General features: G+C 48.5%; 48 protein-coding genes and 1 tRNA gene. 14 read left to right on the forward strand and 35 right to left on the reverse strand.

Features of this window, described 5'->3' with window-relative positions; all coding sequences use genetic code 11:
* Positions 1 to 402: 402 nt before the first annotated feature.
* Positions 403 to 777: a YkgJ family cysteine cluster protein gene (locus JIN82_RS00080; RefSeq protein WP_200309489.1), complete on the forward strand. Its 375-nt coding sequence runs from the start codon at positions 403 to 405 to the stop codon at positions 775 to 777.
* Between the two features lie 124 nt (positions 778 to 901).
* On the opposite strand, the gene JIN82_RS00085 is transcribed toward JIN82_RS00080, so the two are convergent.
* The 3 genes from JIN82_RS00085 to JIN82_RS00095 form a co-directional block, all read right to left on the reverse strand.
* Positions 902 to 1189: a 4a-hydroxytetrahydrobiopterin dehydratase gene (locus tag JIN82_RS00085; RefSeq protein ID WP_200309490.1), complete on the reverse strand. Its 288-nt coding sequence runs from the start codon at positions 1187 to 1189 to the stop codon at positions 902 to 904.
* Between the two features lie 286 nt (positions 1190 to 1475).
* Positions 1476 to 2306, reverse strand: a complete 831-nt coding sequence (locus JIN82_RS00090; RefSeq protein WP_200309491.1) for an aminotransferase class IV — start codon at positions 2304 to 2306, stop codon at positions 1476 to 1478.
* Positions 2299 to 3585 carry an aspartate aminotransferase family protein gene (locus JIN82_RS00095; RefSeq protein WP_234041660.1) on the reverse strand — a complete coding sequence of 429 codons (1287 nt, stop codon included), beginning with the start codon at positions 3583 to 3585 and terminating at the stop codon, positions 2299 to 2301. The genes JIN82_RS00090 and JIN82_RS00095 overlap by 8 nt, the downstream gene beginning before the upstream one ends.
* A gap of 148 nt (positions 3586 to 3733) precedes the next feature.
* On the opposite strand from JIN82_RS00095, the gene JIN82_RS00100 reads away from it, so the two are divergent.
* Positions 3734 to 4549 carry a mechanosensitive ion channel family protein gene (locus JIN82_RS00100; RefSeq protein WP_200309495.1) on the forward strand — a complete coding sequence of 272 codons (816 nt, stop codon included), beginning with the start codon at positions 3734 to 3736 and terminating at the stop codon, positions 4547 to 4549.
* A 76-nt stretch (positions 4550 to 4625) separates the two neighbouring features.
* On the opposite strand, the gene JIN82_RS00105 is transcribed toward JIN82_RS00100, so the two are convergent.
* The 7 genes from JIN82_RS00105 to JIN82_RS00135 all read right to left on the reverse strand — a co-directional run bounded on the left by JIN82_RS00105 (position 4626) and on the right by JIN82_RS00135 (position 11863).
* Positions 4626 to 5048, reverse strand: a complete 423-nt coding sequence (locus JIN82_RS00105) for a DUF5069 domain-containing protein (RefSeq protein WP_200309497.1) — start codon at positions 5046 to 5048, stop codon at positions 4626 to 4628.
* A 63-nt stretch (positions 5049 to 5111) separates the two neighbouring features.
* A complete protein-coding gene (locus JIN82_RS00110) occupies positions 5112 to 6410 on the reverse strand; it encodes a DUF58 domain-containing protein (protein ID WP_200309499.1) in 1299 nt (432 codons plus the stop codon).
* Between the two features lie 30 nt (positions 6411 to 6440).
* Positions 6441 to 7373, reverse strand: a complete 933-nt coding sequence (locus JIN82_RS00115; RefSeq protein WP_234041661.1) for an AAA family ATPase — start codon at positions 7371 to 7373, stop codon at positions 6441 to 6443.
* A 70-nt stretch (positions 7374 to 7443) separates the two neighbouring features.
* Positions 7444 to 8658: a DUF4350 domain-containing protein gene (locus tag JIN82_RS00120; protein ID WP_200309503.1), complete on the reverse strand. Its 1215-nt coding sequence runs from the start codon at positions 8656 to 8658 to the stop codon at positions 7444 to 7446.
* Positions 8655 to 9839: a hypothetical protein gene (locus JIN82_RS00125; protein WP_200309505.1), complete on the reverse strand. Its 1185-nt coding sequence runs from the start codon at positions 9837 to 9839 to the stop codon at positions 8655 to 8657. Before JIN82_RS00125 ends, JIN82_RS00120 begins: the two co-directional genes overlap by 4 nt.
* Positions 9840 to 10152: 313 nt before the next feature.
* Entirely contained in the window at positions 10153 to 11139 is a 987-nt protein-coding gene (locus JIN82_RS00130) for a stage II sporulation protein M (RefSeq protein WP_200309507.1), read from the reverse strand.
* A gap of 4 nt (positions 11140 to 11143) precedes the next feature.
* Positions 11144 to 11863 carry an RDD family protein gene (locus tag JIN82_RS00135; protein ID WP_200309509.1) on the reverse strand — a complete coding sequence of 240 codons (720 nt, stop codon included), beginning with the start codon at positions 11861 to 11863 and terminating at the stop codon, positions 11144 to 11146.
* Positions 11864 to 12257: 394 nt separating this feature from the next.
* Between JIN82_RS00135 and dnaB the strand changes: the two genes are divergently transcribed.
* The 3 genes from dnaB to JIN82_RS00150 all read left to right on the forward strand — a co-directional run bounded on the left by dnaB (position 12258) and on the right by JIN82_RS00150 (position 15452).
* Complete coding sequence (gene dnaB / locus JIN82_RS00140; RefSeq protein ID WP_200309511.1) at positions 12258 to 13718, forward strand: replicative DNA helicase; 1461 nt, start codon at positions 12258 to 12260, stop codon at positions 13716 to 13718.
* Between the two features lie 101 nt (positions 13719 to 13819).
* Positions 13820 to 14482 (forward strand): HAD family hydrolase, encoded by a 663-nt coding sequence (locus tag JIN82_RS00145; protein WP_200309513.1) that lies wholly within the window; start codon positions 13820 to 13822, stop codon positions 14480 to 14482.
* A 160-nt stretch (positions 14483 to 14642) separates the two neighbouring features.
* Entirely contained in the window at positions 14643 to 15452 is an 810-nt protein-coding gene (locus JIN82_RS00150; protein WP_200309515.1) for a GNAT family N-acetyltransferase, read from the forward strand.
* Positions 15453 to 15533: 81 nt separating this feature from the next.
* Here the strand turns inward: JIN82_RS00150 and JIN82_RS00155 are convergent, their stop codons facing one another.
* The 6 genes from JIN82_RS00155 to creB all read right to left on the reverse strand — a co-directional run bounded on the left by JIN82_RS00155 (position 15534) and on the right by creB (position 23585).
* Positions 15534 to 16010, reverse strand: coding sequence for a hypothetical protein (locus tag JIN82_RS00155; protein ID WP_200309517.1), 477 nt, complete (start codon positions 16008 to 16010; stop codon positions 15534 to 15536).
* A 117-nt stretch (positions 16011 to 16127) separates the two neighbouring features.
* Entirely contained in the window at positions 16128 to 17417 is a 1290-nt protein-coding gene (aroA, locus tag JIN82_RS00160; protein WP_200309519.1) for a 3-phosphoshikimate 1-carboxyvinyltransferase, read from the reverse strand.
* A gap of 345 nt (positions 17418 to 17762) precedes the next feature.
* Complete coding sequence (locus JIN82_RS00165) at positions 17763 to 18674, reverse strand: GNAT family N-acetyltransferase (protein WP_200309521.1); 912 nt, start codon at positions 18672 to 18674, stop codon at positions 17763 to 17765.
* A gap of 45 nt (positions 18675 to 18719) precedes the next feature.
* The gene (locus JIN82_RS00170) at positions 18720 to 21155 is read right to left on the reverse strand and encodes an HzsA-related protein (protein WP_200309522.1); all 2436 of its coding nucleotides are present in this window, start codon (positions 21153 to 21155) and stop codon (positions 18720 to 18722) included.
* 130 nt (positions 21156 to 21285) lie between these two features.
* On the reverse strand, positions 21286 to 22797 hold the full coding sequence (gene creC / locus JIN82_RS00175; RefSeq protein WP_200309523.1) for a two-component system sensor histidine kinase CreC: 1512 nt from the start codon (positions 22795 to 22797) through the stop codon (positions 21286 to 21288).
* 17 nt (positions 22798 to 22814) lie between these two features.
* Positions 22815 to 23585: a two-component system response regulator CreB gene (gene creB / locus JIN82_RS00180; RefSeq protein ID WP_200309524.1), complete on the reverse strand. Its 771-nt coding sequence runs from the start codon at positions 23583 to 23585 to the stop codon at positions 22815 to 22817.
* A gap of 185 nt (positions 23586 to 23770) precedes the next feature.
* Here creB and JIN82_RS00185 point away from each other — a divergent pair, with 185 nt between their 5' ends.
* Together JIN82_RS00185 and nadE are read left to right on the forward strand one after the other, a co-directional pair.
* On the forward strand, positions 23771 to 25144 hold the full coding sequence (locus JIN82_RS00185) for a nicotinate phosphoribosyltransferase (protein ID WP_200309525.1): 1374 nt from the start codon (positions 23771 to 23773) through the stop codon (positions 25142 to 25144).
* Positions 25145 to 25146: 2 nt separating this feature from the next.
* Complete coding sequence (gene nadE, locus JIN82_RS00190) at positions 25147 to 27072, forward strand: NAD(+) synthase (RefSeq protein ID WP_200309526.1); 1926 nt, start codon at positions 25147 to 25149, stop codon at positions 27070 to 27072.
* A gap of 71 nt (positions 27073 to 27143) precedes the next feature.
* Here nadE and JIN82_RS00195 read toward each other — a convergent pair whose 3' ends face one another.
* Complete coding sequence (locus JIN82_RS00195; RefSeq protein ID WP_200309527.1) at positions 27144 to 28304, reverse strand: alpha/beta hydrolase; 1161 nt, start codon at positions 28302 to 28304, stop codon at positions 27144 to 27146.
* Positions 28305 to 28774: 470 nt separating this feature from the next.
* On the opposite strand from JIN82_RS00195, the gene JIN82_RS00200 reads away from it, so the two are divergent.
* Positions 28775 to 30274 (forward strand): sulfatase, encoded by a 1500-nt coding sequence (locus tag JIN82_RS00200; protein ID WP_200309528.1) that lies wholly within the window; start codon positions 28775 to 28777, stop codon positions 30272 to 30274.
* Between the two features lie 114 nt (positions 30275 to 30388).
* On the opposite strand, the gene JIN82_RS00205 is transcribed toward JIN82_RS00200, so the two are convergent.
* From JIN82_RS00205 to JIN82_RS00230, 6 genes are all read right to left on the reverse strand, one after another.
* Positions 30389 to 30607, reverse strand: a complete 219-nt coding sequence (locus tag JIN82_RS00205) for a hypothetical protein (protein WP_200309530.1) — start codon at positions 30605 to 30607, stop codon at positions 30389 to 30391.
* Between the two features lie 323 nt (positions 30608 to 30930).
* A tRNA-Ala gene (locus tag JIN82_RS00210) sits at positions 30931 to 31006 on the reverse strand.
* 209 nt (positions 31007 to 31215) lie between these two features.
* On the reverse strand, positions 31216 to 32217 hold the full coding sequence (locus JIN82_RS00215) for a hypothetical protein (protein WP_234041662.1): 1002 nt from the start codon (positions 32215 to 32217) through the stop codon (positions 31216 to 31218).
* Between the two features lie 331 nt (positions 32218 to 32548).
* A complete protein-coding gene (locus tag JIN82_RS00220) occupies positions 32549 to 33859 on the reverse strand; it encodes a hypothetical protein (protein WP_200309534.1) in 1311 nt (436 codons plus the stop codon).
* Positions 33860 to 33901: 42 nt separating this feature from the next.
* Complete coding sequence (locus JIN82_RS00225) at positions 33902 to 35338, reverse strand: SLC13 family permease (protein ID WP_200309536.1); 1437 nt, start codon at positions 35336 to 35338, stop codon at positions 33902 to 33904.
* Positions 35339 to 35462: 124 nt separating this feature from the next.
* Positions 35463 to 36080, reverse strand: coding sequence for a CC0125/CC1285 family lipoprotein (locus JIN82_RS00230; RefSeq protein WP_200309538.1), 618 nt, complete (start codon positions 36078 to 36080; stop codon positions 35463 to 35465).
* Between the two features lie 153 nt (positions 36081 to 36233).
* Between JIN82_RS00230 and JIN82_RS00235 the strand changes: the two genes are divergently transcribed.
* The 6 genes from JIN82_RS00235 to plsX all read left to right on the forward strand — a co-directional run bounded on the left by JIN82_RS00235 (position 36234) and on the right by plsX (position 44072).
* Positions 36234 to 40010 carry a hydantoinase B/oxoprolinase family protein gene (locus JIN82_RS00235; protein WP_200309540.1) on the forward strand — a complete coding sequence of 1259 codons (3777 nt, stop codon included), beginning with the start codon at positions 36234 to 36236 and terminating at the stop codon, positions 40008 to 40010.
* Positions 40007 to 40945: a tRNA (adenosine(37)-N6)-dimethylallyltransferase MiaA gene (miaA, locus tag JIN82_RS00240; RefSeq protein WP_200309542.1), complete on the forward strand. Its 939-nt coding sequence runs from the start codon at positions 40007 to 40009 to the stop codon at positions 40943 to 40945. The genes JIN82_RS00235 and miaA overlap by 4 nt, the downstream gene beginning before the upstream one ends.
* 121 nt (positions 40946 to 41066) lie before the next feature.
* On the forward strand, positions 41067 to 41828 hold the full coding sequence (locus JIN82_RS00245) for a carboxylesterase family protein (protein WP_234041666.1): 762 nt from the start codon (positions 41067 to 41069) through the stop codon (positions 41826 to 41828).
* A 242-nt stretch (positions 41829 to 42070) separates the two neighbouring features.
* Entirely contained in the window at positions 42071 to 42706 is a 636-nt protein-coding gene (locus JIN82_RS00250) for a YceD family protein (RefSeq protein ID WP_200309546.1), read from the forward strand.
* A gap of 7 nt (positions 42707 to 42713) precedes the next feature.
* Positions 42714 to 42896, forward strand: coding sequence for a 50S ribosomal protein L32 (gene rpmF, locus JIN82_RS00255; protein ID WP_200309548.1), 183 nt, complete (start codon positions 42714 to 42716; stop codon positions 42894 to 42896).
* Between the two features lie 147 nt (positions 42897 to 43043).
* Complete coding sequence (plsX, locus tag JIN82_RS00260; RefSeq protein ID WP_200309550.1) at positions 43044 to 44072, forward strand: phosphate acyltransferase PlsX; 1029 nt, start codon at positions 43044 to 43046, stop codon at positions 44070 to 44072.
* A 112-nt stretch (positions 44073 to 44184) separates the two neighbouring features.
* Here the strand turns inward: plsX and JIN82_RS00265 are convergent, their stop codons facing one another.
* The 12 genes from JIN82_RS00265 to JIN82_RS00320 form a co-directional block, all read right to left on the reverse strand.
* The gene (locus tag JIN82_RS00265) at positions 44185 to 44598 is read right to left on the reverse strand and encodes a DUF5412 family protein (RefSeq protein ID WP_200309551.1); all 414 of its coding nucleotides are present in this window, start codon (positions 44596 to 44598) and stop codon (positions 44185 to 44187) included.
* A 37-nt stretch (positions 44599 to 44635) separates the two neighbouring features.
* Positions 44636 to 44992: an arsenate reductase family protein gene (locus JIN82_RS00270; RefSeq protein ID WP_200309552.1), complete on the reverse strand. Its 357-nt coding sequence runs from the start codon at positions 44990 to 44992 to the stop codon at positions 44636 to 44638.
* Positions 44993 to 45078: 86 nt separating this feature from the next.
* Entirely contained in the window at positions 45079 to 47112 is a 2034-nt protein-coding gene (locus tag JIN82_RS00275) for a hypothetical protein (protein ID WP_200309553.1), read from the reverse strand.
* Positions 47113 to 47124: 12 nt separating this feature from the next.
* Positions 47125 to 47703 carry a hypothetical protein gene (locus JIN82_RS00280; RefSeq protein WP_200309554.1) on the reverse strand — a complete coding sequence of 193 codons (579 nt, stop codon included), beginning with the start codon at positions 47701 to 47703 and terminating at the stop codon, positions 47125 to 47127.
* A complete protein-coding gene (locus JIN82_RS00285) occupies positions 47700 to 48206 on the reverse strand; it encodes a hypothetical protein (protein ID WP_200309555.1) in 507 nt (168 codons plus the stop codon). The genes JIN82_RS00280 and JIN82_RS00285 overlap by 4 nt, the downstream gene beginning before the upstream one ends.
* A 7-nt stretch (positions 48207 to 48213) precedes the next feature.
* Positions 48214 to 49392 carry a hypothetical protein gene (locus JIN82_RS00290; RefSeq protein ID WP_200309556.1) on the reverse strand — a complete coding sequence of 393 codons (1179 nt, stop codon included), beginning with the start codon at positions 49390 to 49392 and terminating at the stop codon, positions 48214 to 48216.
* A 9-nt stretch (positions 49393 to 49401) separates the two neighbouring features.
* Complete coding sequence (locus tag JIN82_RS00295) at positions 49402 to 49740, reverse strand: hypothetical protein (RefSeq protein ID WP_200309557.1); 339 nt, start codon at positions 49738 to 49740, stop codon at positions 49402 to 49404.
* Positions 49741 to 49835: 95 nt separating this feature from the next.
* Positions 49836 to 50558, reverse strand: coding sequence for a hypothetical protein (locus JIN82_RS00300; protein ID WP_200309559.1), 723 nt, complete (start codon positions 50556 to 50558; stop codon positions 49836 to 49838).
* Between the two features lie 253 nt (positions 50559 to 50811).
* Positions 50812 to 53478: a DNA gyrase subunit A gene (gene gyrA, locus JIN82_RS00305; RefSeq protein ID WP_200309561.1), complete on the reverse strand. Its 2667-nt coding sequence runs from the start codon at positions 53476 to 53478 to the stop codon at positions 50812 to 50814.
* Between the two features lie 29 nt (positions 53479 to 53507).
* Positions 53508 to 56063 (reverse strand): DNA topoisomerase (ATP-hydrolyzing) subunit B, encoded by a 2556-nt coding sequence (gene gyrB / locus JIN82_RS00310; RefSeq protein ID WP_200309563.1) that lies wholly within the window; start codon positions 56061 to 56063, stop codon positions 53508 to 53510.
* A gap of 96 nt (positions 56064 to 56159) precedes the next feature.
* On the reverse strand, positions 56160 to 56516 hold the full coding sequence (locus tag JIN82_RS00315) for a hypothetical protein (RefSeq protein ID WP_200309565.1): 357 nt from the start codon (positions 56514 to 56516) through the stop codon (positions 56160 to 56162).
* An 11-nt stretch (positions 56517 to 56527) separates the two neighbouring features.
* On the reverse strand, positions 56528 to 57583 hold the full coding sequence (locus JIN82_RS00320) for a ribonuclease D (protein WP_200309567.1): 1056 nt from the start codon (positions 57581 to 57583) through the stop codon (positions 56528 to 56530).
* Between the last annotated feature and the right edge of the window lie 88 nt (positions 57584 to 57671).

The raw sequence follows: 57671 nt of genomic DNA on the forward strand, positions 1-57671 counted from the left end.
TTAAGTACACTCTGTAAAAGAACTAATACGAGGAGATAAAAAACCCGACTGGCTACTGGAGCTCGTCGGCGTTTGCTTCTCTCTCGTGCCCCCTTGCGGCTGGCGGGGCGCAACCTACTCAAAATTCGGATTTGCGCAAGATAAAACTACACCGAAAGTGACAAAAAATTCACCCACCACCCGCAAAGCCCACAAAATCAACCCTTAGCGATTTTTACAAAAATCCATCACCTCAGCAAACTACCCACATCACAGCTGGCCAAAATACAATTTTGCCTCCCAGCTGGTATGTTTCACCGGCCTGAAAGTTGGCTAACAATCTGACTTATTATGGGTATTTGTAAAAATAGGTGGAGATAAGACCATTCTTGCCAGCTGGCAGATGATGGATATATTGCGCGCGTGACGAGAGAACCTGACCACGACCCAAATATTTGGTACCAATGTGACCGCTGCACTGCCTGCTGTAAGTGGCCAGGTGACGTTCGGCTCGAAGATGGCGAGGCGGAAAAAATTGCTGAGTATCTAGAAATGGACTTCAATGAGTTTATTGACCAACTCACTCGTCTACGCAGTGACCGCCAGGGGCTTTCTATAATTGAGAAGGAAAACCACGAATGCAGCATGCTAGAGAATAACCAATGCAAGATTCACGCGGTTAAACCAATCCAGTGCCAGGGGTTTCCCAACAAATGGAATTTTAAAGGATGGCGCCAAGTGTGCCACGCAAAAGCCTACCCGCTAGAAAAAGCCCGCCAGCTCGGGTTTTGCGAATAACTAAATACAAGTCTGAATCCAGCTAGCTGGTCAGCCAGTTGTTAGACTAGAATTTTGGACAAAAAAAACACGCCGTGGCACAAAGCCATGACGTGTATGCTCTAGGGTTATCGCCCCTTGCAGACTAGTCTACAAGGTTATCGACACGTGAGGCGAACTCGAGGTCGATTTCTGTAACGCCACCTGCATCTTCGGTTTTGAGAAATAGAGACACCTTGGTCTCTGCAATCTCAATGACTGGATAATGCTGAGCATCATCGGCCATTTCTGCAAGTTCGTTGACAAAATCAATCGCCTCCGAGAACTCTTCAAAGTCGATGGCGCGGGTAATGAGATCTCCCTCAACTTCCCACTCAGGGCAACGCTTGAGGGCATCTTCCAATTCATCTTCTGGGATCAATTCTTCTGACATGATATTTTGCGGTTCGCTGTGAAAGCTTGTGACCCTTCAAGCGTCTTTGGCAAGCATGTTTCTCTACGATTTTTCATTTTCTTTTTCTCTAGCTGGATGACATGCCATGCACACGCTATATTAATACACAAAACTCATTCACGCTAGGAAGGTTAGAACAAATGACAAAAGTTAAACTATCATCGTAATTTCAACAAGCAGTCGCCGGAATGTGCTGTGTCAGCACATTTTTCACGCTCTCTATCACCGCTAATGTCCCGTGAGTTTGCTAGCAGCTGGCATGAAATCAGTACAGTTGATCGTATTGAGCCATCAACTGGCTCAGCTCGGAGTCGGCTTCAGCTGGCAATTCATAGCCGCCAATGCGCTCGACTAACTGCACACCACGCATGGTTCCAGTGAGAAATGCCGCTTGAATATTTGCCATTTCATTAGAAAAAATCTCTCTCTCGATGATTTCTATCTCAGCAGACTTCGCCAAATCTAATACCAACTGACGTGTGACCCCAGCTAAGCAGCCACTAGATAGCGGCGGCGTCACCCACTTATCAGAAATTTTCACAAAAAGGTTCGAGCCACTTCCTTCGCACAGCTGGTCTTGGGTATTGAGAAATAATGCCTCATCACAGCCGTGCGCGCGAGCTGCTGATAGAGCAACTAAGTTCTCGCTGTAGGCAGTAGATTTTGCCCCCATCAGCGCCGCACGTTCATTACGGCGGAATTCATAAACATGCAGACTGGCACACCCGCTGGTCAACTCAGCTGGAATTGCGCTGACCAGCTCAGTGGTTTGCGCTTGGCTGAGGTCCATGCCAATAGCGCCGGAGCCAGCAGTATAGGTAATGCGAATTCTAGCCACGCCAGTGTCACAGCCATTTTCAGCCATCAATTGATAAACTTTGTCCTCCAGCTCCGCAGCTGGAGAAATCCGCAGTCCACCGATGATTCTAGCGGACTCCAGCAACCTCTTATAATGTAGATCAAATGCTAACACCCTGCCATGGCGCGCCACCAAGGTTTCAAATACGCCGTGACCACAGGTAAAGCCTTGATCATTGATAGAAATACTAGCCAGCTGGGATTCCACCAGCTGCTTATTGAGAAATACTTTAGTCATGGCTAGGCAACATGGTTGAGAGTAGGCCAATTACAAAATCAATCTCCTCATGAGTCACCGAGAATGGCGGCACAAAAGCCAGCACATTGCCATCATCACCGTCAGCTAGCATTAATACACCTGCAGCTAACATTTCTGAGAGAATCTTTCCAGCTAGTGCACCATCTGGAGAACCATCAGCCTGCACCAGCTCAGCGCCTATCATTAGGCCGCGTCCGCGCACTTCTTTGATAGACGGGTGCGCTAGCTGCTCCAGCTGCTTAACGAGATATTCGCTCGCTGATAGGACCATTTCCCCAACTCCATCATCATCTAGCTGGCGCAATGCCTCCAGCGCCATCGCGCAGCCCACTGGATTACCAAGGAAGGTGCTGGTATGTAGCGCCTCGCCGGGAGAAACTGGCCACGCATCCATCACCTCAGCAGTTCCTATACAGGCAGAAATTGGATAACCACCGCTCAGAGCCTTGCCTACACAGATGAGATCGGGAAATACCCCCTGCCACTCGCAGGCAAATAATTTACCCGTCCTATAAAACCCGGTGTAAATTTCGTCGTAAATCAAAACCACACCATTGGCGTCACACCAAGCGCGCAGTTGCGCTAGGAATCCAGCTGGCGGCACCACTTTGCCACCGCGTCCCTGAATCGGCTCAACGATCAATGCGCCCATCTGGCTGGCATCTATCTTCTCCAGCTCGCTAGCTAGCTGTGTAAGATCATCAGCTGTGCGCGGAAATGTTAGCTGAACACTTACCTCCGCCAGCTGGCTGGAAAATGGTTCTTTGAAGCGCGCCAGCCCTACGCTCAACAACGCGCCGTAGCCAAGCCCATGATAACCATTTTTAAAACTAACGATGCCCGCCTTCCCGGTCTTCACTAGCGCGGTTTTTAATGCTGACTCAACAGCCTCAAACCCTGAGTTAGAGAGAATAGATTTTCCAATACCTAATCCCCAGCGCTCGTAGCTGATCTTAGATAACTGCTCACAGAGCTGCGCCTTCAGCTCGGTAGGATGAACGTCGCCCATGCCGTGCACCAGCTGGCCAGCCTGAGCGACCATCGCATCCGCAGTAGATCCGTGGCCCATACCTGCGACCCCAAATGCTGAGGTAAAATCCAGAAATCGATTACCGTCCACATCCCAGACATTTCTCTCTGCAGCTCGCTGCCAAAATACTGGCCAATCATCTGCCATATAGGTGATATTTTGGCATTCGTAGCGACGAAGTTTTTCACTAGCTTGTAGCGACTTCGGTCCCGGTATTTGCGTTTTCAACTCTGGTAACACACAGCCAAGTTAACCTGTCACATTTCAATATCCAGCCGAATATGGCAGTGCATTACGGAATTTGTGATTGATCCCAGCCCGCTAGCCAGCCATTTTAAAGCCCCCTTTCAAACACCCACAATAACCAAACACAAAAATGGATATCGAAAAACTATTCACCCAAATCTCTGAACTAGCCCTTAAATATGGCTCTGACATCCTTATTGCCCTTGTCGTCCTGTTCATTGGCTTTAAGTTAGTCAATCTATTCACCCACGCACTGCATTCCTATTTCCAAAAAGCCGACTACGACGAAGCGCTCGAAACCTTTCTTGTTAGCTTATCCAACATCGGTCTGAAAGCAGTTGTTGCCGTCGCAGCCCTCGGCACAGCTGGCGTTGAAAGTACCTCATTTGCAGCTGTTCTCGCTGCAGGAGGTCTCGCAATCGGCATGGCTCTATCAGGCACACTGCAAAACTTCGCAGGCGGCACACTCATCCTCATGCTGCGTCCATTCAAAGTTGGCGATGTGATCGAATCACAAGGCTACACTGGTAAAGTGGCTGAAATCCAAATTTTCAATACCATCCTCAATACGCCAGATAACAAGCGCATCATCCTTCCTAACGGACCAGTTGCTAACGGTTCACTCGTTAACTACTCAGCTGAAGAAACTCGCCGCGTCGATTTTGTCTTTGGCATCGGCTATGACGACGACATCGATAAAGCACGAAGCATCATCGAAGAAATCTTAAAATCCGACGAGCGCGTACTCAAAGATGAAGACCTCACTATCGTTATTGGCGAGCTGGCTGATAGCTCAGTCAACTTCACCGTGCGCGCATGGGCGAAGAGCGCTGACTACTGGGGCGTCTTCTTCGACACTCAGGAGAAAGTCAAAAAAGCATTCGATGCTCAGGGCGTTTCTATCCCATTCCCACAGACAGACGTGCACCTGCACAAAACTGCCTAGGTCATTTTTCTATCAAACAAAAACACCGCATGGTCTGTCCATGCGGTGTTTTTTTTCGGAAAATAAATAGCCTAACTTAGCGACCCTCTTCGGCATCGATGAAATCAAAGAACGACTGGATATCATCGCGTTCACCTAAGCCAGCGTCATTTTTGCGCATCACTAACTTTTCTGATAAACCGTCGCGGTAACCGCAGTTGCGCATGTAGCTCAGCCACCAGTCGCGCACGCAATCAGCTGGCTTGGCGCCATTTTCATAACACCACTGCAGCGCTTGCTCGTCAGTTAGACCGGCAAGAACCTGCGCTTTCAATGCTTCGTAATCAACGCTCAGAAACTGACAAGTCCACAGGTCCATCGCCTTGCCTAGATTAGCGTGGTAATCGGCATGCAACTCGCCTGCAGCAAACAAACGTATCTTGTCACACATACGTGGAAAATAAACCACACCATCAATCTGCAGTTTCGGGCTGCATGGAATTTTTTGTCCAGTGCTCATGCCCACAGCTAATCCGCCAGCTACTAATAATCAACCCAAAAGCCAGCTGGAAATATTAATCAGCTAGAGCATTTCGCGCATCGTCAAATAGCGGTTAGCTAGCGCAATCGGCAATTCCTTTGCCGTACTATCAATGCAGAAGACACCGTGCTCATGCAGCTCAGCCATCACTTCGTTGCGCTCCTCCAGATACCGCTGCGTCGCTGCATACTCCAGCGATTCTTCAAAACTTTCCACCGCCGTCTCCAACCTATCAGCAATGGATTGCTCGCGCAGGCTAGCTAACAAAGTCACATGCCGCTGGCGCAACATGCGCATCGGCTCAACCAATGAGATGCCGTCTTCACCTCGAATATTACTCAGCATCACCACCATTGACCGGCGCTTCTGCCTAGCTAACAAAGTCCGCGCTGCATGACTGAAATCACTTGGCGCATTGGAAGTTTTATAATCGTAGAGGTGATTGAGAACGGTAGTCATCGCCTGCACACCCTTAACAGGAGGGAGAAACCTCTCATCAGAACCAAAACTAATCACGCCAACGTGATCACCCTGACGCAAAGCGATGTATGCTAACAATAAGGCAGCATTAAGCACATGGTCAAATTGAGGAATACCTCCATCTAATGATCGTAAGCGGCGGCCACAATCAATCGCAATAATGACCGTCTGATCACGTTGCTCTTGGTAATCTCGGCTGATCAAATTCAGCCGCTTCGAGCTCGCCTTCCAATCTATCTGCGCTAAGGAATCGCCCAATTGATAGTCGCGCAGCTGGTGAAACTCCCGGCTCATACCAGCTAGATTGCGCTTCTTAATGCCCATCTGACTAATCTTATTATCCATGGCTAACAACGCGTAGCGCATTACCGGCTCATAGTTTGGATAAACTTTAGTTTCCTGCACCTCACCAGCTCGGCACTTTCTGCGCCACAAGCGCAGCGGTGAGTACAAACGTAGATGCACTGGCTGAAAACTCATGCGCCCGCGTTCGCTAATTTTCACAGGATAGCTCAGCTGCTCAAAGCTAGCTGGCGCCACCCGAAAGCTCCACGGCAACTCATCGGTATGCGCTTGAGCTGGTAGGCCATCGTAAAAATCGCACGCTAACGAAAACCGCGAACGATTGGTCATTTTCACCACTACCGTCTGCTCAATATCGATGGCAAATCGCGTCGGCAAATCGCGCTCAAATTCAGGTTTGGCCTGCAGATAGAGAAGTAAGAGATCGAATAACAAAAAAGCTAACAACAATGCAGCCAAAGCTAACCACAAAACCTGTAGAGAACTCATGACGCTGGCTGCTAGGCCAAGCAGAGTCCACAGAGTGGCTAGGTACAATGAATATCGGGTGACTTGCATCGCTGATAAATTCTAAATAAACCAGCTGGCTTAGATTCTCGGCGCTTCTACCGATTGCACAATCTGGCTCACCGCCTCGTCAACAGTTTGCCCGCTGATGAGGAATTCTGGCGACAGCTGCACACGGTGCCTAAGCACTGGCAAACTCGCGTCCTTCACATCGTCAGGAGTGACAAAATCACGTCCAGCCATCAATGCATAAGCCTTAGCTACTTGGATCAAGCTGATAGCCCCACGAGTTCCAGCCCCCAGGCTAATCACCCCCGTTTCGCGAGTCGCACGGCATAGCTCAACGGCATACTTCACCACCTCGGCAACCACGCGCACATCGGCACATTCCTGCTGTGCTGATAGAATATCTTGCTTAGTACAAACTTCTCTAACGGCATTAGGATTCAATCCTTTGCCACCAGCTCGCTGAGTCACCTGAGAAACAATCATCTCTTCAGTTGCCTTAGCTGGGTAATCAATCACCACCTTCATGAGAAAGCGATCCAGCTGGGCCTCTGGCAATGGATAAGTCCCCTCTTGTTCGATTGGGTTTTCCGTAGCTAGAGTCATGAATGGCGCATCTAGCGGCAAGCTATCACCATCGATGGTTACTTGCTGTTCTTGCATCACCTCTAGCAGAGCTGATTGGGTTTTGGCTGGCGCACGGTTAATTTCATCCGCTAACAAAAGGTTGGTAAATACTGGCCCCTTGCGCAGCTGAAATGTCTGACTTTTCATATCAAACAGGGTAAAGCCTGAAACATCCGATGGCATCAAATCTGGAGTGAACTGAATACGTCCAAAATCAGCGCCAAATGTATTTGCTAGAGCCAAGACCAAGTGGGTCTTACCTAGGCCAGGTTTACCTTCAATCAGTACATGCCCGCCAGCTAGCAATGAGGCTAACACTTGCTTAACAACATCATCTTGCCCCAAAAACACGCGCTTCAGTTCGACCTGAATTTCGTTCATGATAGCCTGCGCACTCCGCGAGCTCACTACGCTTTGTGTGAAAGGATTTGTTTCTTCCATCTCCATAAGTCTATATACGATTAATTAAATTCTGCAGGTTACTGATCAAAGTGTGCATCACACTAGCATCTCTAATTTTAGTCTGAAATAGCGCATTGCGAACAGCGCTAATTTGCAGGCCCAAACTATCAGCTAGACGCACTAACTCATCATCTAAATTTTCATCTTTGGCATTCAGCTTCGACTTGCGCCAAAATTCATTGCGCAGCGGCTGAAGCAGCGCGTCATATTCTTTACGGCGCCATAGAAAACGCCCGAAGCGTTGCAGCTGGCCCGTGTATTCAAGTACATAACTATCGTCGAGGTCTTCAACAGGGCCAAAGCTTGCTAGATTTTTCCACAGCCAGAAAATCACCACAACCACCATCCCTAACAACGGCATCCAAAGATACTTCATCAGCAACTCCCACAAAGAAGTATCCACACCTAACGAGATCATCACCGAACCATCTTCGGCATATGGCGAGAGCTCAATTAAGTTCTGCAAGAAAGCCGCATGATCATGGTATTTGATGAATCGGTTCCTGAATGGTCGCGCATCGGCTAACACTGTGATACGGCCATCGCCGTAGTGTTTGCTCAAAAAGAGATCCTGTGAGCTGGTCTCTCCGTACTCGCCGCTGGTGAGACTATTTTCGCTAAATACATTCAAGCTCGCCCATTGTGCGACCTCAAACTTGTCCATGTCCATCTCGACGGTAATCAACTGGGCACCACGCGAAGCATTCTCGAGCTCTGACTTGTTAGCTTCATCAACCGAGACGTCGGGGTAGACAGGAGTCAAATCCGGAACGGCTAACTCAATCTCTATATGATCAGCCAGTTGGTTGAAGCCAGCCCAGTCATCATACACAGGAGCTTCTGCTACAGTGCGATCGTGGAAGTCGTCCTGCAAGCGGCTCGCTCCATCTAAAAAACAAATTAGATGCCCGCCATTTTCAATCCACATTTCCAGCTCGTACACTTGGCCAGTTGAGATCAACGAACTAGCAGGCACTATCAATGTTGACCATCCGTAGTTGATCTCAGGATAGCCGGTACTCGTTTCCACCACATAACCCTGTGATGATAGAAAACGTTCAGCTGCTAGAAATGGCTTCGATTTTGCCTTTCCTTTAAATCCATCTACCACCTCACGCGTGGCGCGCTGGCCACACGAACTCAGTAGGCTAACAAATATAAGACCTATAGCTAGAGACCTGTACCATCGTCTAAAGCTAGTCATTTGCGCCCCCCTTCTACAGCAGCAAATGGCCAAGCCTCACACAGGCGTCTGACCATTTCACTATCAGTTTGCTGTTGGGCGTATGCTTCTAATATCCACATTTGCGTCAATGATTCAAAATAACTCACCTCACGCTCGACCAACTCAGGCTGGGATTTCACTTTGAGCAAACAATCACGTTCGGTATCGCCACTTTGCACTGGCAAATTTCTATGCGTAACAAACTGCATCAGTGACCCACGATAGAGTAAACTTAAAGCGAGGTGAGTATTGCCATCGCGCCATGCTTGCAGAGCCTCGGACGCGGGATCATTAGACATGCTTTCAGGGCGAATATCCATGCCCATCACCGAGCTAGCTACCGCTTTACGTTCGAGCTTATTTGGTCCAGATGAGATATTTGCGAGCAAACCTAACTGCTTTGATACAAGATAAACAATCCAGCTAACAACACAGATAACCAAGAACCATATAAAGATCTCAACGAGCTTGGCTAGCCAGCCTAAATTCGGAAAACCAGACAACCAAGATAGATCGTGGGAATCCGCATTATTAGATGTGCTTTCCTGAGATACACGAACTTTTCTTGTATGGATAGTGAACTCTTCCCCCTCCATCACCTGCTCAACAGCTTGTTTTGCCTGCGGATAGGCTTCCTCTTCAGCTGATAGATTAGTGCTCCACCCCGCCATTAGGAAAAAGCCAAGGGCGATTAAGGAAATGATAGACGACTTGGATTTATTGACCACACCGTGGATTCGCTCACTCATTCTGCGGAAAGCTAGCTCGACATCCCAACCTTCCGTCAGCGTGCGGCTATTAAGATAAAGAGCAAAACCTGAGCCAACATAAAATGGCTCTAGCAGAGTAATCGCGCACATCTGAATAACAACGATGAACCAAGCAATTTCAGCTGGAATACCATCTGCCTCAGAGAACAGCTGGCCGATGGAAATCCATAGCTCGTTAGCCACTGTTGGTGGCAACATAAACATAATGCCAGCCGCCAGTGCTCCGGTAACAATAAACTCTAGAAATAAACCGGCAAAAGTGGTCATGCTAGCGCCCTCACCACCATTGCGCTCTAGCAAAGCAACGCGATGCCTATAGTCAGTACCTTTGAGCCCCTCGAGCTCAGACACTGGTAGGTTCAATGATCGACCAGGAGAAAATCTGGCCATCAGCAGAGAAAAAGGCAGTCTTTTAATCACCAACTTAGGCCATGCCAATAGAACCTGTTTTGCCGTCGGGCGCGCATCAAACATAGCGCGGCTGAGAATATACAGGGGCAAACGATCATAGATTGGTTTCAACCACCAAACGATAAAGATTATCAATATTGGCCAGTCAGAAAGAACATACGCTAACAAAGCCCACATCGGCCAAATGAGCAGAGCCCACATTTTCCATATATCTAGCAGGTAACGCCTCGTAAGAGCGCAACCTAAATCCACTGACTCCCACGGCGAGCGCGGTCGAATCTCAGCTTGAACTTTATCTAGCTGCATGGAACCTCCTTCCCATCACGAGAAAATACATCAAGGTCACCGACCACATAAAAACGCCAACAGCATATTTAATCTCAGGCTCAACTGGCTGAGCTGACCAAAACCCCTCAATAATGGCGGCAAAGAATGTCATCGCAGCTGCGCCATAAATGAGCGGCAATGAAGCCTTAGCTGACTCTACCAAAGATCGAATCCGCGTTTTTCTACCAGGATTTAAAAATCCTAACCCTAACCTAAGCCCCCCCATACCGGCGATCACCATAGCAACAAGCTCGGGGGCTGAATGGCCAGCTACAAAAGAATAAAATGCCGTCTTATCACAGGCTAGATGAATATAGGCAACAGCCGCGCCAAAAAATAGCCCGTTATAGACAATGAAAAACAGACTCCCTAAACCAGCTAACAAGCCACCTGCGTACAATCTGAAATCAATGCCTACATTGTTGAAAATATAGAAACAGAACATCATGAAGTTAGAACCATGTTGTTCCCGCAAGTTGGCAATTTGATCGTCTGCACTTCCGTACATCGAGTCCATGCTGCGCATCCCCTCTACCCCTAGGACCGCCTGCACCCAGCTTAGATCATTGCCTAGCAAGGCTGGCACAAGAATGGCAATACCAGGTAACAAAAATGCTAAGGTTGCAATGATTAACAAGCGCCACTCAGACCTCACTATAGTAGGGAAATCGATGACAAAAAACTGTAGAACCTTAATCCACGCCCCCGCAGGACGTAGGTATAATAACTTGTGACCACGTATCACCAGCCCATTGAGACGTTCGCACAATGCTAGATCGTACATCCGATAGCGCGCAATCGCCAAGTCGGAGCATAGCTCGCGAAACAGCTTGGGCAATTTAGCTGCAGCCGCGGATTTGCTGCGTCGACCACCCGCCTCTAACTCATTGAGCAGAAGTTCATATTCAGCCCAGCGCGATGCATTTTTCATTTCAAATTCACGTCCCTGCATCTTGCTACTTTCTATCGTTGAGCCACTTGGCAATGGCTAGCAATTTAGCTAAGCCCTCTCTTCCCTCTGATTTGGTCAGCTCAGATGCGTGATCTGATAGCTCCAACTGACGAGCCTCTGACCACTGCCCGGCGCGGTTTTTGAAATCTAATATCGCCGCCTGCTCTTCTCTCTCCAACGGCATCGTTGGCGCAATCGCCTCCAAGGCTGGCGGTAGAGCTGACACTCGCTGCGTGAATGGTCTTTCGTAAATGACCAAGGTATTGGCCGCCATGTCGCCAAGTCGTTGGAACTTCTTAGAAGCAAAACAGCTGAACAAACCAATGCCGTAGAATCCAGGCAAGGCATCCACGCCACGCAGCATATTGCGTAAAAACGACTGCCCAAAGCTGATAGGAATGCCCGATTGATCGACCACCCGTAGGCCCATCGCACGTTTCCCAGGTGAAGCTCCTTTTTTCCCCGCCTCAAACAAAATCTGATAGAACCAATGTAGAATAAACATGCCCAAGAGCAAAACACCTTGGCCAACGTTTTGACCAAGCGCAATACCTACCACTGAGGTGATCATGGCTAAACCAATAAAAATCCCTAACTGGATCATCAGATCAATCGCGTAAGCAAAGCTCCGCACGTACGGCCCAGCGATGCGCAATCGAATCTCGACCCCTTCGGCGAGCTCAATGCTTTGCAATGTATCTATGCGCGGTGGACTATCTGTCATGCTGAAAAAACTCGTCGTAGACTAATCAAATCTATCCAGAGGTCACTCTAAAAAATCAGCGATTAAGAACACATGCAAGAAGGCGTTCAAATACATGAACTTAATCGAACCACTGAAGGCGATTTAGTTAGGGGTTTTATTGCCCCTAAATCACAAGTTTTTCGCAGTCATTCGCACTTACTCAGAACTTATTCACAATAGCTAAGATTGCTTTAATGCATTGATTCATAAGGCTTTTACCTAATCAATAAGTGCAAATAAGCTGCAATTCACAACTTATTCACAATGATTCAATTTACAGTGACTTAGCTAAATCTATTCACACTTATTCACAAGAAAATCACCGCTTACGAATATTGACGATGAGGCCGATATCTGCCAATACTCTGGCCACATGTCCACTGACGCACCAGCTAAGAACTTTAACAAAAAATCGGGGCCCAAACTGCAGGAAGCTCCGTCGCCAGATGATGCGGCTACCGCCGCCAGAGCGCTGCCCCACGCGATTGGACCAGAAAAGAGCATCCTCAGCTCCATGCTGCAGGATCCTCAGCAATACATTGCTGACTCGGTGCAAGAAAAGCTCACTGATAGACATTTCTATCACCCAGCTCACGGCAAGCTCTATGAAGTACTGCTGGAGCTCTACAACCAGAACGAACCTATCGAGCTGGTATCGCTGACGCAAACATTGATGGACCGCGAATTACTCAGCACCATCGGTGGCGCGCCCGCCATCACCGAGATTTACACCTACGCACCTACTCATGCACACTTTGGTCACCACCTCAGTATTATCAAAGAGAAGTTCGTCTTGCGTAGTATCATTGGCTCGTGCACCGAGGCCATCCACCGTGCCTACGAAGACCAAGAAGAAGTAGAACAACTGCTAGATCAAGTGGAGCAGGAAGTCATGGCTATCCGTGAAGGTGCGGAGAACCAAACCACCGAGACCATCAAAGACAACGTGCAAGCGGTGGTTGCGAATTTAGAAAAATTCCTCTCTGGCGACATTGACTCAGGCGGCTTGAAAACTGGCTACAAGGAGCTCGATACCATGTCTAACGGACTCAAGGCTGGCGACATGTTCATTCTAGCAGCTCGACCATCAATGGGTAAAACCTCATTGGCGATGAACTTTGTTGAGCACGTCTGTCTCGATCAAGGGCTGCCAGCGATGGTATTCTCGCTGGAGATGAGCTCGGAGCAGTTGGTGCAGCGTCTATTATTCTCACGCGCCCGCTTTGCCTACTCATCACTGCAGAAGGGATTCAAACCTAGCAAACAGGATCTGAAAAACATCATGCGCTCAGCTAAGGAAATTGCCGAGTGTAACATGCTCATCGACGATACCCCGGGTATTTCTATCAACGAGCTGCGAGCTAAAGCACGGCGCGCCAAAATGGACCGCGACATTCAGTTCATCGCAATCGATTACCTCCAGCTGATGAAATCTAACTCGAAGCAAGCGCAGAACTCTCGTGAGCGTGAGGTGGCGGAAATTTCAGCGGGTCTGAAAGCAATTGCCAAAGAGCTGAAAATCCCCGTACTGGTTCTAGCTCAGCTTAACCGAGGTCCGGAAAACCGAACTGGCGGAACTCCAAAAATGTCTGACCTTCGTGAATCTGGCTCGATCGAGCAGGACGCCGATATGATTGGGCTTCTCTACCGTACCGCATACTACGCTGAGAAAAATGAGGAAAATGCCGAAGCCACTGCAGCTGAGGTAGACGAAGGTAAAGCCGAACTCGTCATTGCCAAAAACCGTAACGGTGAAACTGGTAGCGTCCCGCTAACATTCATCGCTAACCTCATGCGCTTCGAAACTAGAGCATGGGAAGATGAGCCTAACTAAGGCGAACTAGCCAATCTAGCAATTCTCAAAACGCAGCTAGCTGACTCAGCCAGCTGCGTTTTGACGTTTACAATCACCGCCTCCAGCGCTTTCTTCGGGGCGTGAGTTTACCAGACTTTTCCGACATCCAAGCCGTCCTGTTCGATTTCGACGGACTCATTCTCGATACCGAATGGCCAATCTACACCTCGTGGCTGCGCCTCTATCAGCGCGAAGGGCAAGACCTCCCCGTGCAGATGTACGCGCAGTGTATTGGCAGTGGATTTCACACTTGGTCGCCTGAAGCCTATCTGGAAGAGCTCACCGGCAAAGAATTCGACTGGGAAAAGGAAAATGCCGCGCGTCAGATAGAGCTAGAAGCTGATATTGAAACGCAAGACCTGCTCCCCGGCATCAAACAGACTCTCATCGGCCTGAAACAAAAAGGCATCATCTGCGCGGTTGTTTCCAGCTCGTCACATGCCTGGGTCGACCGCTGGGTTAGCCATCACCAACTCGACGAATTTTTCCTAACTACAGTGTGTCGCGAAGACGCCAATCAGATCAAACCAGCGCCAGACCTCTACCTCGAAGGCGCTAAACAAGTCGGCATTAAGCCAGCTCATTGCCTCGTCATCGAAGACTCACAGAATGGGGTGCTCGCTGGCGCCGAAGCAGGCATGCGCACTGTCGTTGTACCTAGCAGGCTCACCCAGCACTACGAATTTGAACTCGCCACCATGCGCACCTCCAGCCATCTCAGCTGGCTAGAACAACTGGGCTAAAACATGTAAGTCACAGAGGGCCAACAGAATCCAACTAACTGATCCTCTACTCAATCAGCAGGGTCCATAATTATTTTCAACTAAAAGCAATTATGACCTGTCCATTCGAAGATAATCACCTAGATTGTAGAATAGTCATTAAAATTGGACTATTCTAATCATGCTAACGATTCAAAAACTAGGCTCACAAGATTCTCTCGCTCCATTTAAAAATCAATACTTACAGGAAACCACGGCGCCGCTTGATGGCATGTGGTTAGATAGCTTTGTCGCCGATGCCTCATTCTTTGGCATCCACGACCAAGACCAACTCGTCGGCTACTACTGCGTCAACGAAGACGGCTACATTCTACAATTCTATCTACAGCCAGATAAACACAATCAGGCTCACGCCATCTTTGCCACCATTCTGAATAACGAGGACCGCTCACTCAAACGAGTAGTAGGTGCCTACGCCAGCACGGCTGAACCTAACTACCTGTCAACTTGCCTTGATCATTTTACAAAATTTCAGCCGCACACCTTGATGTACCAACTCGGCGAACATGCTCCTGAAATCAAGTCACCACTGACCATGGTGCCGCTGAGAAGCAAAGACCTCGCGGCAGCTGTTGATTTTGCTCACCAGAGCATAGGTGCTAACAAAATCTGGCTAGAGAGTTATTTTGACAGGCTGATATCACGCCAAGAACTCTACGGCTACTGGCAGAATAACGAGCTCATTGCCACTGGCGAATGCCGTGCATTTGATGATCACCAGAGCGGCTATGCAGATCTAGGTCTCATCATCGCCGAAAACCATCGAGGCGAAGGCCTAGGCACGCAAGTGATGTGTTTCCTCGCAGCGACGGCAAAAGACAAAGGTCTCAAACCTATCTGCTCAACAGAAAAAGCCCACTTTGGCGCCCAACGTGCCATTTCCAAAGCTGGCTTCGTTGCCCATAACCGCATCATTAAATTCGATTCCTAGAATCGAAATACTTAGCAGCGCGCCCATCTCATTTTTGAGTGGCGCGCTATTTTTTTTGCCTAGCAGGCAAGCTAACTAAACCTATAGCTCAGGCAAGGCTGGAAGTTCAGCAGCTGGCAGTGGCTCGTAGACTGGAAAATCATACTCCTGTGGCTGGCCATTATTTTGCGGCTGAGTGCCAGATCCACCAGCTGGCCCAACCTGCACGTAAAAGTAGTTCGTTTTTTCTACCAGATACTGACCGTCTTCGCCATATTCGTAGAGAGACTTATGAGGTTTAGGGAAAACGGCTCGGTTGATATAATACATTTTCACTCTGCCAGGTTGGCGAGCAATCAACTCCGTCTTCGTGGTCGTACCTGAAATGTCATAGCGCACGTCGACGATTTGCGTATTCTCAGAAACAAGGCCTGGGAAATAACCACCGCCGGAAGACATCATGCCGCGTTTGTCTACCAGAACGATCTTGCGAGCCTGCTCAGGTAGGTACAGATCATCTAGCTGCGTCCCTTCTCCTGGCACGTTGCGATTCCAATCTGAGTGAACGGTGTTAGTCACGCCACTACAAGAGACAAGCAACAATCCCGCTAGCCCAGCCAATATGCTAACACTCTTTTTGATCATTCCTAATTCCAACAGATATGCGAGTTGATGACAACTCATCATTTAGCCAAATCAGTCATCGACGCGAATGCTATCAAGAACCTCAAAGTAAGTAGGGAATGTTTTAGAAGTACATCCCGGATCATTGATAGTGATTTCACCAGCGCCAAAGCTAGCTAGAGAGAAACACATCGCCATGCGGTGGTCATCATAGGTATCGATCGCCGCTGATTGCACTTCAGCTGGTGGCGTGATGTGGATGTAATCTTCACCTTCATCAACGATGGCTCCAACTTTTCGCAGCTCCGTCGCCATTGCTGCTAGACGGTCAGTTTCTTTGACTCGCCAGTTATAGACGTTGCGAATCGCTGTTGGCCCATCGGCAAACAAGGCCGCTGTGGCAATCGTCATCGCTGCATCTGGGATGTGGTTCAAATCCACATCAATGCCCGTCAACGTGCCCGAACCAGTGACCTCAACCCAGTAATCGCTAAACTCAACTTGGGCACCCATCTGCACCAGCACGTCAGCAAAAGCAACGTCACCCTGCACACTAGCTTTACCAATTCCGTGAACCCTAACTGGCCCACCGCCAATTGCTGCAGCTGCTAGAAAATAAGAAGCCGATGAGGCATCTCCCTCGACCATCGCTTCAGCTGGAGATTGGTATTTCTGCCCGCCGGAAATCTCAAACGACTGGTAGTCGTTATTTTTCACCTGCACGCCAAATTTCTCCATCACATCCAGCGTGATATCGATGTATGGCTTAGAGACGAGTTCACCAATCACATTGATCGTTAGATCTCCTGATAGTAGAGGCGCAACCATCAGCAGCGCCGTCAGATACTGGCTAGAAATATTACCTTTGATGCTAACTTGCCCGCCAGCCAGCTGACGACCGTGAATCTTCAAAGGTGGCATTTTATCGTCCTGCAAATACTCCACCTCAGCTCCTAGCTGGCGCATGGAGTCTATCAAATCACCAATTGGACGCTCGTACATGCGCGGCTCGCCCGTGATGGTAAATTCACCCTGACTCGCACATAAGGCAGCCACCAGAGGTCTAACGGCTGTGCCCGCATTTCCTAAAAATAATGTCAGTGGCTCAGTCACCTGAAACAATCCACCTAGCCCGTCAACGACACACACCGTACGGTCATCGCTCAGCTGGTAATTCACGCCCAGCGCCTTCAACCCGTTGAGCATGTGACGCACATCATCACTATCTAGCAGGTTAGTCACCTTGGTCTGACCTTCAGCTAGTGCGGCTAGCAGCAAGATGCGGTTCGACAAACTCTTAGATCCAGGCAGAGTCACCTCTCCCTTCACCGCCTTGAGTGGTTTGAGCTTCAACGTTTCCATGCCCGAGCATTGCCAGCTTCAGAACAAAAAGAAAAGCGCGTAATCCATCAGCTGAAAAAAAGGTCAGCCATTCGCCACTCAAAACCGCTCCAGCCCATAACTTGTCCGCGGTGAATGATGGCGTAAAACCCAGCCCATAGCGCGGTCATCTTTAACATCGGAAAACAAATGGTACGGAAATTTACTGAACTTATACCTTCTAAGACCACTAATATTTTCAGCCAGCACGCTGTAACCAACGCCTCAATTTTAGCCAATGTAAATAGATGCCGAGAAATCGATGATCATTAATTAGCCTGAAATCTAGCTCATCTAGCAAATGAGGCACTGCGAACCTTCTCTCCCCTAGCCCAACTCAAAGCTCGTCACCCCGTAGAGGCGGAAAAAATCGACCATGGGCATGGCGCCGCGGTACATCCTAGCAGTTTCAAAAACCACTTGCATGCCGAGCGACTCGGCTAGCTGGACGGCAAACATATTAGGCTCCGGAACATCCAGATAGAAATTCTCACCAGCGGGAAGACCTCGAAGTAGTTGATCTAAGATCGACTCGGCAATCTCAGAGCGCTCAGCGTAGAGTGGCCCAATTTTGTAACCATCACGGCATTTTCTAACGCCACCAAAACCACTGATTTCACCATCCTGGCTCACACAGAGAAATTCACTATCATCAGCTGAAATCCACGACTGCAAAAATGCCTGCCTGTCAGCTGGAAAAAACTGCCTATCGTAGGCATGTAGCGCGGTAAAATCGACCTCATTGGCAGGCACCATCACCGCCGACATGTCTATCAGAGGAACTGGAAATTCTACACCCGTTTTGCCCTGGTAGCGCACGTTGCGGTACGCCAGCTGGAAACCCGATTTTTTGTAATTCTCCTGCTGCTCAACTACACCATCTAGGCCAAGCACTCGCTTACCTAACGACTCCATAGCGGCATGCCACAGCTGCAGCCCATATCCGCTTCCACGATGCTCTTGTTTGACGATGTAAAATCCAACAAAAGCAAAACTATCACCATACTTCACCGCGGAGATCGATGCGATAGGCTCGCCATCGAGAAAGCCCATCAAAAAGCCAGTTGAGTCTGCAGCCCAAAAACTTTGCAGGTCGTGTAGCCCTGGGTTCCACCCCTCAGCGGCTGCCCAGTCAATCGCCTGAGCCAGCTCGCATTTCTTCATCACACGAATTTCATATCCAGCTGGTTTTGTCTGCATCACTCTATCAAACAAAATCCCAGCTGGATGACAATGCAAGAATCAACTCAGTCAGCTAGATTCAGCATTGCTCATCGACCTAACTTAAGGCTGAAGAATATTCTTATATAACTTCGTATGCTCTTCAGTGCGTACTTCTTTGGCTCCCTCAATGTCGATACGTGGACGATTTTTCATCAACTCATAAGTCTCGTCAAAAGCGCGAATGAGCTTCTGATAGTCAGGGTCATTCTTATCTTTAAACACAGCCTTGCCACACGCTTCAGTCCCGCCCGCACTCTTTGCTAGAGGAGCTAACATGAAGTTATTCATCTCTGGATTTTCCCAGTTAAGATAATGGTCACGTGGAGTGAGTCGCCCTTTGCGATCTCTCCCGCCACCCCAGCTCCACCATCCAGCAGTGTGCTTTTTCTCAGTATGGCATTCCATACAGCGGCTTTCTTCTACCTTGCTTAGCAGCCTATCAAAATGACGAGGGGTAACGTCGCGCATGCCTCTATCAAGTTGTGGGTGGTTCGTGTGGCTGCTATGGTAATAAGGCACGTTGTAGTCAATCCAGGCATAAACAATGCGCTTCTCTAACTCAGATAAATTAACCCGCGGTTTGCCGTCGGCGTCTTTGTGGCCAGACTTTATCAAATCAACCAAAGGGCTCTTATAAGCGCCCCATGAGAATGGCTTGAACGATTCCTCTGATAGATACTTATGCTCCACGCCATTATACGATGGGATATACGAAATATGACGATGCTCAAACGCCTCAGGTCTAGCATTTGTCACTGTTGGATCTTTGTTAACATCTGTGCGCACGAGGTTATCGTAGCTGACGCTAAATAAGTCAGTTTTATCACCAGTCAGGTCTAGCCCACCTTTTTTATCTTTAGCATGGTGGCACTCGATGCAATGCGCATCCCAAATCGGCTGCACTAAGGCTGAATAGCTAAAGCCTCCCAGTGATTCATCCCACTCGGCGCCATTTGGTTTCTGCGCCACTTTTTTATATGCTGACAGACTAACATTCTTATTCACCGGCAGTGAATTATTTCTATCCATATGGCACCCCGTGCAGCTCTGCACTTCCCCCGGCATCAACTGCGTGAAGGTACGCATTCTCTGAATCACTTTGCCATCAGCATCGAGAGCTTGGAAAAACAGAGGGGTCATAGGTGGCACCTCAAACATAGCCGAGCCATCATCTTCCACCTTCACTCTAGATAAAGTGCGCTTGGGTTCCATCGTCGCGCCGCCACTAACCACTGGAAACTGCCAGCAGAAGGCACGCTTTCTTTGCAGACCTTTGTTATCTTTTGCTAGAAGCTCGATCACTCTGAGCTCTTTGATGTCGCCTCGTTTGATGAGTTTTTTCTCCAGTTCCTGCTCGAGGCCAATGTAGACATCCTGCATGATCACCGTGGCATTTTTGTCTTTGTCATTTGCCGAGATTGACTTTTTGATCACCGGTTCACGCTCGCGTGGCTGCACTGGAATCGCCGCATGAAAACCCAAACGTTCATCACTAGGTCCCATGCCTCTTGGTAGAATCACGCTAACATTCTTGCCATCGAAATCAGACATCTCAATAGAACCCGCGTTAGACACTAGAAAATGATTCTCGTCGATAGGATATGGGAACTCGTATTTCTGTCTATCAGTACGTCTGCCCTGACCTCTGAGAACCACCATGTCACCTAGAATTGTCTTAACCGCGTCTGGATTGTTAGCGCCCGCATTCAGATCAACCACGCCAATCGCGCCGCAAATCGGCCCATTATGGCCCGTTAGCGTTGCTACTAACTTATTCGTTCCAGGAATACTTCGCGCTTCAGAAACTGTGATTGGATCAATCAAGCGGCCGGCAAAAATGTGCTTCAGGCCAGTACCATCTGGGTTTTGCGCCCACAGCCCCTGACAAGGAATCTGGGTTCGGTCGACATACTCCCAGCGGCAATAAACAATCTTACCATCGTGCATCACACTCGGCGCAATATCGCTGAGGTAGTTTGCTGATAGACGAGTCACCTGCGAGCCATCCGCCTCCATGCGATAAAGCACGGCTGATGAACTGTGCATGCAGTATGCGTAGTTGCTATCACGGTCTGATAGAAAAGCGATCCCACCGTCAGGCAGCCAAGTCGCATTGAAATTATTAGATGGATGAGAAGTCAGCTGCTGCAAGTCAGATCCATCTACATTGATCGTATAGAGGTCATAGTTCGTCCGCTCATCTTTTTTCCAGCTGAACATCACCTTCTGTGCGTCGTAAGACAATGAGCAGTCGAGAATCTGACCTTCGGCGGCATCCACTAGTTGTTGAAATCCATCTGCTCCATATTTGTAGAGACCTCCACCTTTACTGAAACCTTCATTGAAATAAGTATAGTTATGTGAGCTGCCGATATGGGCGCGCACAATCACAATCATCTCATCTGGCGCAACGGGCTTGGCCTTAGCCACATTGACTACCATCAGCCAACTGACCAATAGAATCCATAAGGTCGGTGATAATTTTCTTATACTCATGACACACAGATCTACGTTTAAACTTAAATCCATTCAATAACAGCTCAAGCGGGTGATTAGTTTTGACAAGATATGCGCTACAGCTAGCACCCCCTGCCACATCACACAGGTCTCCATGCCAACAAAGACATCAAACCACACGAGGCAAAACAACAAGAGCGCGGCATCCTACCACCAGAGCTTTGCCATCATCACCGTAGACAAAACGGTTTTCAAGCCTAGCCGTGCCTCCGTGCAGCTTCGCCGCCTCTTTGACTAGCGGCAAGCCAAGGCCAGTTCCCTTGGCCCGACCACTAGGGCGCGGCAAGGAGTAAAAGTGCTCAAATACTTTGCGCTGAGCGTATTCCGGAATTCCAGGCCCGTAATCTATCACCTCAATGTCCAGCCAGCGTTCACCGCGTTTAGAAATGGCAACGTGCACTTCCACGTTGGCGCCAGCTGGTGAAAAACCAATCGCGTTTTCAAACAAATTGGCCAGTGCCATCTTCAAGACCATGCCATCACCCAGCACACGCAACGCATCTCTATCACCATCAATTTCCAAACTGGCGGTAACATCAGCGCGCTGCAAATTTACTTCGTGCTCAGCTAGTACCTGACGACACATGTCGCTAGCTGAAATCATCTCGCGTTTCTCAAGGTGATGCATCCCCTCTAGCTGAGAAAGGTAAAGCAGATCCCTAACGAGAATCTCACCGCGTTCTACTTCACGGCTAATGTTAGCTATAAACTTCTGCCGCATTTCCTGAGGCATATCTTCATTCAGCAGCTCAGCCGCACCTTTAATTCCAGCCAGCGGGCTCTTCAACTCGTGAGTGAGCGAAGTCACGTAGTTTTCTACATACCGCCGCCCCTCGAGAGTTTCGCGCATCTGATAGAGTGCACGCCCCAGCGTATTCACCTCGCGTCCACTTCCCAGCTGCGGCAATGGTAAGCGCTCACCCTCACTAACCGCTTGTGCGTATTTTGTCAAAATCCCCACAGGTCGGTAGACCCAGATTAATACCGCTACCGTGAGCAAAACCACACCAACACCTATCATCAATGTGGAGAATACAATATCGCGGCGCCTTTCATCGATGAAAGCTTTGAGATCCGATTGATTTTTGTAGATCGTTAGGACGGCAACTAGTTCTCCTTCACAGTTCACTGGTGCAGCTACATAAAGGACCGAACTGGTTTTCAAATTCTCATCGTCGCGAGAAGAACGCGCACCGTATTCACCGCGTATCGTTTTGTAGACATCATTATACTCAGAATAATCCATGCCCACGCGCATGCCTCCAGCCGAGTCGTAAACCACCAAACCTTGCAGATTTGTTAGGTAAACATTCAGCCCTAACTTCACCTTCATGTGCCGGTAGATTTTTGCATCAATCTCGTGCGCATTGGCTTTTCCCACCGCCACAGCAAGCAAATCTATAGCCGGCTGCATCTCCAACTGCTCGCCATCCAGAGTGGATGTTTTTTTCAGTTCGGCTTCAACCACCCCAGCTAATAAATGCGCGGTATCTACCATCACCTCTTCTGAGGCTTTGAATGCCTGCGCTTCTACGTCCTCTAACAAATAGCTCAGCACCTGATAGAAGCCGAAGCTAATGATCAGCACAATAATGAATAAGGTGACTCGAGTTAAACGCATGGCTACCAAAATAAATATTATGGTTTCATGGTATATCCCAGACCGCGGCGGGTTTCGATGTAATCCAGCTCAGACTCACAAGCTTTACGAATCTTCGCCCGCAAGCTCTTGATGTGAGCATCTACGGTACGATCCATCGCAGAACCGGGGTCGTCCCACGCGTGAGTTAGAAGTTGGTCGCGGCTGAAAATCCTGCCTGGCTGGCTCAATAAAACAGCCAAAAGTTTATACTCGTGAGCTGTTAGCACGAGCTCCACACCACAACATTTCACCGTCTTCGCTAGTTCGTTATGAGAAAAAGCTCCCGCTTCAACTGGCCAGTCAATCTCTGCTTGACGCTCCAGCTCAGGCAAACCGACATCAGCTGGCGATTTGCTAGACACTGGCTCCTCCGCCAAACTCACTGCTTGTGGCTGCACTCTGCGCAATACCGCGCGCACCCTAGCCACCACTTCGCGCGGGCTGAATGGTTTGGTCACATAATCGTCACCACCTAACTCAAGGCCCAGAATCCTATCAATTTCCGAATCTCGCGCAGTCAAAAATATCACCGGTAATTTTCCAACCAGCTGCATATCCCTGCATAGATCAAAGCCTGACCTATCTGGCAAACCAACATCTAGGATAGCCAAATCTACCAAGTCACCTGCCGAACGACGCATTTCCATAAATGCCATCGCCTCCGCGCCTGTAGTCACGTGTTTCACATCGAAATGCTCAGTCTCCAATGCATAAATCAAACTCTCAGCAATGGAAACCTCATCTTCTACCAACAATACACACGCCATAACAAAAAAGACGCTAGCAAACCCACGGACCAATGCAATGCCTGATCCTGCAATGCGATGGCCTCACATCTACTAACTAAGACAAAACTGTAATGTCCGCCCCCGTGGAGATGAAATTCGCACAAAACAGCTTAGTGTAAATTTAACACTTTGCTATTTACAAGCTGCCAGAATAGCCTATTAGTATGCGCATGATCACACCGCTCCTCACTGATCTTTACCAACTGAACATGGCTGATGCCTATTGGAAAAACGGCATGCAAGACCACCATGCCGTCTTCCACTTGTTCTACCGCAAAGCACCCTTTGGCGACAAAGCCTGCCTTACAGCGGGAACTCAAGAGGCAGTTGAATTTCTATCAGACATTCATTTCTCTCCCGTGGAGCTCGACTATCTAGCCACGCTCACAGGTGCTGACGGAGCCGCGCTTTTCAGCTGTGATTTTCTAGACTATCTAGCAAAAATGCACTGGCAGCTAGATGCCGCCATCATGCCTGAAGGAGAAATTGCCTTCCCACACCAGCCAATTATGCGTGTTAGCGGCCCGCTCATTCAGTGCCAGCTGGTAGAAACAGCACTGCTAAACCTCGTTAACTTTCAGACACTGATAGCCACCAAAGCTGCGCGTATCTGCGACGCCGCCGCCGGCGACCCAGTCATCGAGTTTGGTCTACGCCGAGCTCAGGGATTTGACGGTGGACTCAGCGCCAGCCGCGCTGCCTACATCGGCGGCTGCAATGGCACATCTAACGTATATGCTGGACAAAAGTTTGGCATCCCGGTCAAAGGAACTCACGCCCATAGCTGGGTGATGAGCTTTGACAGCGAGACAGATGCCTTCCGCGCCTACGCTGAGGCCCAACCCAACAATACTATCTTGCTAGTAGATACCTACGATACCATCGAAGGCGTGAAAAAAGCAGCCGCCATTGGCCTCGAGTTAGAAAAATCAGGCCATCCATTTTTAGGCATTCGGCTAGACTCAGGAGATCTAGCAGCACTGAGCATTGCCGCTAGGAAGATCCTCGATGAGACTGGCCTCGAGCACACAAAAATCGTTGCCAGCAATGATCTGGACGAATACAGCATCCGCCAGATCAAACAACAGGGTGCGAAAATCGATACATGGGGAGTGGGCACCAAACTCGTCACCGCCTACGATCAACCAGCTCTAGGTGGTGTTTACAAAATGGGCGCCATCAAAGCTCCCGGTGGTAGCTGGCAGGGAAAAATGAAGTTTTCTAACGACACGATTAAAACCAGCTATCCGGGCCACCTGCAAGTCGCCCGCCAACGCGACCCAGCTGGAGCCATCACCAAAGATACCCTGTACGATTGCAAGCTAGTCATATCTGCTCCACACCCTGACCAACAACCATTGTTAGTCAGTGCGCTGGAAAATGGTCAAATCTGCCGCCAGCCAGATGCGCTCGACCTCATCCGCAAAAGAGCCATACTCAACTGGCAATGGCTGCAAAAACGTGCTACTCCTGAGCTCGCAGTCGACCCACAAGTTGACGCAGCCAAAGCCCGCATTCACAAAACCAAGGCCAACTAATCATGAAACTCATCCGTGTCGCCACCAGCACCGTAAACCAAACGCCACTAGATTGGCTAGGCAACCACGAGCGCCTCATTCAGTGCATTGACGAAGCCAAAGACTCTGGTGTTAGCCTGCTCTGTTTACCCGAGCTAGCCATCACAGGCTACGGCTGTGAAGATCAATTTCTAGCTACCGACACCACTGAGCGAGCGCTCGACAGCCTCGAAGCTCTGATTCCACACTGCGCCGAAATGATTGTCGCCGTAGGCCTGCCACTGCGCTATCAGAATACGGTCTACAATGTGGTAGCGGTGATCGCAGATGCCGAGCTGCTAGGATTTTACGCCAAACAAAATCTAGCTGGCGATGGACTGCATTACGAACAACGCTGGTTCCGCCCTTGGCCAACTGGCGAGGCTGTACAAACAGAAATCCGCGGCGACCAAGTTGCCCTCGGTGATATTCTTTTTGAAATTGGCGGAGTGAAAATTGGTCTCGAAGTCTGCGAAGACGCCTGGGTGGCTAACCGACCTGGCCGCCGATACGCAGAGCGTGGCGTTGATATCATTCTCAACCCAAGCGCTAGCCACTTCGCCTTCGGCAAACAGGAAATCCGTGAGCAATTTGTGCAAGAAGGTTCACGTGCATTTGGCGTCACCTACATATACGCTAACCTAACGGGAAATGAAGCTGGACGAGCTATCTACGACGGCGGCTCAATGGTAGCCACACGCGGACACATCGTGGCGCAAGGCAAACGTCTATCATTCCTCGACCACATCGTCACCGATGCGGTGGTTGATATTGACCTTAACCGCTTGGTGCAGGCAAAAACTATCTCACGAGATATCGACCTAGCAAGTCACCCTACCGTCCAGCTAGACTTCGACTGGCCCGCTGAAGGACCTCCTAGCGGAAAAATGATTCCAAGCCAGTGGAGCAAGGAACAAGAATTCACCCACGCTCTAACTCTTGGCTTATACGACTACATGCGTAAAAGCCATTCTCGCGGTTTTGTAGTTTCTCTCAGCGGCGGTGCTGACTCAGCAGCGATCACTACGCTGATCTACTTAATGCATGTGCTCAGCAAGCGTGAGTTAGGTGACAAAGTTGCAGGCCCAAGTAATATGAAAGACCTTCTCATCTGCGTCTATCAGGCTAGCAAAAACAGCGGCGAAGTTACCCGCAATGCAGCCAACACACTGGCTGACGCACTTGGAGCTGAATACTCTGAATGGCAAATTCAAGACGCCGTTGACCATTACATTTCACAAGCGGAGAAAACCATAGGCCGTCAGCTCAGCTGGCAGCAAGATGATCTAACACTACAAAATATCCAAGCTCGCGTACGCGCACCTGGCGTCTGGATGTTAGCCAACATTCGCGGCGCATTGTTAGTAAGCACCAGCAACCGCTCAGAAGCCGCGGTTGGATACGCTACCATGGATGGTGACACCAGTGGTGGCATCAGCCCAATTGCCGGTATCGACAAAGCTTATCTGCGCGAGTGGCTCGTATGGTTAGAAAAAGAAGGCTGCGATGAAATTGAAAAAATCCCAGCACTCAGCGTGATCAACGCGCAGCAACCTACCGCCGAACTGCGTCCAGCTGACCAAGCACAAACTGACGAAAGCGACCTCATGCCCTACCCAGTGCTCGACAAGATTGAGAAGCTGGCCATCCGTGACAAACAATCACCCATTGAGATCTATCAGCTGATCCAGTTCGACTTCCCACAATACAGCAAAGCCCAGCTGAAAGGCTACGTCACGCGCTTCTTCACTCTGTGGAGCCGCAACCAGTGGAAACGTGAACGTTACGCTCCAAGCTTCCATCTAGACGACGAAAACTTAGATCCTAAAACTTGGTGCCGATTCCCAATTCTCAGCGGAGGGTTCCAGCTAGAACTCAGCGAGTTAGAAGCTTTTGATGACGGAGAATAAATCAAAAATTTAACAAAAAAAACCAGCTGAAGGAATGCCCTCAGCTGGTTTTCTGTTTGTAAAAATCGCGGTTAGTTCTCAAATACTTTGCGGAAGAATGCTAGAGCTTTCTCCGCACTTTCTTCATCCATGTAGAATACGTGCCCTTCATCAGGCAGGATTTCTAACTCAGACATGATGCCCAGCTTCTGATAGGCAGCAAACATATCTTTAGCCTCTTCTACCTTAACAAGTCCATCTTTCGCGCCGTGGATGAATTTGATCGGTGCGTCATCTGCTGAGACATGGTGATAGGGAGACACCTTCATGAACCAGTCAGGAAGCACATTGCCTTTTTTATTCGGCCAAGTCTTGCGTTTGCCAGTCATCGCAGGAGTCGCAAATCCAACAGCTGCCTGAATAGCACTAGAAACACCTTGGTTGCCGCCCTCTCCCTCCAGCTCGACTACACCGTTAGTAGTAGCTAGAGCAGTTGAAAGCTGGGCTCCAGCTGAGCCGCCAGAAGCCCCCAGACGATCAGGGTCGATGCCATATTGAGCAGCATGCGCACGCACCCATCGCACCGCAGCTTTGGCATCATGCAGGCACTCAAGGGGAGTAGCGCAGTTAAGCATACGATAGTCAATTGTAGCCGCCGCATACCCCTGGCTTGCCACATACTTGGCATGTCCTTCCATCCAAGCTCGCTTGTGAGATCTCCACCCGCCACCGTGGATGAAGATGATGCAGGGAACTTTATCAGATGATGGATTTTTTGGCAGGAAGAGATCTAACTTCTGCGAATACTCATCATCACTCTGATAGGACAAATCGCGGTGTTCAATGATAGCTTCACCATCTACTTCAAATGCCACTTTATCAGAAATCAGCTCAACACCTAAGGTCTCAGCCGCCTTCTTGAACTCAAAGCGCTTGTGATTGACTAACTCATTTTCATCGCAAATATCCAGAAATGATTTCATCGCGTTACTCGGCCTAGCGACTCCAGGATTCACATAATAACAGTCATTTAAAAAATCCCAGCGCGCTTGATAGTAAACATCGTTAGGCTCAGGCACTGCCAACTTCTCCGCGGCAAAAAAATTGGTCAATGGCTCAGCTGACTTTGCCAGCTGCATCACTGCCGCATAATTCTCCCTTTGTGATTTCTCCGCTGGCTGCCACTCAGCCACAATGCTTGCTGGCAGCATGGCGAATAAACCTAATACCAAAGTGATTAGTTTGTGTTTCATGATGCCCACAATGTACGCCACTATTGAAAAAATCCTACCCACAATATAACCAGCTTGCGGCTTATCATTACCGTAAATCGATACATCAATTTTAAGCCCTCAAATGTCTTAGATTTGCCCTCAAAATGGCCACTCTAAGTTAAATCTCAAGCTCTTTTGTTAAGTGCCTCGCGGTTAGCTAAAAAGCACCACGCGCGCGACATCACAGCCTGACCTCCAGTTACTAATAACTTAACAAACTAACACCCGCTATATCAGCGAAGAACAACACCAATCCGAGCCAAAACATTTTTCATATAAGTTGACAAAGCTGGCCCCTACGAACGTATTCACAAGAGTAACAAAACGCCTTATAGCACTGCGTCACCATGCCTGTGGCATGCAGCTATAATCGTCCGCCAGATCAGAATAAGTCATCCAAGTTCACCTGTACGTATAAGTAAATTCACACACTAAAGAGGACCCTTAATATGAAATCTATCCTTCACAAGATAAGCAAGCTACTCAGCCTGACATGCGCCTTCGCATGTGCAGCCTCAGTTACAACTCAGGCTTCAGCTGCGGAGCAAGAACAACCTAACGTCGTCGTCTTTCTCATCGATGACATGGGCTGGAAAGATCTCGCCTGCTTCGGCGCTGAACTCTACGAAACTCCAAACATCGATAAACTCTGTGGCGATGGTGTGAGATTTTCTCAAGCATACACCTCAGCTGCTATCTGCTCACCAGCTAGAGCGAGTCTACTATCCGGCCTAAACCCACTCAAGCTAGGCATGTGGAACCACACTCACCACATGGCACCTAGAGAAGACTTTCTGCCACAGAAGCTCAAAACTGCTGGTTATCAAAACTGGCACGTTGGCAAATGGCATGCAGGCAGCCCTAAAGACAAGACCATGCCAAAAGATATTGGTTTTGACGTCAACGTCGGCGGCTGGACATCATGGGGACCTAAATCATACTTTTGGCCGTACGGCGTCAAACCAGGTTCAGATGTACCAAGTGGTAACACAGGCGTACCAGGTCTAACTAAAGGCGGTCAACAGGGTGAATTCCTTACTGATAGACTAACTACAGAAGCCGTTTCATTGATTGCAAACAGAAAAGCTGACCAACCATTTTATCTGAACATGTGGTACTACTCAGTCCACAATAAGAAAGAGGCTAAAAAGGAACTCATTGAGAAATACAAAAAGAAGATTGCTGATAAAGGCACCAAGGCGGCCTACCGTCACTCAGAACTGGTTGGCAAGAATCTCATCACCACAGAAATCAATGCTGTCTACGCAGCAATGATAGAATCTCTGGACGACTCAGTAGGACGCATTGTTGCACAACTCAAAAAAGACGGTAGCTACGACAATACCCTATTCATCTTCTATTCAGACAATGGCCCAACCACCAACGACGTTCCTTGTGCACCTCTCAATGGCGGTAAAAATACTAACTACGAAGGCGGCATCAGAGTGCCAGCATTTGCAGCTTGGCCAAGTAAGATCAAAGCTGGCTCTGAGTACTCTAACCCAGTTTACATCTGCGACATCTACAGCACCGTGCTTGAAGCTGCAGGTCAGCCACTACCATCACCTAGCGAAAAAGACAGCACCTCATGGTTCCCAATTTTCGAAGGCAACAAACTAAAACCTCGTCAGCTCTGTTGGTACTTCCCACGTAGCCAAACTGTTTACGGTGGTGTCGCTAGCGCGGCTATCTACGACGAAAATAGCCAGATGAAATACATCATGTCTCTAGTAGATAACAATGACGAACTCTACAACATTGGTGAGGACTTAGCTGAAACTAATAACATCATCCAACAAAACCCAGAAGTCGCAGAGAACCTCAGAAAGAACCTCCATTCATTCCTCAAAACCAACTTACCTGGCTCTAGAGCTCCTGCTTCAGCTCAACAGAAAATACTGGAACAAAAGTTAGGTGTTTCTATCAAATACAATACCTCAAAAAAATAATCAGTACTAGCTGACCCAGTGATACAGCTGATGTCCAAGCTCTAACTTAGCTGTATAGCTGACTCAAAAAAAGCCCATCACACGCACTCGTGTGATGGGCTTTCTTTTTCGATATTAAACAAGGCCAATCAAGGCACCTGCTACACAGATGATCCAAAATGGAGCCCCTTCGTCAAATTTGTACAATAGGCAAAAATAAATACTAGCGAGGACAAAGGAAATCGCCGCTCCAATAAATGCAGCTAGCGCTGATGCGCCAAATAATAGGCCAAACAATAAGGCTATTCCTGCGTATATGCCTGAGCACCACAATGGCTTATCGGTCTCTTTCAAGAGCTTAATAAGGCCGAATAAAATAAGTATTTTTATGATCACTTTTCGATAGGGTAGAAGTTAGCTTCTAGCCATAGCAAATAGAAAGATGTGCTAACGACTAGGCGCGAACTATTAGCAAAATGCTAACATATAACAAGACGAACATACGTCTTACCTATAAGTAATCTGTCATTACTTCGGCCAGATCTATCATAGATCGAGAAACCAATTCGCTGGCTCGCTTTACCATGCTCAAGCATCCACACTCAGAAATTTGGGCAAAAAAAATCCCGCATTCAATGTGATGCGGGAAATTACCAGACCATTTGTAGTGAAACAAATGGTGGAGCATAGCGGATTCGAACCGCTGACCCCTTGCATGCCATGCAAGTGCTCTACCAACTGAGCTAATGCCCCCCGTAGGATTGCTACGCCCTGAGGCGCGGCAGGGATTTACCCTGTGCCGGCCTCAGGTGCAAGTTCTTTTTTCCTCTAATGCTGATTTTTTTACCAACAAACAGCAAGTCATCGCCCAGCAGATCTCTCCCGCTAATTCAGAGTCAACAGCTTGGCTAGAAGCCAGCTGAGGTGGACAAGAAACAAAGCTGGCCAGCTGAAAGCTTTACTCATTCGCCCTCTTCAATTGCGGCCAGAATGGCAGCTTGAGTATCCTCATCCTGCTGCTCTAGCCACTTAGACGCTCCCAACTGATGTTCGTCAGCCCAGCGTTTATAATACTTCGCTGTGGACTTAGTCCGTCGCTCATCATTTTCCATTTGCATCACCCAGTTTAGCGGCAATTCTGGATCATCATAATGCCTGTTTACTGCCTGCTCCAACAAATCGTCACGATTAAAATCGTCGCCATGCTTCTCTAACCAGCTCTGAGCCGCCTCTGGCTGATATAAAGCCATACTGGCAAAACAGAAACTAACTGCCTTATCGCGATACTCATCACCTTCAATGTCCATAGCCACAACCATGCCTTCCTCCGCGCGCCAAAAAGATGCCCATTTCGCCATATCATATTGATATTTGGCGACGTGCTCTGTGTCTGATAGATTCATTTTATCCAGTAATAACTGAGCCTCAGCAAGGGAAACACTGGAAATACTTGCAATAAGATTACCGATTAGTTCATTCTTCGTATCTTCATCCTCTAAACCTTGCACTAAACTCAATAGTTCACTGCGTTTTTCACTCATCAGGCTCATCTCATAACAAAGGCTTTGGGCTGCATTACTTTGCTGAAGATCATCCCAATCTATCGATTTGAAGGTGCCAGCTAGATCCCTCTTTGCGAGCTGTTTGAATAACATCAGCTCAATAAATTTATCGTCTAGATGAGCCAAATCATGCAAATCCTTATTCTCTTCATACCATGCAGAAAGCGCATAAGGGTCAGCCTCTGCCCAAGTCTTGAATAGAGCATCTAATGGCAACATCTTCCTACTAGCCTCTGGCAATGTTAGACTGTACTCAATAGCAGCTTGCCCATCAATTTTGCACCAGCGATTCAGTAGAGCCATCACCAATTTGTCTCGCTCTTTAGCTTCTTGTTCGTTCTCAAGAGTGAGAGCCAAACCACGCTGAAGCTCATCTGCTGACCAAGCGGAAATGTTTTCCATCGAACCAATCCACGAGCTAGTTCTGGGATCGTCAGACTGCATCATCTCACGAATACCATCAGCTATCTGAGTTAGCTGCGCCTCCAGCTCCAGCTGGCTCAATGGCTGCCTCTCAGTGGATAGATCTAGTGTGTGATCAGCATGCTGATCACTAGTGCCCCGTGAGCTAAGTTGATCTTGGTTCTGCTCACCAGCGTCTGGGTTTGTTTTTGACCACGTGCTGCCAACAGCTAAACCTAACATCAGCCCAACAAAAATTATTCCTGATAGTTTTGTATAAAAATGCATTTTCCTCATCACCCTAAATTGTATTTCATTTTAGATTAAGCGACTACTTCAAGAACGCCTGAATGTCTTCGTCTTGCTGGCTGAGCCATTTCTCAGCGCTACGTTTATTTGCCTCTAGCCAATTTTTGTATGCCGAGTTCAGATGCGTACTTTTCTTATCCTCATCATCTATCATCAGAGCCCAGTCGACAGCCCTATCATAATTTCCTTCAACCCGGAGACCATAAGTTATGGAGGCAACTAAGACATCGCTTTCAAAGCCATGCCCGTTCTCAGCTATCCATGCCTGAGCTTTAGACTCATTTTCCATAGCTAGATACTTCAGACCCTCTTGCACAACCTTGTTTTGCCTTTTGCCTGGCTCTATATACTGGATGGCAAAGTTCATTGATTTGATCGGTGCTTTCCAAATATGTTCTAAGGTATAAGCGTCCTCAAGCACCTCTCGCTCTACTCCCCCCGCGCTAACCAACTGATCGATGAACTCATCCACCTCAGCATCTGACTTTCCGTATTGTGACGCCATCACCTCTTTGAGCAAAGCCGTACGCGTTTGTGGTTCTTCAATCATCGCGATGGTATTCACCATGGAATCAACATCTCCTTGATTGCTTATGACATGCCCCACCATCTCAAGGCCGCGCTTCCATTGTCCATAGTTAGACCAATCAAGAGAAGCTAAAGCACCAGCGAAGTCGTCTTCCCCATGGGCATTGAGCAAGCGCTGCTCAATCTGCGTACCTTTGATTTCTTGAGTACTCATCTGATGTTTATTTTCCTCAAACCACTGGCGGGCCAGCTCAGGAGATTCATCCATCCATAACTGAAGAACGGGAAAACTTAATAAACCATAGCGATTATGGGCGACGGCAAGTTGCACCACTGCATATGGATTATCCTCCGCTACCACCCCCCTCAAATGATAGATCAAAGTATCATCAACAGCTCGTTCGTCATTCGCTTCTAGCAAAGACGCCAAAATCAACTCCTTATCACCTTGTGAACATTGAGAAAATATTTTCCGCATCGCCATTTCAAAATCAGGCCCCCATGCCTCAGATCGAAAACAATTCGCTAGGTAGGCCCGAGCTTGGACTAGGGCCATTCTAGCAGCTGGAGAAATCCCCTCAATTTCATCTACGCTACCCGCTCCCCGAAAAGCTGAATACCTCTTCTCGCCTGAGCCGCCGAGATCACGTTTGCTAGCCGGACCTGCGTCTCCAGCGTCAGCCGTAAGCTCAGAGCCAGCTGGAGCTAAATGACCAAAACCAATTTCTGTACGCGCGCCTGCCCATAGGCCAATACCGATGGACAATCCCCCTGATAATAAGAGAATTACATTTTCTAACTTCACTCTAGCATTAAGACACAAACAAACGCCCCATCAATTAGAATATTAGAAAATCAACCAGCTAAGCGCAGTGAGCAGAACAACAAAAAGTAAATTGAGCACTAGGCCAGTACGCATCATCGTGCGCTGGCGAATTTTCCCTGAGCTAAAAACGATGGCATTAGGAGGCGTAGCCACGGGCAACATAAATGCGCAGGAAGCAGCCATCGCCAGCGGCACAACCAATTGTTTGGGAGCCAAGCCCATATCAGCAGCCACTGCTGCGAAAACAGGAACTAACAATGCTGCTGTTGCGGTATTACTCGACACCTCGGTAAGAAAAATAACAAAGATAATGACTACTGCTATCAGAGCGAGATACGGCCAAGATTCGATTGTTTCCCGTAGCTGATGCGCGAGAAATAAACTCGCCTTAGTTTCGCTCAGCACCTTGCTCAAAGTGAGCCCGCCGCCAAACAATAACAAAACTCCCCAGTCAGTGGTATGGTCGATATCCTTCCACCTAACCAGACGTCCCATCGTCAGAATAAGCACCGCACTAACGGCCACTAGAGTATCAAAATATTTAGCAATGCCCAGCCAGCTAGCTAGCGATTGACTGAACAGCCAACCCGTGACAGCTAGGGCAAAAACGCCCAGAGTTGCGATGCGTTCGCCATTAAAATCAAATGGCAAACAATCGACGTCTAGCTTAGTCACCTTGCCCGGATGCACCAAGCAAGTCAGCACTAACAACATCAGCGGCAGCAAAATCAAAACGGCAGGAATTCCAAACTTCAGCCAGCTGACAAAATCGATGCCTAACTCAGTAGCGGCAATGGCATTGGGTGGTGAACCTATCAATGTACCAATGCCGCCGACACTGGCCGAATAACAAAGGCCAAGTAAAAGACAAGGAGCCACTCTAGCTGCGACCTTTTCACCCTGCGCCAACTCGACTTTTGACAAGAGTCCTAATACAACAGGCAATAACAAAGCAACCGTCGCCGTATTGGAAATCCACATCGACAACGCCGCCGAGGCAACGCAAATCATCACAAAGGTGAGGTAAAACCGCCCGCCACTAACACAGACAATTTGCTGAGCCAGCCATTGGTCGAGTTTTTGTCGTGATAGAGCTGCAGCGAGACCAAAGCCACCTAGAAATAGGAAAATCAAGGGGTGGGCAAAATTAGCAAAACTAGCAGAAACCTCAAGCACCCCAGTGAGCGAAGCCATCACAGGGATCAAAATAGCCGTCATCGCCAACGGCAAGGCTTCGGTGAGCCATAAGATAGCGGCGAGCACTAACAATGCTAGCCCTGCTTGTACCTGAGCTGGCTGCATATCACCAGCTAGCTGCGAACAATCTAGCTGGCAAAAAAAGCTCACCCACGCCCAAGCTAGGAAAGCAATCACTACCAGGATGAGACGACGACGGCGCACGGCAGCGGAATCACCACCATGAGTCTCACGCGCTACTGTCACTTTATGCCCAGACATTCTAGCAAAGTAACAAGATACTTAGAGTAAATCAATTAAGAAGGGATGGGATAGTTTTCAGTTTTCAGTTAGCTGATGGCTGGCTGGATACTGATCAGAGCCATGCTACTTAATTGCTGAGAACTCATAGTTTGAGAAAATCACGTGATAGATACGGCCAGTGTTTTACCCCATCGGCCATCACCTCTCTAGCATGATAGACTGATTGCGTTTTGCTCTGCTGGTGAAATGTCATGAGCAAACTAGATTCCACAATGGTATTACTTACCAAATGAGCTGGAATCACCTTCTCATCTTGCCACTCATCGCGATACCGAGTCACCGGCATACGCTCGCCATTGTAGAGTTGGATCGAAGTTTGATAGGCTTTGCTTTTCCAATATCCGGGCAGAGTTCTTTCAGGAAAGGATGAAATTTCTGCCTTAGTTTCTACCTCCAGCTGGCTCACATAAAAAACATCTTCCCCCTGCTGTAGGCAAATCTCGGCAGCGCGCAGCAGGCAGAGTTTTTGGCACTTCTCTTCATCAAGATCATTGTAGCTGCGGTAATAAACTTTCCAGCTAGAGTTAGACTGAGCTGTGGCAGAATACCCACCCCAAGTTTTATCTTTCCCTTTCCATGGCGCCTCAGGTTTTGCTGTTTCCGGTCGATAGGCAGCAGAGGTGAATGAACTGCAGCTAGATAGAAATATGGATATCATCACTGCCGCGGATAAGCCTAAAAACCTGAGAGCTAAGGTCATGATAGATTTGTAAGTGGCTTCAACGACCATTGTCTAGCAATAAGCGTCAATTCCCCAGCTAGAGGCTCAGCCGGCTAAAGCTAACTTGCTCACACCTTTCCCAGCTGGCTCAGTCTTGCAATTGCTGGCTGAAACCGCTATCTGGATGTCAGCATGCACAACAACTGGGAAATTTGTATCGATACTGGAGGCACCTTCACCGACTGCTGGGCACAAGAACCTAAGCAGCTGGAACCAAGGCTAGTGAAAGTTCTCTCGTCTGGTCGGCTGAGGATGCGTTGTACTGCACTGATTTCAGAACATGTTCTACAGCTGGAAATCCCAGCGAGCTGGCGGTGCCCAGATGATTTTTTTGTTGGCTTCAAGATCATCGTCGACGGCAGAAAAACCCAAGCAGTTAGCTGGAACCAATCGCGGGCAGAACTCCAGCTAGACAATGATTTCCAGCTAGCTGAAATGCCCAACAGCATCGAACTTCATACAGGTGAAGAAGCGCCCGTCATCGGCATGCGTTTACTCACAGGTACTGGGATTTCAGAAAAATTCCCGCCGCTCAATTTACGCCTAGCAACAACCCGAGGCACCAATGCGCTGCTAGAGCTGAAAGGAGCTGAAATTTGCTTTTTCACCACCAAAGGATTTGCCGACTTGCTAGAAATACGCGACCAACGACGCGCCGATCTTTTTGCGCTACAGCACGCTGAACGTCAATCACTCTACCAAAATGTCATCGAAGTCGATGCCCGCATGGATGCTGAGGGGTCAGAACTAGAACCGCTGGCTCCAAACTCCAGCTGGCTAGCTGAAGCGAAAAGTGCTCTAGCTAGCGGCTGTAAAGTAGCGGCCGTTGCCTTACTGCACAGCTACCAGAACCCTGCCCACGAGGAACAAGTACGTGAGCAACTCCTTGAGTTAGGTTTCGATCACGTTTCACTCTCCAGCGAGCTGGCGCCGATGATCAAGATCTTGCCGCGTGCAGAAACAGCGGTGATCGACGCGTATCTAACTCCCATCATGCAAAGTTTCATTCGCCACGTGCACAGCGCTATTGGCGACGAGCAGCAAATGCTCACCATGACCAGCGCCGGTGGGCTCGAGAGCCCACACCATTTCCGTCCAAAAGACAGCCTGTTTTCTGGGCCAGCTGGCGGAGTTGTCGGCGCTGCGGCAGCTGCTAGACAGCTGGGACATGAGAAAATCATCACCTTCGACATGGGCGGCACCAGCACCGATGTGGCCCGCTACGATGGCGACTATCAATATCAATTTGAACAACGCATTGGCGACGCCTCACTGATGTCGGCGGCATTAAAAATAGCCACCGTTGCCGCTGGTGGCGGCTCTATCTGCCAGTGGACAGATGCCGGTTTGCGGGTCGGACCAGAGTCAGCTGGAGCTAATCCAGGGCCAGCTTGTTACGGTCGCGGTGGCCCACTCACCATCACTGATGTCAACCTGCTGCTAGGTCGTATCGATCCAGATAATTTTGGCATTCCTATTGGCAAAGAAAACATCTCAGCCGCTAGAGAAAAACTTCACCAGCTACAGAAGCTGGCTGGCGACAGCTCGTCTGAGCAAAACTTTCTCGAAGGACTCGCCGCCATTGCCACCGAGCAGATGGCAGATGCGATTAGAAACATTTCTATCAGAGAAGGCGCTGCGCCAGAAGACTACGCGCTGATGGCCTTTGGTGGAGCTGGTCCGATGCACGCCTGTGACATTGCCGAGCTGCTAGGCATGCAACGCATTCTCGTGCCCGCTGAAGCCGGTTTGCTCAGCGCCTACGGCCTTCACCACGCAGTGATTGAGCGTTTTGCGGAAAAACAAATGCTCATCCAACTAGATGAACAAAGCAGCCAATCTATCCAAGCGGAAATCGACCAGCTGTGTGACTCAGCGCTCGATCAGCTCAATGATGACCTTGGGGAGAATCATACTCAGCCGCTAGAAATTCGCCGTCGCCTAGCTGAACTACGCATGCTTGGCCAAGATGCCACGCTCACCGTCGAGTTTGACTCACTCACAGAGGTGGCTCCACGCTACCGCCAGCTGTATGAAAAAATCTTTGGTTACCCAGCTGACGCCGACCGCCAGCTAGAGTTGGTTTCACTACGTATCATTGCCTCAACAGAAGCCAAACGATCATCCAACACTGCGCTCTATCAGGCCGACTCAGTCGCAGCGCCGACTCAGCGATTTATCAACCGCGCCAGCGTCAATGTGGGTGATTCGCTAGCTGGACCAGTGATCATTCAAGATCCATTCAGCACGCTCTACCTGAAGGCTGGCTGGACAGCTACCAAACAAGCCAATGGTGCGCTCACATTAGAATACAGTCAGCCAGCCGCACAGACTAACAAAACAGCAGAATCCGCTGACAGTGCGGTGCAGCGCGAGCTCTTCCGTCACCGCTTTGGTAACATCGTGGAAGAGATGGGAGCAATGCTGCAGCGCTCATCGATTTCCACTAACGTCAAAGAACGGCTGGACTTTTCATGCGCACTGCTAGACGCCAATGGCGAGCTGGTAGTGAACGCGCCGCATATTCCTGTGCATCTCGGAGCTCTAGGGCTATGCGTTCGCGAGGTTGCCAAACAGATCGCCATGCAGCCGGGTGATACCATCATTACTAACCACCCTGCATTTGGCGGCTCACACCTGCCAGACGTCACTCTAATCACGCCAGTATTTGCTCAGAATGATCCTAGCCAGCTGGTAGCGTATTTAGCTAACAGAGCACACCACGCAGAAATCGGCGGCATCAGTTCGGGGTCAATGCCACCCGATGCAAAAAACCTAGCTGAAGAAGGCGTCGTCATTCCTCCCAGCTACCTTTACCGCGGTGGTCAGGCATGTTTTGACCAGCTAGAAAAGCTACTAACTGAGTCCCCTTACCCAACACGCAAACTAGCCGATAACATTGCCGACCTCAATGCTCAAGCGGCGGCTAACTTACGAGGCAAGCTGGTGCTCGAACAGATGCTCAAGGACTATGGCATCGATCATGTGAGCGCCCGGCTGGAAGAACTAGCAGCCGAATCACGCGACTCACTGAGCCAGCTGATTCGCCATGCTGGCTTTGAAACAAGGACGGTCAGTGAAAAGCTAGATAACGGCACCGTCATCCAGCTAACAGCAAGGATAGATAATGGCAAACTGCAGCTGGATTTCACCGGTACCAGCGCCAGCTACGATGGCAACCTGAATGCAACCCCGGCGATTATCCGCAGTGCAGTGCTGTATGTGATGCGCCTATGGACCCAATCTAACTTACCGCTCAACGAAGGGCTGCTGCGCGACGTTGAAATCAAACTGCCGACCTGTTTCCTCAACCCAGAATTTCCTGCTGAGGCGGAAAATTGCCCCGCTGTGGTGGGTGGCAATGTGGAAACCAGCCAGCGCGTAGTGGACACCTTGATCAAGCTGCTAGAACTACAAGCATGCAGCCAAGGAACAATGAACAACTTCATCTTTGGCGACGAAACCTTTGGTTATTACGAAACGATCTGTGGTGGCTGCGGTGCTGGCGACGGCTACCACGGAGCCAGCGCACGACATTCCCACATGACCAATACCGCGATCACCGATGCGGAGATTTTTGAAAAACGCTATCCGCTGAGCTTGCTAGAATTTTCTATCAGGAAAGATTCTGGCGGAGCTGGCGCCTTCCGTGGCGGCGATGGCATTGTGCGTGAGGTAGAATTTCTCAAACCACTGAGTGTTTCGCTACTCACTCAGCACCGCAGTGAAAAGCCGTACGGGCTAGCTGGTGGTGAAGCAGGTAGCTGTGGCCGACAAATCCTAACTCGCAAAGGCAGCCAGCCAGAAACTCTAGCTGGAATTGTCCAGCTGAGTGTTAGTCCTGGCGACAGACTTCGCATTGAAACTCCTGGCGGTGGCGCGTATGGTGAGTCACAGAAACCATCATGAGCACAGCGGCAACATCACCAAGAGTGCGCGACCTGCGCCCCATCTACGTCTGCGGCCCAACAGCCTCGGGTAAATCTGCGCTGGCTATCGAGCTAGCGCGGCTGAGCGATGGCGAAGTGGTCAATGCCGATGCCTATCAGCTCTACCGCGGCATCGACATCATCTCGGCGGCGCCGTCAACTGACGAGCTAGCCAGCGTACCACACCATTTGTTTGGAGTGCTAACGCCAGCTGAGAGCTGCGATGCGATGGCCTACCGCGAGCTAACGCTGCCTGTAATTGCCGAGGTTCAGTCGCGCGGCAAAGTGCCCATCGTGGTCGGCGGCTCTGGCCTCTATCTAAAATTTCTAACTCACGGCCCCTCACCAGTTCCATCAGGTGACGACCAACTGCGCGCCGAGCTGGATGTTTTCAGCGACGCCGAGCTGGTAGAAAAACTCCAACAGCTGGACCCTGAAGGTGCGGCGATGACCAATTTACAAAACCGCCGCTATGTGATTAGAGCGCTAGAAATCTGCATGCTTTCCGGGCAGAAGATGTCAGTGATCAAAAACGACTGGGCAAAATACTCCGAGCAGATCACAGCAAACTTACGTGGCATTTACCTATTCTGGGAGCGCGCTAGCTTGCGCGAGCGCATTGGCCAGCGCACTCAGTTGATGTTGGAGGCGGGAGCAGTGAACGAAGTGGCTGCGGTGGAAAATTTCTCTGAAACCTGTGGCAAGGCGATTGGCATTCCGCAGATCTTGGCCCATCTAGCTGGCGAGATTTCTCTAGCTGAATGCGAGGAGCTAATCACTAACGCAACTCGCCAGTACGCCAAACGCCAGACCACTTGGTTCAAAAAAGAAAGCTGGCTGGAAAAAGTGGATGTTGACGAAAGCACGACGGTGGCGGCAATTGCCAAAGATTTCCTCAAACAACAAGCCAGCTAGAAACGACAATCGCGAGCCATCTGTTTGATTAGAGTGATCTTGTTGACTCCAGTTAATCTTTGGAGATGATAGATGGATGGCAGCTTATTCATTTTCCCCAAAAACTAGTCTCCTCGTGGCGATGATTTGCTGGCTAGCGAGTTGGTCGATATCATCAGCTCAGCCAGTGAAGGCTGAGGTAAAAACCATAGACCCCGTGAGGATGGAGAAGATAGAATTTCTCAACCATCAATACCTGCTGCTAGGTGACGGCCAGCCGAATAAGCCAGCTGGCAAAAAGCCTGCGCTAATTATTTATCTACATGGAGCAGGTGGCCGCGGTGAGGATATTAACAAAATAACCAGCCAGATAACAACTCTGCACAGTCATGTAAAAAAGTATAACAAAGGGCCGTGTCTGATCGTGGCTCCACAGGTGCGCAAAATCACTAACCATGGTGAGAATGCCACTTGGACGGCAGCTGATCTGGAGGAGTTTTTGATAGAGGTGAAGAAAAACCACCAGCTAGACGAAAGCCGCATCTACCTAACTGGTAATAGCATGGGCGGCTATGGCAGCTGGATGTGGGCAGCTAGCCATCCTGAGCACTTTGCCGCGGTGGCTCCTGTTTCGGGTGGCATTGGCCGCAGCGGGCCAAAAGATATCACGCCTCATCTTAGCCAGTGGGGCGAGAATTTAGCCAAACTCCCAGTGTACGCCTTTGCTGGAGGAAATGACCGAGTGGTGCCAGCTGATCGCTCACAGAGCGTGATTGAGGCCATTGTGAAGGCTGGAGGAAATCAGGCCAAGCTGAAGATTTTTCCCGATGAAGGCCATAACGTACGAAGATTGGTTTATAGCTCGGCGGAGTTTTACGATTGGTTATTTGCCCAGAGGAAATGAGCTGAACCAGCACGTCGGTTTCCTCAAACAATAGGCTAGCTAGAAGCGATGGCTTTCTAGCGAGCTGGTGCATGTCTTCATTGCGGCGGTCCTTTCTCTCGGTCTTTCAGACCTCTGACTGGCTTGCTGATCTATCCCAGCCCTGCGTTGGCCCTTCAGGCCAGCCTTGGACTGGGCTGTAATCTCTCGGCCCCTTGGGCCTGGATGGGGGCTCAGGTCTTCAAAACGCCATCATAGGGAGCATGACGAGAAATATGCTGAATCAGCGCTTGAACCTTCTTCAGCATTCTTTTCTCAGTCTGTTGGCGGGATGTGAAAAACGAAGCAGTGGACGGCGCGCAAATTCACTTGGCAATTGGCAAATCTGCATTAGCTTTGCGCGCATGCCGAATCTTGTCATTGATATAGCAAAGCTGCCGGAGGAGGGAAAAACTATTTCTGGTGAGCTAGACGCGAGCTTGTTTGATTTCAAAAACGATCAAGTCAAAGCAGCTGGACCGCTGAGCTACGAGCTGTATGTGCAGAAATTTGAAAGTGAGTTGCTATTACGCGGCTGGCTTTCTGCGCCTATGGAATTCCTCTGTGTGAGAACCTTACAACGGTTCATTCAAACTATTTCGGTAGAAGAAGCTGCTATTTCTTTGGAGATTGTGAGTGGCGAAATGGACGTTGCTGAAGCGCTGCGCGAGGAGGTAGTTATTAACTTTCCGACCTATCCAAGGTGCGACGAAGGAGACGATCCGATGCCCTGCGAAGTAGATTCTCGATATTTAGCAGTGGACAAACCCGTAGAAGATGATGTAAAGACCCCCCCCCAACCTGACGAGCCCAATCCATGGGCTGATCTGGATCAACTGGATAAGAATTTAAACAAATAATAAGACCATGGCCGTACCTAAGCGCAGAACATCAAAAATGAAGCAGAAGCAGCGTCGCGGAGCAAATCGCTTTAAAGCACCTCAGCTGAAGACATGCCCTGATTGCGGAAGCCGCATCCCAGGCCACATTGCATGCCCAGAGTGTGGCACCTACCGCGAGCGTCAAGTGCTCGAAGTAGACGCTCTCTAGTCGCCTGCTCGTCAGCAGTATAATGGAGATCAACTTCCTTAATATAGCGGAATGCCGAAAAGCATTCCGCTATTTCTGGTTCGACACATTTCTAGCTACGAGTTATCGATAGAGAAAGAATTCCACACAAACTAAGCAAGCGACACTATGAAAATTGCACTGGACGCTATGGGTGGCGATTACGCTCCCGAAGTAGCGGTAATTGGCGCGCGTGATGCGCTCAAGCTATATCCAAAGATTGAACGGCTATTTCTCACCGGGGATGGCAATCAACTTCAGAAGCTAGCCACTGAGCACAAGCTAGACGACCCACGCGCCATCATCATCCACGCCCCAGAGGTGGTGGAAATGAATGAGTCTGGGGCGAAAACATTGCGTCGCAAAAAGAAATCATCCATCGCCGTGGCCACTGATTTGGTCAAATCTGGCGATGCTGACGCCGTCGTCAGCGCTGGAAATACTGGAGCTGCTGTAGCTGCAGCCACCGTGAAACTTCGCACGCTCAAGGGCGTGGAGCGCGCCGGCATCTGCACACCGCTGCCTAATGAATTTGGTGTTTGCAACCTGCTCGACGCGGGTGCGAACCCAGAAGCGAAACCACAACACCTCGTCACCTACGCGACTATGGGATCGATCTACGCCAAGCACGTGCTCGGCGTGAAACATCGCCCGAAAGTCGGCCTGATGTCGAATGGTGAAGAGGACGAAAAAGGCACTACTTTTACCAAGCAGACATTTGCCCTACTGCGCATCCTCGATGAAACTGGCCGCGCGCCATTTGACTTCGTCGGCAACGTAGAAGGCCACGACCTGTACGCGTCTGAGCTAGACGTCGTGCTTACCGATGGATTCACCGGCAATGTGATTTTGAAAACAGCCGAAGCCACCGCCAAGGCGATGTCCCGCTGGATCAAACACGAGTTCAAACGCAATCCATTCCGCGTCATGAGCGCCGCCATGTCACGCAACGTCTTCCAGGCTGTGAAGAAAAAAAGCAGCTACGAATACTACGGTGGCAGCCCGCTGCTCGGCGTCAATGGTGTCTGCATCATTGCCCATGGCGGATCATCCGCGCTGGCAGTACGTAACTCCATCCGAGTCGCAGCTGAAGCCGTAGAACAGCAAATCAATCCTCAGATCGAAGCTGCTCTCGCCGCTCTCAATCGACCTAGCTAGCTGACAAAACTGTCATTTCCCGCAGCTGGAAATTTTTCAACTATTCACAAAAAAGGACTCCAGCTGGAGTCCTTTTTTATGGGCTATGCGCTAGCTAACATGCTGAGTGAGCTCATTTGCCATCTGCATGAGCGTACTCAACCTTTCCTAAAAATGAAGCCCCCCAGTTGGACTCAGCCTTGTACTCTGATAGACCAGCTTTACGGCTAACAAGTAAGCTGCTATCAGATAACCAGCGCAGTTCTATCCCAGCATCTCCAGCAGAAGAACCAACGATATAAATATTACCTGTATCATTATCATTCAGTTGGCGAGCTTTTGGAAAAATAGAAATATGCGTACTATGTCCAACCGTAGCTCCACAAGCACGCTGATAGACATAAACTACGTAGGCACCAGAAGGCGAACGAGACTGTGAAATGATTTCATTCTCACACAAGTCACGATCGCAGATAGACAGCAGGATGAAAGATGAAGCTAACAATATCAGCAGGATTATAAACATACGCAGAATGATTTTTTTCACCCTGCTGCCAGCTAGCTCACTCATGGCACGATACTAACTATTTGAGCAATGCATCAGCCCAAAGCTCTTCTTTGAAGCCTAGCAATCCCACACCGTCACCGATGACAAATGGGCGCTTCACTAACATGCCATTAGATTGCAGCAAATCAAAAGCCTCATCTTCGCTCATGCCAGCCAACTTATCCTTCAGTCCCATTGAGCGGTAGTCCATGCCGGAGGTATTGAATAGCTTGCGAATATTGCCATCTTGAATCTTCAGCATCTCAGCTAACTCGCCACGGCTCGGCTGCTGATCTTTGATAGCGATATCCTCAAAGGCCACACCCTTTTCCTCTAGCCACTTCACCGCCTTGCGGCAGCTAGAGCACTTGTTATATTGATAAACTCTAATCATCCGCAGGAAAATGCCAAAGCTAGCTCACGACGCAAGGATGAATTCAGCCAGCTAGAAATTCCTAGCTAGCTAGAACCTATCATTAACTACTGGCCAACTTCCTCAACAACCACCAGCCAGTTCATAAAATGAATTGGCGGAATTTGCTGCACAGAAGTCGCCGGCTTCAAATCAGCCTCAATCATGGAGCCAAAGCTCTTACCTGAAGCTGAACGCAAATCCAATGGATTCACCACCGCATCTCTATCTGTAGACAACACATTCACACGTCCTTCAAAGGTAACCATCAAATCTGCAGTAGCTGCACCAAATCTAACGTCAGGGCTGAAAATAGACACCGCGGGATAATTACCATTAGACAAGGCCTTCTGGTTGAAATCAGAATCAATGAAACAACGCATGTGAGTGACCACAGATAATCCATCTGCAAAGTCGGAAGTTAGATCGCTAGCACCAGAAATCTTCACCGCGATATTAGTATCATTATTGAGCGCATCATCAAACAGACTATCAGATGGCGCAGGACTTACCGAAGGAATAGCCTTATAGGTGACCATGATCTTATTATTATCAGAAAGCAATATACCCTGTTTATTACAAAACTCGCGCAGCAGGGAGACATCAATCTCTAAGGTACTCTGAGCCACTGTAGATGCATCATATTCATTACCGAGGTAAGCCTTACTAACAACAAATGGAAACCTGGTATCTTTTGTATGCAAACTCCAGTCGTAATAACCGTTCAAACCAATTAAGGAGTGAGACTTAGGCAAATAGAAGTTACTTGTTAGTCCTCCACTCCTATTGGTGTAACTAACACGAATACCATAAGGAGTCCCCTGCCCGCCAGACTCAGCAGCCTCGACAATATCAATGATTAAATTGCACTGCTTCGCGCCACGTGAATAAACATCCCACGCTGTTGGAGAAACACCATTTGAAGAGTCATTGCCGTAGAGGTCAAAAAATTCCGTGCCCGCATTGATTGGAATAAAGGCAACTCGCCCGGAATCTGATGAACGCGAAACCGGGAAGAATGATTCCACACCATCCTGGCCACCACCTGTGCTAGAGCCGTAAATGTTAGCATTCGCACTATTATAGCTATCCCGGTCAACGGAATTACTCGTGATGCCACCCACTGAAGTTAGATCACTTATTTCAGCGCCTTCAGTCGTCGCTACATAATCATAGTTTTGCGAGCCACCATCTTGTTGCACTCGGCGACCATAAACACCACCCTCAATTTTGATAGAATCACTCCACTCCCCGCCTCCGCCGCTGACGACATCATCAGAGCCATGCCGGCCAAGATTCATAAAGGCATCGGCTGAAATTGGCAGCTGAGAAGGAATCTCGTAGAGCGACATGATGTAATGCTTCACCGTGGAGCCAACGTACGAACTCTCACCATGATGTTTAGCCTCACCGTCATCGGCGAAATCTACACTAAATGCCCACCAGTTGCGCTTGGCCACAAAATCTTCACCCGGCTTCGCATAACCAAACTGAATGTTAGGGTAAGGAAGCATACTATAGTTAGAAAATGACCCTCTGTCATAATAGCCTTTTTCGAAGCTAACAATAGGCGCAGCTATCTCATACTTTTCATTGAGGTTAGACCCAGAATCATATGACAAGGCAAGCGGCATTTTGATGTCATCAGGCAGAGCGAAAGTAATGCCCGATTTCCCAGCTGACTTATCGTAGCCGACAATCGAGTTTACCAAATTTCCCTTAGAATCATAATCCGCAACATTTGCCGACAGAGCTTTACTGTTGATCTTCGATACAAAACCGTCCTGAGCAATCTCAGCATTGGCCGCCTCGATAGCATCTTCAAATATTTGCCCCCACTGGACTTTGCTAAAACCAGCTGAGCCAGGAGCACTACCTTCTTGCATGGCTAGAGCCGCTCGCTCTGGCACCATTTGTACTAAGGAACGCAAAAATGCGTCTTCACGCTGGCTATAATCAGCACGCAAATGAACATCACGCTGCACATCTAAAGCAGCCACAGCATTACGCTGATTCACCAGCATCACCCCCAATAACAGCATGCCTAAGCTAACAACTGATATCATTGCTGCGTATCCAGGGCGGAGGCTATTCTTTTTCATTTTTTTATTTATCTATAATGCCGCGCTAGCAGCATAAACAATTTCTTCGTTTAGCGGGCCAACCAAGCGAGTTTCTAATACCCCGCTAAACATCTCAAAGGTAACACCATTTTCACCGTTAGCTGGAGCATTCCAGCCAGCGATTTTCCACAATGGTTTATCACCAGGGCGGCCACTGCCGTTAAAATAATAGTTCAGCTCAACCTCTCCAGATGACTTATTAAGCTCAGCTGCGATCATGCCAAATTGCTTATTGCCAACCGCATCACGGAATACCAACACTAAGGCATTGCCTGAAGCCGAACCTTGTGTGCCAGCTTGGGCCGCTGGAATATCATCAAAGATCATAAAGCGATCAGCTCGCTGAATCACTCGTCCTAACATGTTATTCACTTGCGGCGCCTTGCTAACAAGAAAATTTCTCTCCTTGATAATGCCTGCCATGGTGACCTGCTGCGACAATAACCCCATGCCAAGACCAGCCAAAAGAACCATCATGCCGATGACGATGGTCAACTCAACCAAAGTCATACCAGATAGATGAAACCTACCGCGGCGAGAAGATCTAGCTCTTCTTAAATTAATGATCATTGTGTCCTAACTACAGTTCTTGAGGCTATATAGGTTTTACCGTTTGCCTCATATTCTAGCGCCACTCGTAGCCGCCAAGTTTCAGATAGATCTTCACTCAGGCCTAGCGCCTTCTCTCGGGCACGTGTCACTCTACCCATCACAGCTACACCTTCACCCACATTGCCGTCAGCTTGAACGGTTCCTGACCTTCTTCCAAGTATCGTTAGCGAAGACGGCGGTACCTGACCACCATCTTCATACAGCCCGTAGCTAGGCCAAACTCCATTACTATCAGCCTCACTGATCAGCTCAAATGGGATGGCATTTGCAATTGCCACTTCGCGTACCAAATAAGCATCTGCTAGAGACTTACTAACAACCCAATTCCTTTGACTCAAGGTATTCATCATGCTTTGGAATGAAACTGAGCCGATCACAACCATAACCATCACAGCGGCTGAAATTTCAACCAAAGCACTACCTTTTCTGAAGCCAGAGATATTGTTAGCAAGTAATCTCATCTTCCCCTTAGCGGATTGTATTGATGTCAGCCTTGACGTTAATCCGAGGCGGCACATTAATTTGCTTTTCACCTAACACTTCAGTACCATAAATAGATTCATGGATAACCTCCATGATCCAATAGCCGTCCTCCGTGACAATTTTATCTAACTCATACAAGTTGGCTGTAACTGAAACCGGATCCGTATCGGTAGGTATTGTTTTGAACAGATAGGAATCCGTCTTACCTGGTCTGGATGTGCCCTTTTTATAAATCACAAGATAGGTATCTGAACCGGGATAGAGATTGTTATAATCAACAGTCACCACCACCGTCGCTAGTTCGGCACCGATGACTTGCCCATCAGTGATCCCACTAATCTCAGCATCAGGCACAGGACACACTCTAAGCTCAAAGCTATTAAAGATAATTGGCACTGGGTTATCTCCAGTTCCGCCCTCTTGATAGAACCTTACAACTTCATTTTTCTGTGCCTCAGATAGAGTATAATCTTTGATTTTGTCATCATCTCCCAAATCATCATCAAAAAGACTTGGCACCCCTAATAGAGTGATAAACTCAGAGCCATTTGCTCTGATTGCATCTGCAGCAGGAATGATTGTTTTATTGTTATTAAACTTGTTATTGCCACTCTTAGAAATCAACCATGAGTCATTAAGCTCGTAGTCGTCTGAGCCCGTTTCAGCACTTTTATACTCGTGAACCACCACAATATTTGAGCAGGCATAACTACCATTATTCGACGTTGGAGGCATGAAGCCTTTTCCCCATTTGATCGTAAAATCATAGGTCTTATCAGCACGCATGCGGATGTAGCGACCACCATCTTTAGGTTTACTAGGATCAATAGGATTCGGGTTATATGGATCTAATGTTGAGTTTGTCAGCTCTACGGTACGAGGGTCAGCGGGAACGTGCTTTTCATCCAACAACCAATTGTTAGATGAGGTATCCCTTTCAGCGGTAAAAAGCACAAAATTACTACCGCCTTCACCTACGGACATATCTGACATTCTGGAGCCTGCAATTTCGATATCCATCCACTGGTAAACACCATCTTCCTTACCGTTCTTCTTCAGAGGATACTCATAGATGAAACTAATATAACGTTCATCTTGAGCAAGGAGGCTAGAGCCAGACAGCAAAGCTAAGGCGCAGCTAACAATAAATTTATGACCATTCATTATCTCAATCTACGGGTTAGAATTTACCTCAAATGGCTTCATTGATACCAAGCGATGGCGATTGCTTGCCACTACGATCACACGCTGCACGGCAAATTGGTCCTTCACTTCGTCAGGAATCGGCTCCTCACCTCGAATCTGCGCTTCAGTCACTTCATAAGTTTTGATCAAACTACGATTCTGATTAGCAAACTCACTAAACTGCACGAGGCGCCCTTTAGGTTTATCACTCAAGCGTGACTTCAAATGGTCTGGCACATGCAGCACGGATGTTTTCGGTGCAATGGTCCAAATTGAACCATTAGAAATTTTCACCTTGCCGTCAAATAGGCTTCTTGATTTACGCACAGCACTATCCTGCGCGCCAACCCAGCTAGCTAGACCGCAAAAAGATACGGCCAGAACTAAACAGAAAGTTAATAAGGAATGGGTTTTCATCTTATTTATTGTTCTATCTTACTCTCTTTAAATGAGACAATGAAGACGATGTCCTGCATGTCATAACCATGATCCAATGGATCACCAGTCTCTGAATACGGGTAAAATCTATCAAGCTCCCCAAGATAAATAATGTCACGAGGACCAATATCGACACGGCCAGTTTCCTGATCCAAGTATGGGCGCAGAAATTCTTCGATACTAACATCTGTACCAAAAGGAATGTATTCAGGCACCTCATCACCATCTTGAAGAACCACCATAGAGTTCATCGGGTCATCCTTAGGCAAGTCAGACCAACGAACACCTTGGCCATTCGTCTGCGGGCTCTTACCAAACATACCAAAATCTATCCTATCTCCCTTATTCACGGGTCCCGAATATAACAACTGGCCAGAAGTGAAGGTCGATGCCAGTCCTCGTGAAAATATCTTCTGAGATGAACCGCCATTGATTTTCATATTGAGCTCAATGTTTTTGTTACCATTCCAATAACCAGCTCCAATAGCAATGACTTCGATGTCACAAACATCAATAACTGTCACCGTATTGGTTCCTTCATCAATCTCACCGCCCTCGTTAGGGAGTTGGATTTGCCAACCAACATCCACTCGCTGACCAGCCATAGCTGACTCAGGGGTAAAGAGTGATCCAGTTGGCTTAGCATCTGCAGCCATAACATTGGCTGTCGCGCACAGGCTCATCAGTCCTATTGTTATATTTTTCATTGTTTCGTGTGTTTGATAACTAAGGTCTCGAAATTTGCTGAGCTGATAAGCTCTATCACAGCAAGTAAATCGGGGGGCTGACTAATACATCATACCAATGAGCAACAAAAACGAACAAGTCGAATACGAATACGAACGATTAATAAATAAGACAGACAATATTCATTAATAGTAACATAGATAGTGCACAAAAAAAACCACAGGGATTACTCCCTGTGGCTCAATGTCTAAATCAATAATTCAACTAAACTGATTAAGCTTCATCTGAGTCTACTGACTCTTCGGGCTCACTTTCGAGAGCTTCAGGTGCCACTTCAGTTGATCCATCTTCCTCGACTACATCATCAGAATCCAGAACACCTTCCTGTTCATCATCTTCGTCAGGTGCGATACGAGCAATGTCTCTAAGATGCTCACCTTCTTTCAGTGTTACTAACTTCACCCCTTGGGTATTGCGGCCAGCTTCACGAATGTCAGCAGTACGAATGCGAATACTCTGGCCACCTGAGGTCATGAGCATGAGGTCATCTTCAGTGTAGACGCGCACGGCACCTACCACGTCACCGGTTTTCTCCGTACACTTCATGGTGATAATCCCCTTACCGCCACGGCTCTGACTACGGTAATCAGCAAACGGCGTACGTTTACCAATGCCATTTTCAGAGGCCACTAGCAGAGTACCATCTTCATCAACCATAGCTAGGCTAACAACATAATCACCTTCCACTGGGTTAATACCACGTACACCAGCGGTAGCGCGTCCCATTGAGCGAGCTTGCTCTTCATTGAAACGCAGGCTCAAACCTTTACGGGTAACAAGGATGACTTCGTCCTGACCTGAAGTTAGACGAACATCAATCAGTTCATTCCCCTCTTCCAGTTTGATCGCAATGATGCCGTCTTTACGGTAGTTTTTGAAGTCTACCAATGAGGTTTTCTTAACCTTACCACTGCGTGTCGCAAAGAGAACAAATCCATTTTCTTCACCAAAAGTAATATCGTTGCCGTCTTCATCCGTCTTGCGTTCAAGGCGTAATGTAGCCGCTACGGTTTCTTCAGCTTGCAGGTTCAGCACGTTCTTAATGCTACGTCCCTTAGAGGTACGAGATCCTTCTGGAAGTTCATAAACGCGCTCAACATAAACACGCCCAGTGTTAGTGAAGAACATCAGGTAATCGTGCGCGGATGCCGTAAACAGGTGCTCGACAAAATCTTGTTCCTCATCGTCACCGCGCTTACCGCGAGTTTCCATTCCACGTACCCCTTTGCCTCCGCGGCCTTGAACTCGATATTCGTTAGTCGCAGTACGTTTGATGTAACCACGGTTAGAAAGAGTTACAATCATTCCCTCGTTAGCAATCAAGTCTTCAACGGCAATCTCACCTTCATCAGGAAGGATTGGGCAGCGACGAGGTGTTGCAAACTTCTCTTTGATAACTAGCAGTTCATCTTTGATGATAGCAAGAACACGAGATTCTTTAGCCAGGATGTCGAGGAAGTCTTTGATGTCGATGAGGATATTGTCGTATTCACCTTTTACTTTATCGCGCTCCATGCCAGTCAGCTGATAGAGACGAAGTTCAAGAATGGCATTCACCTGACGATCAGTAAAGATGTAGCGATCTCCAACGATGCTAGGCTGTGAGCGGACTAGAATTCCTAGCTGCTCGGCAGTTTTGGTTGGGAAATCGTATGATTTCAAGCGCTCACGAGCTTCATCGCGGTTCTTAGAATCACGAATGATTTTGATGAAGTCATCAAGATGACCAAGTGCCAGCAAAAACGCTTCTAAGTTCTCGGCTCTGTCTTCTGCCTTTTGCAGCAAATAACGAGTCCGGCGAATAACCACTTCACGACGGTGCTCGATGAAGGCATCCAAAGCATCAGTCAATGACATCTGTTTAGGACGGCGCTCGTGAATTGCTAACATGTTCACCCCAAATGATGTTTCCATCGAAGTGAGTTTGTAAATCTGATTCACAACCACCTGAGGACGAGCATCGCGCTTAAGCGTAATTTCGATGCATGTTTCGTCATCTGATAGATCGCGCATGCCTGAAATATCAGTCAGCACTTTCTCACGCACCAACTCGGCAATACGTTGCTGCAGCACAGCTCGGTTCACGCCGTGAGGAACCTGAGTAATCATGATCATGGAGGTCCCCGAAGCCTTTTCAACAACTTCCATGGTACCGCGCATTTTCACGCTGCCACGACCAGTGCGGAAGTAGCTATCAATACCCTTGTAGCCGCGAATCTCACAGGCTACCGCGAAGTCTGGCCCCTTGATGATTTGCTTAAGATCTTCAATTGGAATCTGTGGGTTATCAATACGAGCACAAACACCATCAATCACCTCGCCGAGGTTATGAGACGGGATGTTAGTAGCCATACCCACCGCAATACCTGTACCACCATTTACTAGCAGGTTAGGAATCGAAGCTGGTAAAACGACTGGCTCAGTACGCGTTTCATCGTATGTTGGAGTATGATCAACCGTATCCTTTTCAAGGTCGGTCAACATGCTTGAACCCATGTGAGTTAGGCGGGCCTCAGTATATCGCATTGCCGCTGCGGCATCACCTTCAACCGAACCAAAGTTACCCTGACCATCAACGAGAATCTCGCGTAATGTCCATGGCTGAGCCATGTTTACCAAAGTAGTGTAAATCGAACTATCACCGTGTGGGTGGTACTTACCCATGGTATCACCAACAATACGCGCACACTTCAGGTGAGCCTTGCTAGGTGTAAGCGATAGATCGTGATGCATCGCGTACAAAAGGCGACGTTGCGACGGCTTTAAGCCATCACGTGCATCTGGAAGAGCGCGGGAAATAATCACTGACATCGAGTAGTCCAAGAATGACTTGGACATCTCATCTGCCACGTTTATCGGCTCAATAAAATCATTAGACATAGTAAAATATTAGTTATTAAGTTGGCAGATTAAACATCTAGGTTTCGAACATTTAGGGCGTTATCTTCAATGAAGCGCTTACGAGGTTCAACGATATCCCCCATGAGGACATCAAACATCTTATCCGCTTCAATGGCATTTTCCTCATCCAGACGTACTCTGAGAAGCTTACGTCTATCAGGATCCATTGTCGTATTGTAAAGCTCTTTGGCATTCATCTCACCAAGACCTTTGAATCGCTGGATACGCATGCCACGACGACCAATCTCTAGCACTCTATCAAGGATCTCGAAGAGGTTGAAAATTGGTGATGGTGGCTCACTTCCCTCACCTTCGATCAGCTCGTAGATTGGCTTATCATCAGAGAAGAAAGGATCCGTCTGAACGCCTAACTCATTGAGGCGAGCGAGAATTTTAGCAATTGCGGTAGACTCATGAAGCTCTTTCATCACTGAGCGGCGAGCCACTCCGGCGAATCTTTCTTTGTACTCAGCTTCTTCCTCTTCGCTAAGCTCTTCGTTGAATAAACGCAAATCGCGGTTTTCCTGAGCAAAGGCTAGCAGCTCGCGCTCAGTGCTTAGGTAGTGAATTTCTTCTTCATTACCTACACGCACCCTAACCATGTATTCAGGCAAGTGGCCATCAGCGTTGCGATGCGCTAACAAATCGCGGAAACTTCCGCCGTGGCCTTCCAGAGCATTTGTATAGCGAGTCAGCTGAGCCATAGTATCTAGCACACTGCGCAGCAGATCACTTTCCACTGAAGCGGAACTACCAACTTGATGCAGCTTGACGTCGTTTGAACCAAGCTCGATGAGGATCTCATTGAGAGCAGCATCATCCGCTACGTATTCTTCGCGCTTCTTACGAGTCACCTTATAAAGTGGTGGCTGAGCGATGTAGAGGTAACCAGCTTTAACCATCTCTGGCATATGGCGGCAGAAGAATGTTAGCAGCAAGGTACGAATGTGGGATCCGTCAACGTCGGCATCGGTCATGATGACAACTTTGTGGTAGCGAACTTTTTCGATATTGAAGGCGCCTTCTTGCTCACCTTCACCGATGCCAGCGCCAATCGCTGTTATCATCGCTTGAATTTCCTTATTCTGCAGCGCTTTGTGCAAACGTGCTTTCTCAACGTTAATGACTTTACCACGTAGAGGCAAAATCGCTTGATTGATTCGATTTCGGCCAGATTTGGCAGAACCACCCGCTGAGTCACCCTCAACAATAAAGATTTCAGATTTCTTAGGATCGCGCTCGGAGCAGTCAGCTAACTTACCAGGCAAACCTCCACCTGATAGAACTGATTTACGCACCGTCTCACGTGCCTTACGAGCAGCTTCACGTGCTCTAGCTGCATTCACAGCCCTATCAATAATAGTTTTTGCTAGAGATGGATGTTCTTCGAAATAGTTTTGCAGGCCTTCATATACGATGGAGCTAACAACACCTTCGATCTCAGCATTAACCAGCTTATCCTTAGTCTGTGAACTAAATCGCGGATTCGGCATTTTCACGCTAATCACACAAACAATACCTTCACGAACGTCATCACCTGATAGAGACGGATCCTTATCCTTGAGAATTTTATTCGCCTTCGCGTACTGATTGATAGAGCGAGTTAGAGCTCCACGGAAACCAGTCAGGTGAGTACCACCATCGGCGTTAGGAATAGAGTTCGCAAAGCAGAGAATATTATCCTGATAACTGTCGTTATATTGGAATACAACATCAGTAAAAACGTCATCCTTAGTCAGTTTGCCGTCGTACTCAACTTCGATAGGACGCTTGCCCTTCAAAATTACTGGCTCAGGGTGAACTAGAGTTTTATTTTCACCCAGCTGGGTAACAAACTCTTCAATCCCTTTGGCGTAGAAGAAGCTTTCCTTCTTCGCACTCTCAGGTCGCTCATCTTCCAGCTCAATCGTCAGACCTGGGTTAAGGAAGGCAAGCTCACGAAGGCGCGTGGCCAAACGAGCAAATTCAAATGAGATGGTATCCGTAAAGATAGTGGCATCTGGATAGAAGCAAACTGAAGTACCTGTTACCTTCGGGTCAATTTCTCCAACAACCTCTAATGGCTTGGTTGTCACACCGCGCTCAAAGGTAATTGAGTGAACTTTTCCTTCACGGCGAACTTCAGCTCGGAACCAATCTGACAGAGCATTCACACACTTCGCGCCCACACCATGCAGACCACCAGAGTATTTATAAGCCCCTTGGCCGAACTTACCACCTGCGTGCAGACTGGTCAGAACCAACTCTACAGCTGGAATTCCGAACTTCGGGTGAATTTCCACAGGAATACCGCGGCCGTCATCGCTAATCGATACAGAACCATCAACGTGCAGCTTGATTTGAATCTTATCGCAGAATCCAGCTAGGTGTTCGTCAATTGAGTTATCTAGAACTTCGAAAACACAGTGATGCAGACCACGAACGTCTGGGTCACCAATGTACATCCCAGGGCGCTTGCGCACTGCTTCTAAACCTTCTAATTTGTCGATTTGCGACGCTCCGTACTCCTGATCGTCGGAGACACTAATTTCCGCCTCGTTCGGCTCATTGGGTTTGTCTGACATAGAGGCGCTAAATCTCTTAAAAAACACGCCTCGAGACAAGTCCCTTTCTCACTTTTTATGCAGAAATACTAACACTAAGAAACACCTGCTACGCGTCTAGCCTGCAGCTAGGTGAAAATACTCGAAATATAACCAAACAACGAGCAAAGCGAGGATGATCACCGCCGCTAAAATCAACAAACGGATCTGCCCCGGACGGCGATCGCGACCAAAAAGGATGCTTCCGAGCCGCGCTTCTCCAGCGATCTCATCAACGGGCTCAGGGATACCACTGAGCTTTACAGGTGCTTTGACATCCGCCGAGGCCTCACCCGGCAAGCTAGGAGCCGTCACCGTGCCACCACAATCTGGGCAAGGCCCCTCTTTACCAGCCATCTCACTGCCAACCGTCAGCTCGCAGCCACAATGCTTACATTGGAAAATAAGCTCTAGCGGATTCAAAAATCCTTTCATAGACAGTCTAATTACAACTCCATGAGCTCACGCTGCCATTTCATTAGCAGATCATAAGACTCACCTTCCCCAGAGCACAATGCTTCCAAAACAGCACGCGATCCCAGCAGAGATGGATCAATATCCAGCTCAGTAGCAACAGAATCTCGCTTGGCTAACACAGCTTCTAATCGGGCCTCAAACTCATCATCACGCTTACGACGCTGAACGCGTAGCCGCTGCGGGTAATCAGCTGCATCCATTTCTGCTACAGCAGCAACAGCTTTCTTAAATTTGATCACACGCTTAGAGCGGTAATGTTTTGGCAGTTCAGGCTTTTTCCCCTGCAATAAATTCTCCACCCACACTAGCAACTGCTTATTGCCACAAACCATAAATGTTGGTCGGTCCCAATCCGCGGCCTCAGCATCACGCCAATACCAAAGCGCCTTCAAGTAAGCCAAACCCTTCGGCTGCAACTTGCCAGCTCCTTTGATCCTCCATGGGTCAACTTTTTCGACAATGCGGTTGAGTGCTTTTTCACGAGCCACCTCGCAACTTTCAAGAAACCAATCGTAGCGACCTAACTCTTTAAGCTGAGCGGTAATTTTATCCGCCATAGGCAGCAGGTAAACAACATCGTTAAGCGCGTACTCAGCCATAACAGGAGTCAGCGGACGTTTCGCCCAATCTGCCTTCTGCGAAGTTTTTGATAGACTCACACCCTCGTAATGCAAAACCAAATCCGCATAACCAAATTTGCGCACACCTAACAAACGAGCTCCAATCTGCGTATCAAAAACCGTCTGCGGAATCTCGTCAAAGGTCTGGCGCAACATGCTCATATCATAATCAGCACCGTGCATCCACACCACACGCTCACGCATATAATCACGCAGCGAGCTCATGTCTTCGATCGCTAATGGATCGATAAGGACCTGCTCGTGTTCGTTGCTAAACTGAACCAAACACAGACTCTCACTATATCGATGCAGACTATCTGCTTCGGTATCAATCGCGCAGCGCACTTCCCCATTACTCTCACTAGCCGCCAAAAACTCACGCAATCTCTCCGAACTCTCAATCATTAGTAAATTATTTCAACAAGAAGTAGTCAATTTACCCCAAAGGATCAACAAATAAAAAACATCATTCGATTCGCTCGCCCAATGTTAC

The organism is Persicirhabdus sediminis (assembly GCF_016595495.1).
In the GTDB taxonomy this organism is placed as follows: domain Bacteria; phylum Verrucomicrobiota; class Verrucomicrobiia; order Verrucomicrobiales; family Akkermansiaceae; genus Persicirhabdus; species Persicirhabdus sediminis.

What these genes read in the sequence shown, in the direction of transcription:
- JIN82_RS00085 (WP_200309490.1), bottom strand. Translation starts at nt 1,189, where the DNA reads ATGTCAGAAGAATTGATCCCAGAAGATGAATTGGAAGATGCCCTCAAG.
- JIN82_RS00090 (WP_200309491.1), bottom strand. Translation starts at nt 2,306, where the DNA reads ATGACTAAAGTATTTCTCAATAAGCAGCTGGTGGAATCCCAGCTGGCT.
- JIN82_RS00100 (WP_200309495.1), top strand. Translation starts at nt 3,734, where the DNA reads ATGGATATCGAAAAACTATTCACCCAAATCTCTGAACTAGCCCTTAAA.
- JIN82_RS00105 (WP_200309497.1), bottom strand. Translation starts at nt 5,048, where the DNA reads ATGAGCACTGGACAAAAAATTCCATGCAGCCCGAAACTGCAGATTGAT.
- JIN82_RS00110 (WP_200309499.1), bottom strand. Translation starts at nt 6,410, where the DNA reads ATGCAAGTCACCCGATATTCATTGTACCTAGCCACTCTGTGGACTCTG.
- JIN82_RS00115 (WP_234041661.1), bottom strand. Translation starts at nt 7,373, where the DNA reads ATGAACGAAATTCAGGTCGAACTGAAGCGCGTGTTTTTGGGGCAAGAT.
- JIN82_RS00120 (WP_200309503.1), bottom strand. Translation starts at nt 8,658, where the DNA reads ATGACTAGCTTTAGACGATGGTACAGGTCTCTAGCTATAGGTCTTATA.
- JIN82_RS00125 (WP_200309505.1), bottom strand. Translation starts at nt 9,839, where the DNA reads ATGGCCAGATTTTCTCCTGGTCGATCATTGAACCTACCAGTGTCTGAG.
- JIN82_RS00130 (WP_200309507.1), bottom strand. Translation starts at nt 11,139, where the DNA reads ATGCAGGGACGTGAATTTGAAATGAAAAATGCATCGCGCTGGGCTGAA.
- JIN82_RS00135 (WP_200309509.1), bottom strand. Translation starts at nt 11,863, where the DNA reads ATGACAGATAGTCCACCGCGCATAGATACATTGCAAAGCATTGAGCTC.
- dnaB (WP_200309511.1), top strand. Translation starts at nt 12,258, where the DNA reads ATGTCCACTGACGCACCAGCTAAGAACTTTAACAAAAAATCGGGGCCC.
- JIN82_RS00150 (WP_200309515.1), top strand. Translation starts at nt 14,643, where the DNA reads ATGCTAACGATTCAAAAACTAGGCTCACAAGATTCTCTCGCTCCATTT.
- aroA (WP_200309519.1), bottom strand. Translation starts at nt 17,417, where the DNA reads ATGGAAACGTTGAAGCTCAAACCACTCAAGGCGGTGAAGGGAGAGGTG.
- JIN82_RS00170 (WP_200309522.1), bottom strand. Translation starts at nt 21,155, where the DNA reads ATGAGTATAAGAAAATTATCACCGACCTTATGGATTCTATTGGTCAGT.
- creC (WP_200309523.1), bottom strand. Translation starts at nt 22,797, where the DNA reads ATGCGTTTAACTCGAGTCACCTTATTCATTATTGTGCTGATCATTAGC.
- creB (WP_200309524.1), bottom strand. Translation starts at nt 23,585, where the DNA reads ATGGCGTGTGTATTGTTGGTAGAAGATGAGGTTTCCATTGCTGAGAGT.
- JIN82_RS00185 (WP_200309525.1), top strand. Translation starts at nt 23,771, where the DNA reads ATGCGCATGATCACACCGCTCCTCACTGATCTTTACCAACTGAACATG.
- nadE (WP_200309526.1), top strand. Translation starts at nt 25,147, where the DNA reads ATGAAACTCATCCGTGTCGCCACCAGCACCGTAAACCAAACGCCACTA.
- JIN82_RS00195 (WP_200309527.1), bottom strand. Translation starts at nt 28,304, where the DNA reads ATGAAACACAAACTAATCACTTTGGTATTAGGTTTATTCGCCATGCTG.
- JIN82_RS00200 (WP_200309528.1), top strand. Translation starts at nt 28,775, where the DNA reads ATGAAATCTATCCTTCACAAGATAAGCAAGCTACTCAGCCTGACATGC.
- JIN82_RS00215 (WP_234041662.1), bottom strand. Translation starts at nt 32,217, where the DNA reads ATGGAAAACATTTCCGCTTGGTCAGCAGATGAGCTTCAGCGTGGTTTG.
- JIN82_RS00225 (WP_200309536.1), bottom strand. Translation starts at nt 35,338, where the DNA reads ATGTCTGGGCATAAAGTGACAGTAGCGCGTGAGACTCATGGTGGTGAT.
- JIN82_RS00230 (WP_200309538.1), bottom strand. Translation starts at nt 36,080, where the DNA reads ATGACCTTAGCTCTCAGGTTTTTAGGCTTATCCGCGGCAGTGATGATA.
- JIN82_RS00235 (WP_200309540.1), top strand. Translation starts at nt 36,234, where the DNA reads ATGCACAACAACTGGGAAATTTGTATCGATACTGGAGGCACCTTCACC.
- miaA (WP_200309542.1), top strand. Translation starts at nt 40,007, where the DNA reads ATGAGCACAGCGGCAACATCACCAAGAGTGCGCGACCTGCGCCCCATC.
- JIN82_RS00245 (WP_234041666.1), top strand. Translation starts at nt 41,067, where the DNA reads ATGATTTGCTGGCTAGCGAGTTGGTCGATATCATCAGCTCAGCCAGTG.
- JIN82_RS00250 (WP_200309546.1), top strand. Translation starts at nt 42,071, where the DNA reads ATGACGAGAAATATGCTGAATCAGCGCTTGAACCTTCTTCAGCATTCT.
- rpmF (WP_200309548.1), top strand. Translation starts at nt 42,714, where the DNA reads ATGGCCGTACCTAAGCGCAGAACATCAAAAATGAAGCAGAAGCAGCGT.
- plsX (WP_200309550.1), top strand. Translation starts at nt 43,044, where the DNA reads ATGAAAATTGCACTGGACGCTATGGGTGGCGATTACGCTCCCGAAGTA.
- JIN82_RS00270 (WP_200309552.1), bottom strand. Translation starts at nt 44,992, where the DNA reads ATGATTAGAGTTTATCAATATAACAAGTGCTCTAGCTGCCGCAAGGCG.
- JIN82_RS00275 (WP_200309553.1), bottom strand. Translation starts at nt 47,112, where the DNA reads ATGAAAAAGAATAGCCTCCGCCCTGGATACGCAGCAATGATATCAGTT.
- JIN82_RS00280 (WP_200309554.1), bottom strand. Translation starts at nt 47,703, where the DNA reads ATGATCATTAATTTAAGAAGAGCTAGATCTTCTCGCCGCGGTAGGTTT.
- JIN82_RS00285 (WP_200309555.1), bottom strand. Translation starts at nt 48,206, where the DNA reads ATGAGATTACTTGCTAACAATATCTCTGGCTTCAGAAAAGGTAGTGCT.
- JIN82_RS00290 (WP_200309556.1), bottom strand. Translation starts at nt 49,392, where the DNA reads ATGAATGGTCATAAATTTATTGTTAGCTGCGCCTTAGCTTTGCTGTCT.
- JIN82_RS00300 (WP_200309559.1), bottom strand. Translation starts at nt 50,558, where the DNA reads ATGAAAAATATAACAATAGGACTGATGAGCCTGTGCGCGACAGCCAAT.
- gyrA (WP_200309561.1), bottom strand. Translation starts at nt 53,478, where the DNA reads ATGTCTAATGATTTTATTGAGCCGATAAACGTGGCAGATGAGATGTCC.
- gyrB (WP_200309563.1), bottom strand. Translation starts at nt 56,063, where the DNA reads ATGTCAGACAAACCCAATGAGCCGAACGAGGCGGAAATTAGTGTCTCC.
- JIN82_RS00315 (WP_200309565.1), bottom strand. Translation starts at nt 56,516, where the DNA reads ATGAAAGGATTTTTGAATCCGCTAGAGCTTATTTTCCAATGTAAGCAT.
- JIN82_RS00320 (WP_200309567.1), bottom strand. Translation starts at nt 57,583, where the DNA reads ATGATTGAGAGTTCGGAGAGATTGCGTGAGTTTTTGGCGGCTAGTGAG.